54 protein-coding genes, 1 tRNA gene and 1 pseudogene are annotated in these 40,720 nt (G+C 66.9%); 31 read left to right on the forward strand and 25 right to left on the reverse strand.

Going from position 1 to position 40,720, the window contains the following annotated elements; all coding sequences use genetic code 11:
- The 5 genes from ACPEH1_RS16870 to ACPEH1_RS16890 form a co-directional block, all read right to left on the reverse strand.
- The coding region (locus tag ACPEH1_RS16870) for a hypothetical protein (protein WP_423716090.1) at positions 1-185 on the reverse strand (185 nt) is incomplete at its 3' end.
- Positions 185-817 carry a hypothetical protein gene (locus ACPEH1_RS16875; protein WP_423716091.1) on the reverse strand — a complete coding sequence of 211 codons (633 nt, stop codon included), beginning with the start codon at positions 815-817 and terminating at the stop codon, positions 185-187. The genes ACPEH1_RS16875 and ACPEH1_RS16870, both read right to left, overlap by 1 nt.
- On the reverse strand, positions 753-1,673 hold the full coding sequence (locus ACPEH1_RS16880; RefSeq protein ID WP_312710205.1) for a helix-turn-helix domain-containing protein: 921 nt from the start codon (positions 1,671-1,673) through the stop codon (positions 753-755). Before ACPEH1_RS16880 ends, ACPEH1_RS16875 begins: the two co-directional genes overlap by 65 nt.
- Before the next feature lie 13 nt (positions 1,674-1,686).
- Positions 1,687-1,998: a winged helix-turn-helix domain-containing protein gene (locus ACPEH1_RS16885; RefSeq protein ID WP_312710203.1), complete on the reverse strand. Its 312-nt coding sequence runs from the start codon at positions 1,996-1,998 to the stop codon at positions 1,687-1,689.
- Positions 1,995-2,537, reverse strand: a complete 543-nt coding sequence (locus ACPEH1_RS16890; RefSeq protein ID WP_312710201.1) for a phage regulatory CII family protein — start codon at positions 2,535-2,537, stop codon at positions 1,995-1,997. Before ACPEH1_RS16890 ends, ACPEH1_RS16885 begins: the two co-directional genes overlap by 4 nt.
- A 155-nt stretch (positions 2,538-2,692) precedes the next feature.
- Between ACPEH1_RS16890 and ACPEH1_RS16895 the strand changes: the two genes are divergently transcribed.
- Positions 2,693-2,893, forward strand: coding sequence for a hypothetical protein (locus tag ACPEH1_RS16895; RefSeq protein WP_312710199.1), 201 nt, complete (start codon positions 2,693-2,695; stop codon positions 2,891-2,893).
- Between the two features lie 191 nt (positions 2,894-3,084).
- On the opposite strand, the gene ACPEH1_RS16900 is transcribed toward ACPEH1_RS16895, so the two are convergent.
- The gene (locus ACPEH1_RS16900; protein WP_166472384.1) at positions 3,085-3,540 is read right to left on the reverse strand and encodes a hypothetical protein; all 456 of its coding nucleotides are present in this window, start codon (positions 3,538-3,540) and stop codon (positions 3,085-3,087) included.
- Between the two features lie 73 nt (positions 3,541-3,613).
- Between ACPEH1_RS16900 and ACPEH1_RS16905 the strand changes: the two genes are divergently transcribed.
- The 16 genes and pseudogenes from ACPEH1_RS16905 (at position 3,614) to ACPEH1_RS16980 (ending at position 12,182) form a co-directional block, all read left to right on the forward strand.
- Entirely contained in the window at positions 3,614-4,294 is a 681-nt protein-coding gene (locus ACPEH1_RS16905; RefSeq protein ID WP_166472840.1) for an XRE family transcriptional regulator, read from the forward strand.
- A 42-nt stretch (positions 4,295-4,336) separates the two neighbouring features.
- Positions 4,337-4,903 (forward strand): UDP-N-acetylglucosamine acyltransferase, encoded by a 567-nt coding sequence (locus tag ACPEH1_RS16910; RefSeq protein ID WP_166472839.1) that lies wholly within the window; start codon positions 4,337-4,339, stop codon positions 4,901-4,903.
- 626 nt (positions 4,904-5,529) lie between these two features.
- Positions 5,530-5,721, forward strand: coding sequence for a hypothetical protein (locus ACPEH1_RS16915; RefSeq protein ID WP_312710189.1), 192 nt, complete (start codon positions 5,530-5,532; stop codon positions 5,719-5,721).
- Positions 5,718-5,954, forward strand: a complete 237-nt coding sequence (locus tag ACPEH1_RS16920) for a hypothetical protein (protein ID WP_166473262.1) — start codon at positions 5,718-5,720, stop codon at positions 5,952-5,954. Before ACPEH1_RS16915 ends, ACPEH1_RS16920 begins: the two co-directional genes overlap by 4 nt.
- On the forward strand, positions 5,951-6,085 hold the full coding sequence (locus tag ACPEH1_RS16925; RefSeq protein ID WP_423716092.1) for a hypothetical protein: 135 nt from the start codon (positions 5,951-5,953) through the stop codon (positions 6,083-6,085). Before ACPEH1_RS16920 ends, ACPEH1_RS16925 begins: the two co-directional genes overlap by 4 nt.
- On the forward strand, positions 6,073-6,255 hold the full coding sequence (locus ACPEH1_RS16930) for a hypothetical protein (RefSeq protein WP_017355882.1): 183 nt from the start codon (positions 6,073-6,075) through the stop codon (positions 6,253-6,255). The genes ACPEH1_RS16925 and ACPEH1_RS16930 overlap by 13 nt, the downstream gene beginning before the upstream one ends.
- Complete coding sequence (locus ACPEH1_RS16935; protein WP_166472834.1) at positions 6,248-6,793, forward strand: hypothetical protein; 546 nt, start codon at positions 6,248-6,250, stop codon at positions 6,791-6,793. Before ACPEH1_RS16930 ends, ACPEH1_RS16935 begins: the two co-directional genes overlap by 8 nt.
- A complete protein-coding gene (locus tag ACPEH1_RS16940; RefSeq protein ID WP_423716093.1) occupies positions 6,790-7,602 on the forward strand; it encodes a hypothetical protein in 813 nt (270 codons plus the stop codon). Before ACPEH1_RS16935 ends, ACPEH1_RS16940 begins: the two co-directional genes overlap by 4 nt.
- 180 nt (positions 7,603-7,782) lie before the next feature.
- Positions 7,783-8,082, forward strand: coding sequence for a hypothetical protein (locus ACPEH1_RS16945; RefSeq protein ID WP_423716094.1), 300 nt, complete (start codon positions 7,783-7,785; stop codon positions 8,080-8,082).
- Complete coding sequence (locus tag ACPEH1_RS16950) at positions 8,075-8,833, forward strand: hypothetical protein (protein ID WP_423716095.1); 759 nt, start codon at positions 8,075-8,077, stop codon at positions 8,831-8,833. Before ACPEH1_RS16945 ends, ACPEH1_RS16950 begins: the two co-directional genes overlap by 8 nt.
- Complete coding sequence (locus tag ACPEH1_RS16955; RefSeq protein ID WP_423716096.1) at positions 8,826-9,125, forward strand: hypothetical protein; 300 nt, start codon at positions 8,826-8,828, stop codon at positions 9,123-9,125. The genes ACPEH1_RS16950 and ACPEH1_RS16955 overlap by 8 nt, the downstream gene beginning before the upstream one ends.
- Positions 9,125-9,745, forward strand: coding sequence for a hypothetical protein (locus ACPEH1_RS16960; RefSeq protein ID WP_423716097.1), 621 nt, complete (start codon positions 9,125-9,127; stop codon positions 9,743-9,745). The genes ACPEH1_RS16955 and ACPEH1_RS16960 overlap by 1 nt, the downstream gene beginning before the upstream one ends.
- Positions 9,742-10,578: a hypothetical protein gene (locus tag ACPEH1_RS16965; RefSeq protein WP_423716098.1), complete on the forward strand. Its 837-nt coding sequence runs from the start codon at positions 9,742-9,744 to the stop codon at positions 10,576-10,578. Before ACPEH1_RS16960 ends, ACPEH1_RS16965 begins: the two co-directional genes overlap by 4 nt.
- Positions 10,575-10,898 carry a hypothetical protein gene (locus ACPEH1_RS16970; protein ID WP_423716099.1) on the forward strand — a complete coding sequence of 108 codons (324 nt, stop codon included), beginning with the start codon at positions 10,575-10,577 and terminating at the stop codon, positions 10,896-10,898. The genes ACPEH1_RS16965 and ACPEH1_RS16970 overlap by 4 nt, the downstream gene beginning before the upstream one ends.
- A 19-nt stretch (positions 10,899-10,917) precedes the next feature.
- Positions 10,918-11,052 (forward strand): annotated as a pseudogene (locus ACPEH1_RS16975) (helix-turn-helix domain-containing protein); the annotation flags it as partial.
- Positions 11,053-11,078: 26 nt separating this feature from the next.
- A complete protein-coding gene (locus ACPEH1_RS16980; protein ID WP_423716100.1) occupies positions 11,079-12,182 on the forward strand; it encodes a tyrosine-type recombinase/integrase in 1,104 nt (367 codons plus the stop codon).
- A gap of 215 nt (positions 12,183-12,397) precedes the next feature.
- On the opposite strand, the gene ACPEH1_RS16985 is transcribed toward ACPEH1_RS16980, so the two are convergent.
- Positions 12,398-12,571 (reverse strand): DUF1328 family protein, encoded by a 174-nt coding sequence (locus ACPEH1_RS16985; RefSeq protein ID WP_017355244.1) that lies wholly within the window; start codon positions 12,569-12,571, stop codon positions 12,398-12,400.
- Positions 12,572-12,787: 216 nt separating this feature from the next.
- Between ACPEH1_RS16985 and ACPEH1_RS16990 the strand changes: the two genes are divergently transcribed.
- From ACPEH1_RS16990 to dxs, 5 genes are all read left to right on the forward strand, one after another.
- A complete protein-coding gene (locus ACPEH1_RS16990; protein WP_423716101.1) occupies positions 12,788-13,327 on the forward strand; it encodes a lipocalin family protein in 540 nt (179 codons plus the stop codon).
- Between the two features lie 136 nt (positions 13,328-13,463).
- On the forward strand, positions 13,464-13,952 hold the full coding sequence (locus tag ACPEH1_RS16995) for an LEA type 2 family protein (RefSeq protein WP_017355246.1): 489 nt from the start codon (positions 13,464-13,466) through the stop codon (positions 13,950-13,952).
- 45 nt (positions 13,953-13,997) lie between these two features.
- The gene (locus ACPEH1_RS17000; protein ID WP_136003234.1) at positions 13,998-15,788 is read left to right on the forward strand and encodes an acyl-CoA dehydrogenase C-terminal domain-containing protein; all 1,791 of its coding nucleotides are present in this window, start codon (positions 13,998-14,000) and stop codon (positions 15,786-15,788) included.
- Positions 15,789-15,892: 104 nt separating this feature from the next.
- Positions 15,893-16,552: an HNH endonuclease gene (locus ACPEH1_RS17005; RefSeq protein ID WP_136003233.1), complete on the forward strand. Its 660-nt coding sequence runs from the start codon at positions 15,893-15,895 to the stop codon at positions 16,550-16,552.
- A 113-nt stretch (positions 16,553-16,665) separates the two neighbouring features.
- Entirely contained in the window at positions 16,666-18,576 is a 1,911-nt protein-coding gene (dxs, locus tag ACPEH1_RS17010) for a 1-deoxy-D-xylulose-5-phosphate synthase (protein WP_136003232.1), read from the forward strand.
- 40 nt (positions 18,577-18,616) lie between these two features.
- On the opposite strand, the gene ACPEH1_RS17015 is transcribed toward dxs, so the two are convergent.
- The 4 genes from ACPEH1_RS17015 to ACPEH1_RS17030 form a co-directional block, all read right to left on the reverse strand.
- Complete coding sequence (locus tag ACPEH1_RS17015) at positions 18,617-18,820, reverse strand: hypothetical protein (RefSeq protein WP_017355250.1); 204 nt, start codon at positions 18,818-18,820, stop codon at positions 18,617-18,619.
- A gap of 174 nt (positions 18,821-18,994) precedes the next feature.
- Positions 18,995-19,534 (reverse strand): DUF3011 domain-containing protein, encoded by a 540-nt coding sequence (locus ACPEH1_RS17020; RefSeq protein ID WP_229296531.1) that lies wholly within the window; start codon positions 19,532-19,534, stop codon positions 18,995-18,997.
- Between the two features lie 369 nt (positions 19,535-19,903).
- Entirely contained in the window at positions 19,904-20,107 is a 204-nt protein-coding gene (locus ACPEH1_RS17025; RefSeq protein ID WP_017355252.1) for a hypothetical protein, read from the reverse strand.
- A gap of 192 nt (positions 20,108-20,299) precedes the next feature.
- On the reverse strand, positions 20,300-21,358 hold the full coding sequence (locus tag ACPEH1_RS17030; protein ID WP_153165233.1) for a linear amide C-N hydrolase: 1,059 nt from the start codon (positions 21,356-21,358) through the stop codon (positions 20,300-20,302).
- 193 nt (positions 21,359-21,551) lie between these two features.
- Here ACPEH1_RS17030 and ACPEH1_RS17035 point away from each other — a divergent pair, with 193 nt between their 5' ends.
- The gene (locus ACPEH1_RS17035; protein ID WP_423716102.1) at positions 21,552-21,863 is read left to right on the forward strand and encodes a peptidase; all 312 of its coding nucleotides are present in this window, start codon (positions 21,552-21,554) and stop codon (positions 21,861-21,863) included.
- On the opposite strand, the gene ACPEH1_RS17040 is transcribed toward ACPEH1_RS17035, so the two are convergent.
- From ACPEH1_RS17040 to ACPEH1_RS17050, 3 genes are all read right to left on the reverse strand, one after another.
- Positions 21,838-22,086, reverse strand: a complete 249-nt coding sequence (locus ACPEH1_RS17040) for a hypothetical protein (RefSeq protein WP_017355255.1) — start codon at positions 22,084-22,086, stop codon at positions 21,838-21,840. The two genes, ACPEH1_RS17035 and ACPEH1_RS17040, sit on opposite strands and share 26 nt — an antisense overlap.
- Positions 22,087-22,157: 71 nt before the next feature.
- Complete coding sequence (locus tag ACPEH1_RS17045) at positions 22,158-23,504, reverse strand: sensor histidine kinase (RefSeq protein WP_017355256.1); 1,347 nt, start codon at positions 23,502-23,504, stop codon at positions 22,158-22,160.
- Positions 23,501-24,175, reverse strand: coding sequence for a response regulator transcription factor (locus ACPEH1_RS17050; protein WP_017355257.1), 675 nt, complete (start codon positions 24,173-24,175; stop codon positions 23,501-23,503). Before ACPEH1_RS17050 ends, ACPEH1_RS17045 begins: the two co-directional genes overlap by 4 nt.
- 111 nt (positions 24,176-24,286) lie before the next feature.
- On the opposite strand from ACPEH1_RS17050, the gene ACPEH1_RS17055 reads away from it, so the two are divergent.
- From ACPEH1_RS17055 to ACPEH1_RS17065, 3 genes are all read left to right on the forward strand, one after another.
- Positions 24,287-25,075, forward strand: coding sequence for a MipA/OmpV family protein (locus ACPEH1_RS17055; RefSeq protein ID WP_287249508.1), 789 nt, complete (start codon positions 24,287-24,289; stop codon positions 25,073-25,075).
- Between the two features lie 115 nt (positions 25,076-25,190).
- On the forward strand, positions 25,191-25,613 hold the full coding sequence (locus ACPEH1_RS17060) for a hypothetical protein (RefSeq protein ID WP_166473276.1): 423 nt from the start codon (positions 25,191-25,193) through the stop codon (positions 25,611-25,613).
- A gap of 122 nt (positions 25,614-25,735) precedes the next feature.
- A complete protein-coding gene (locus ACPEH1_RS17065; RefSeq protein WP_423716103.1) occupies positions 25,736-26,509 on the forward strand; it encodes a transporter in 774 nt (257 codons plus the stop codon).
- Between the two features lie 73 nt (positions 26,510-26,582).
- On the opposite strand, the gene ACPEH1_RS17070 is transcribed toward ACPEH1_RS17065, so the two are convergent.
- The 9 genes from ACPEH1_RS17070 to thrS all read right to left on the reverse strand — a co-directional run bounded on the left by ACPEH1_RS17070 (position 26,583) and on the right by thrS (position 34,526).
- Positions 26,583-26,659: transfer RNA gene (locus tag ACPEH1_RS17070), tRNA-Pro, on the reverse strand.
- Between the two features lie 67 nt (positions 26,660-26,726).
- A complete protein-coding gene (locus ACPEH1_RS17075) occupies positions 26,727-27,083 on the reverse strand; it encodes a MerR family transcriptional regulator (RefSeq protein ID WP_017355261.1) in 357 nt (118 codons plus the stop codon).
- Positions 27,064-27,363, reverse strand: coding sequence for an integration host factor subunit alpha (locus tag ACPEH1_RS17080; protein WP_005410432.1), 300 nt, complete (start codon positions 27,361-27,363; stop codon positions 27,064-27,066). The genes ACPEH1_RS17075 and ACPEH1_RS17080 overlap by 20 nt, the downstream gene beginning before the upstream one ends.
- A 25-nt stretch (positions 27,364-27,388) precedes the next feature.
- Entirely contained in the window at positions 27,389-29,770 is a 2,382-nt protein-coding gene (gene pheT / locus ACPEH1_RS17085; protein WP_423716104.1) for a phenylalanine--tRNA ligase subunit beta, read from the reverse strand.
- Between the two features lie 81 nt (positions 29,771-29,851).
- Positions 29,852-30,847, reverse strand: coding sequence for a phenylalanine--tRNA ligase subunit alpha (locus tag ACPEH1_RS17090; RefSeq protein WP_423716105.1), 996 nt, complete (start codon positions 30,845-30,847; stop codon positions 29,852-29,854).
- 195 nt (positions 30,848-31,042) lie between these two features.
- Positions 31,043-31,402: a 50S ribosomal protein L20 gene (rplT, locus tag ACPEH1_RS17095; protein ID WP_017355264.1), complete on the reverse strand. Its 360-nt coding sequence runs from the start codon at positions 31,400-31,402 to the stop codon at positions 31,043-31,045.
- 10 nt (positions 31,403-31,412) lie between these two features.
- Positions 31,413-31,610, reverse strand: coding sequence for a 50S ribosomal protein L35 (rpmI, locus tag ACPEH1_RS17100; protein WP_017355265.1), 198 nt, complete (start codon positions 31,608-31,610; stop codon positions 31,413-31,415).
- 423 nt (positions 31,611-32,033) lie between these two features.
- A complete protein-coding gene (gene infC / locus ACPEH1_RS17105; RefSeq protein ID WP_026070650.1) occupies positions 32,034-32,573 on the reverse strand; it encodes a translation initiation factor IF-3 in 540 nt (179 codons plus the stop codon).
- Between the two features lie 48 nt (positions 32,574-32,621).
- Positions 32,622-34,526 carry a threonine--tRNA ligase gene (gene thrS / locus ACPEH1_RS17110; RefSeq protein WP_017355267.1) on the reverse strand — a complete coding sequence of 635 codons (1,905 nt, stop codon included), beginning with the start codon at positions 34,524-34,526 and terminating at the stop codon, positions 32,622-32,624.
- A 422-nt stretch (positions 34,527-34,948) separates the two neighbouring features.
- On the opposite strand from thrS, the gene ACPEH1_RS17115 reads away from it, so the two are divergent.
- The 4 genes from ACPEH1_RS17115 (at position 34,949) to ACPEH1_RS17130 (ending at position 37,568) form a co-directional block, all read left to right on the forward strand.
- Complete coding sequence (locus ACPEH1_RS17115) at positions 34,949-35,248, forward strand: hypothetical protein (protein ID WP_136003225.1); 300 nt, start codon at positions 34,949-34,951, stop codon at positions 35,246-35,248.
- Positions 35,248-35,511, forward strand: a complete 264-nt coding sequence (locus ACPEH1_RS17120; protein ID WP_136003224.1) for a hypothetical protein — start codon at positions 35,248-35,250, stop codon at positions 35,509-35,511. Before ACPEH1_RS17115 ends, ACPEH1_RS17120 begins: the two co-directional genes overlap by 1 nt.
- Positions 35,512-35,521: 10 nt before the next feature.
- A complete protein-coding gene (locus tag ACPEH1_RS17125) occupies positions 35,522-37,108 on the forward strand; it encodes a PepSY-associated TM helix domain-containing protein (RefSeq protein WP_153165176.1) in 1,587 nt (528 codons plus the stop codon).
- A gap of 76 nt (positions 37,109-37,184) precedes the next feature.
- On the forward strand, positions 37,185-37,568 hold the full coding sequence (locus ACPEH1_RS17130) for a VOC family protein (protein WP_423716109.1): 384 nt from the start codon (positions 37,185-37,187) through the stop codon (positions 37,566-37,568).
- Here ACPEH1_RS17130 and ACPEH1_RS17135 read toward each other — a convergent pair.
- Entirely contained in the window at positions 37,556-38,740 is a 1,185-nt protein-coding gene (locus tag ACPEH1_RS17135) for a glycoside hydrolase family 18 protein (protein ID WP_423716106.1), read from the reverse strand. The genes ACPEH1_RS17130 and ACPEH1_RS17135 overlap by 13 nt on opposite strands.
- A 231-nt stretch (positions 38,741-38,971) precedes the next feature.
- On the opposite strand from ACPEH1_RS17135, the gene ACPEH1_RS17140 reads away from it, so the two are divergent.
- Positions 38,972-39,991: a hypothetical protein gene (locus tag ACPEH1_RS17140; RefSeq protein ID WP_423716107.1), complete on the forward strand. Its 1,020-nt coding sequence runs from the start codon at positions 38,972-38,974 to the stop codon at positions 39,989-39,991.
- 111 nt (positions 39,992-40,102) lie between these two features.
- On the opposite strand, the gene ACPEH1_RS17145 is transcribed toward ACPEH1_RS17140, so the two are convergent.
- The coding region (locus ACPEH1_RS17145) for a S1 RNA-binding domain-containing protein (protein ID WP_423716108.1) at positions 40,103-40,720 on the reverse strand (618 nt) is incomplete at its 5' end.

Raw genomic sequence — 40,720 nt, forward strand, 5'->3', positions numbered from 1 at the left:
ATCTCGGCCTCGATGCGTTGCGCCTCGGCCAGGTAGTAGTCGTGTCGCTCCTGCCGAACTGCTGCGCTGAACTGGAACTGCTTCAGCGCCTCATCGGCGGACGCGCGGTATGCCTTCGCCAACCGTGGCGCCTGCAGACGCGGATCGTGTTCGAAGATGTCCAGCTGGTTGTTGTCCGAGCGCATCAAGCAGCGCTCCCGAACCCCAGCTCAGCCGCAGCGCGCGCCATCGCCTTCGCCGCGGCCGAGCGATCGCGCACCCCGACCACGCCGGGCTGCACAGGGGGCAGCGCCAGGGCGGCCTCCGGCACCGGCCCGCCCTCCACGACGTGCCGCACTGCGCGCTCGTAGGCGTCCTGCAGCATCCGCGCCTGCTGGTATCCGTCCTCTGCGCTGGCATAGACGTGCAGGTCCAGCAGCGAGCGAACCAGCACGGCGAAGCCTGACTGCGCGCGGCCCGGCCGGATCTCTTGCTGCACCTTCGCCAAGGTGGGCACGTCGAAGCACATCGCGCGGAAGCGCGGCGGGTTCGGCGGCCAGTCCAGGGCGTCGCGCATGCAGGCCGCCAACCCGGCCGCCAACTTCTTGGGGCTGAGGCCCGTGATGCTCTGCAGCCACACCTCGCCGGCCGTCGTCAGCGCGCCGGTCTGCGCCACCGGCGCCGCGCCGTTCGCCCTGGCCCACTTGCCCGGGAACATTGCCGCCATCCGCTCCCACAGCGTCCACAGGGCTCCCATAGCGCGCGCGTCCGCGTCAGCCGACGACGGAGAATTCAGCGTCGAAGATTCCTGCGCTGCCAAGGTGGCCACCACCGCCATGCTCTCGCTCGTACTGCTCGCGGAGCTGGGTGACGTGATCGGCAGAACCGTGGTGAGGGGACGCATGGGTCGCTCCGTTGGCAGAGTTGACGATGGGGATGACGGGCAGTGCCAGGCCGGCGGCCATCGTCTGCCTCAGGGATTCGTTGATGTCGTGGCCCGCACCGGCCAGACCGACCAGCGTGTTGCGGACTTGGAACCAACCTTGGATCGACAGCGGGCGGCGGCAGGCACCGCGATGCCGAGCGAACCGGGCCAGCACCTCTCGGTCGAGACCTACCGGCAAGTCGCCGAATCCGGCCAGCGCCAGATCGATCTCGACAGCGGTCAGCGAATCGCAGCTCGGCTCGCTCACGCCGCCGTTGTGTGTGGGTTGCTGTTGATTGCTGTTGGTTGCTTTTGGTTCGGGTGCAACAGCTGCTGCACCCTTTCCGACGCTGGGTTGCACCCTTTTCTGCGCCGTTTTGCACCCTTTACGGCTCCCGTTTGCACCCTTTTGGAAGGGTGCAGAATTTGCACCCTTCGAATCTGAGCCGGTTTCGTCCCCGTCGTTCGGTGCAGAGAGCTCTTCACCCTTGATCCAACGCGGGCTGATCCGATACTCGCGCGGGCGCCCGCCGGACTTGTAGCCGGACATGCGGCCGCCGCCGGCGTTGACCAGCTCCAGCCAGCCGCTCTGTTCCATCTTGCGGAGCTGGTACTGCACGGAGCGCTCGGACTGCCGCGACTTCACCGCCAGGCTGGCGATCGACGGGAAAATGTGGGTGCCGTCGTCATGGGCGTGGTCAGCCAGAGCCAACGCCAGCAGCATCTCGCCGCCGCCCGCCGGATACCTGTCGAACACCATGCCGGTCATTCTTGCTGCCATGTCAGATCACCAGCGCCAAGTTCTCGCCCGGGGCTACAGGCCACCAGGTGCAGGCGCTGCGGCCACTGACCTCGCACGGCTTCTTCGGACCGCGCCACGCGCGCCCACCCTCCAGCAGCTCAGGCAACCTGCGGGCCAGCATGTAGCGGTCGTGACCTGTCGCCCGCGCCAGCTCCATGCTGGTCAGGCCAGGGTGCTGCTGCACCGCCTTCGCGGCGCGGTCCTGCTGGATGGCCTGCTGGCCGCTGACGATGAGGTGGTGGGCAGCCTCGTGGCGGGTGCCAACATCGGTAGCGCGTGCCGGATGGTTCATCGGCGTGCCCTCCCCTTCCCCGTCCCCTTCCGCGCAGCACGCGCCACATTGCGCTCCAGGCGATGCGCCATCGTGCGCAGCGCGCGTACCTCGCTGACCATCAGCTCTGCCTCATCGCTGTCGATGCAGCGGTCGGAAATCGCGTCCAGCGCGGTGCCGGACAAACGGCCAACCCGCGAGGTGATCTCCAGCAGCTTCGTCTGGATGGCCCCGATCTCGTCCGACCAACCGCCCTCGGGCGGCGGCGGCACTGCGTCCACGGCCATGCCGAACTGCCCGGCCAACGCCTGCATCCATTCAAGGGCGTACTCGCTGCCGCCGACCTTCTGCTGCATCCACTCAGTCAGCAGCTCAGCAATCTCGATGGTCACCGACTCGCCCTCCGTGCCGTTGAGCTTCGCGCGCAGCGTCTCGGGGTGCATGGACTTGCCGCGGCGATCGGTCAGCCACTTGGCGGCCTCGGCGACACCGCCCGGCGTCTTGCGCACGGCGTTGTAGAGGCAGTCGAGCCAGTTAATGGAGGAAGTACGGCAGGTCATGGGTCACCTTGGGAAGACGGGTATTTCAAGGTTTCGGGCCGGGCCCAGGTCGCGCACCATCTGCGCTATGGACGAAATCAACTCAGGGAGCGAGGGCGTCGCCCTCCTTGCGGTACGCTGGATGTGCGAACAACACAGCCCACAAGGAGCGCGACATGGAGGAAGTAGTCAAAACCGACCGGGAATCCCAGTTCACGGCGCTGCAGCTGGTGGTGGCTGCAATTGCGGATACCCTCAGAGACGATCCGAAGTTCCAGCAGAACCTGACTGCTCGAATGGCTCTGGATGGGCTCCCTCTTTCGCCGGAAGAAAAGGCGAAGGTGAAGCTGTCGATCGAGCGCTTGACGCGCCGATAGGAGCGCGACGATCCACGATCTCTGCACCGACGCCGCACACGCGTGCGTCGGTATCTAGCGCCAGCGCGCAGAACATCTGCGCAGCGGCCGCTTCCCCGGCCCTGCGCTCTTCCAGCTCGGCCAGCGATGGACGGTTCAACCACTCCCTCAGCCAAAGGCGAGGGTTCCATTTGTCGGACAGCGCGCGCATGTCAGGCCACCTGCACTTGGATGACGCGCTCGGCGTCGGGATCGTTTTGGGCGGCCTCGGCCGCCGGTTGTTCGGCCTGGACACCGAGCAGCTTCATCACCTGCGGGAGGGCCGGAACGCCCTGCTCTTCCGGCCAGGCCTCGACCTGCTCCACCGGGAGCTGAAGCACCTTCGCCAGGTGCGCATCGGTCTTGAAACCGAACTTGGCCCGCAGCGCGCGTTTGCTCATCCGGCTGTCGACCAACGGTCCGATCACAGCGCGCGGGCTCGCGATAGCCACCAGCGGCTCGGCATCGACCATCCGGGCTAGCCGGAACGCTGCGTCGGCTCTCGGCGCCTTAGTACGCCCAGCGATGATTTCGCGGACTGCATTGGGCGTAACACCCATCCCGGCCGCAATCGAATCAACGGTTGCGCCGGCACCGATCAAACCTTGAATTTGAGATTTCCAGTCCATGTATAGGAAAGCTACAGAATCCTGTAGGTCTAGTCAACAGCATTCTGTTACAGAGTTCTGTGACCATTTCCCGATGGAAACCATCGGCACCCGCGTTCGTCGTGAGCGCGAATCACAAGGCATTGAGCGGCGCGAGCTGGCCTCAAAGACCGGTATCGGCTACAGCACGCTGTCCGAGCTGGAACGCGGGGGTATGCAGACCACCACGAAGCTGCGAGTCATCGCCGACGCGCTGGGCGTCTCCCAGCGCTGGCTGGAAACCGGCAAAGGTCCGAAGACGGCGCGGGGAGAGGCCCCGGTCTCAGCCGTCTTAGCGATTGAGACCAGCCCCGACTATGTTCGCGTCCAACAACTGGATGGAGACGCAGACATGGGGGATGGACGCATCAATGAGGACTTCCCGGACATTGTCCGAGGCATGGATTTTGCCCCCACCTACATCCGTTCCGTGGTTGGATTCGTGCCGCCACCAGGCCGCCTTGTGCTGGTCACCGGCCGCGGCGATTCCATGATCCCTGTCATCAACCCAGGCGAGTCTCTGATGGTGGATACGGGAGTGGAGTCCTTTGACGGTGACGGCATCTATCTGCTCAACACGGGCAATGGCCAGCAAATCAAGGGACTGCAGGATCGTGGCGACGCGATCTACGTGGTGAGTGCGAATGCTGCCCTGTATCCCGCGTTTCCCATGCCCAAAGGAACGCTGATCGGCGGAAAGGTCTACCTGCGCAACAGGATCGATCGATTTAATTGATGGCGCCGACAGGCGCTTTGTCTACACCCAGGGGAACCAAGGATGAAGAAGCTATTCCTCGCAGCCGCCATCGCGATGTCGGTGGCCGGCTGCTCCACAAACCCGCCGTTGAACTTCTCAGTTCCCAGCGTCGGCGTCAGCACCAAGAAGATCGAAGGAGAGCTCAGATCCCTGACGGTCACGCTTGCTCGACCGGATGAGGCCAAGGGCAGAATCCCTGCCCAGGCGCAGCACGAAGTCCCACAAATGTGGCAGACAGCTCTGACTGAAGCCCTCAATAAGATGGCAATCTTCCGAGACGATGCACCCAGAAAGTTCAGCCTCTCGGTCAAGATCCTTGCGATTGATATCCCTGGATTTGGTGCATCCATGACGACGAAGACGATCGCACGATACGAGCTCATCGATCGCGCCAATGGAAGCATCGTCTATACGCAGGACGTCAGCGCTGAGGGAACCGTCCCCTTCGACTACGCCTTTGTAGGTGTCGTCAGGGCGCGTGAATCGCTCAGCCGCTCGGCGCAAAACAACATCTCGCAGTTCCTTCAGGCGCTGGAGACTGTGGACGCGAGCAAGCCGATGTTCCCTAGCTCCCAGGTGAGCGAGTGAAGCGCGCCTGCCTTGCGCTCTTTGGTGCCGCAGCGCTGTCCGCATGCGCACCAAATGTCAGAACTGACAGCTACTCGATTGGCTCCGTTGGGCAGGTGAATCGGACTGTTGCCGGAACAGTGATCAGCGTGAGATCCGTGTCCATTGACGGTAGCCAAGGCGGCGGAGCCGCTGCCGGCGCTGCCGCCGGCGGCGTCGCTGGCTCAACGATAGGCGGGAGCGACAGGGCAAATGCAGTTGGTGCGATTGGTGGAATCGTGGTCGGCGCCATTGCAGGCGCTGCCACCGAGCGCAGCGTTTCCGCCACTCGCGGACTTGAGTACGTGGTGCAGACAGAGAACGGCAACCTGATGACAGTTGTTCAAGGCCCAGACCCGACGTACGCGACCGGATCAAGGGTGCTTGTGCTTTACGGGTCACCGTCCAGAGTGATCGCCGACCCCAGGCACCCACCTACACCGTAAGAACAGCCCCGCATCGCGGGGCTTTTTCATGACAGCCCCGTCAGGCCCGGCCAGCAGCCCGAAAAGAATTACAGAATCCTGTTGACAGGTCACTACAGGATTCTGTAACTTTACTTCGTCGCCCCAGTAACAGCCCATCCGGGCCGGGGCACGGAGATCAGCATGGCCACCCTGGCCCTCAGCACTTCTTCCGGCCCCGTCCAGGTCCAAGCCCAACCCGTAACCGGCAAGGTCGCCATGTACGTCGGCGACGCTGGCCGCGTCTACCTCTCCGCCACCGAAGCCGAAGACGCCGCCGCGCAGCTCCTGAGCGCCGCCGCAGACCTGCGCAGCACCCAGCAGGCCGCAGCATGAGCGCCGTCGTCCTGCAGTTCCCCGTCGACAACGCAGCGCGCGCCAACGGCGCCGGCCTGGCAGTGGCCATCGCCGCCAAGCGCATGGGCTACGCCGCGCATCACATCGCCCGCGCCGCCGCGCTGGCGCGCCGCGAGGTGCTGGACGGCCGCAAGAGCGCAGGCCGCGCGGCGTCCGACATGACCCGTACCCTCGCCCGCGCAGCGCGCGGCAACGGAGGCGACGCCGCATGAACGCCATCGACTTCTCCTTCGGTCTGGTGCTGGGTTTCGCCACCGGCGCGTGGGCCAGCCTCCACTGGGCGCTGCGCCGCCAGGAAGAGCAGTTCGCACGCCTCATGGAGCAGATCCGATGCGCGCACTGATCCGCCACTGGCGCGCCGCTGTCCTGGTGCTGCTCTGCGCCCTACTCGCGGCCGTCGCCGGCGCCATGCACTGGGCAGGCATCAACGACACCGGCGTCTACATGCTCATGGGCGCCCTGCTCTGCGCCAGCCAGGTGCCCGACGCGTGGAGGCGCGGTCGCGATGGCTGAGGCGCCGACCGTGGCCTCGACTGTGCGCGACATGCGCCGCGCCGGCGCCGCAGGCGAGCCGGTGCCGGCCGCAGCGGTGCAGGTCTGGGCGCAGACGCTCTTGACCCAGCTGTACGGCACGCAGAGCCCGGTTCGATACGAGTGCAGGCCGCGATACAGCACAGAGCCGTGGCAACCGGCCGAGATGGGAGACGTAGCGCATTACCGGCGCCGGAAGCTGGAACTTCGCGCGCTCTATCTGCACCCGCCCGCCGGCAAGCACAAGGACCACCGATGGCCGCCCGGTAGCAACGGCCAGGGCGAATGCCTGGAGTGCGGCGAGACCGAATGGATCGCGGGGCCGGACTGCAGACCGGTCCCACCGATCCGCGACCACCGCTCGGACACGCCCTTCTCCCTGACGTGGCTGATCGAGCCGCTGGAAAAGCTCCAGTACCTCACGAAGCACATGAACACGCTGGACCGCGCCAAGTGGCGCACCGAAACCACCTACCTCATCGATCGCATCAAAGACCACGCGAAGGGAAGCCAGCCATGACGACTGACAAATACCACAGCCCGGCAACTGCACCCATGTGGTGGGACGGCGGCGACCGCGCCATCACAGCGCGCGAGAAAGCCACCATCGAAGAGCATGGCCCCAGCTGCTACACCATCCCACTGCTGCCGGCGCAAGCTGCGGACCCTGCGGACCCGTGGCGCGGTCTGTACCTTCCGGCCCGCATGCCGGCGCCTTCGGAGTATGGCGACCTCAGCCATCCGGATATCCCTCTCTGGCCTGACCAGCGAGAGGATGCGCTCGACAAGTTGGTCCATGCCCAGGGGTTTGACTTCCAGATTGTCGCCGGCGAGTTCACCTCCGAGGCTCTGGACGACGGCGATGAGCTGTACTGGCAGGAAATGCGCGCCTGGAACCCGAAAGCGCCCGAAGGTGAGTGGCGCCTGGCATGGAAGGGCGACACCGAAGACGGTCCCTACGCGTGGTTCGTGCGGCCGATGGCGCTGCGGCCGGAGTTGGCCGCCCTCGCCGCCCGCCAGCCGGGGGCGCAGGAGCCGGTGGCCGTGGTCGGGTCTGACTTCACCCTGCTGTGGGCGGGGTCGGGTCCGATTGCGCCGATAGTGGAGCGCCACGGCCTCAAACGTGGAAGCCTGCTGTACGCCGCCCCGCCCGCGCAGGGCATCGACCTGGGGCAGCAACAGGACGCCGCCCGCTACCGCTGGCTGCGCGATCACTACGACCCCTCCGTCCACGACGACGAGGACGGATCGTTCCTTCGCCTGGCTGGCGAAGAGCTGGACGCTGCAATCGACGACCAGCGCGATGCGGCGCCGGGGGTGGGGTCGTGAATCGCCTGTTGAAGTCCATTCGCCGCCGCTGGTCGGCCGTAACCCAGCCAGGCACTGGCGGCCTGATCCAACCCGGTGATTGGAGGGTGCTGTACCCGGATGGGGAGCGCTCCCGCTACGTCAGCCACGGCGATGCGAGAAACCTGAAATTGCTGTATGGCGGCGTACTGGAATGGCGGCATGACCAAGATGCAGCGCCGGGGGTGGGCAATGGCTAAGCGACCGACTGAGGCCCAAGCCCGCAAGACAATCGAGGCATGGCTCGACAAGCACGCCCCTGGCTACCCGACCTACGGCATGTGCGAGGACGGCGACGATGGGTGGGCATTCTGGATAGTGGATCAGGACACCACGTCGTACCTGCACCACGACCTCACGGTCGAGTGGTACGGCACTGGATGGCCCGATCAGTTCAGCTACGACGGGGACACTGGAAATTGGACGGTGAGCGATGCAGCGCCGGGGGTGGCCCGTGGCTGACCGCCCCATGATCGCGGTGTGGTTCTCCTGCGGCGCTGCCAGCGCGGTCGCAGCAAAGCTCACCATCGAGCGTTACAGCGCCACCCACGACATCCGAGTAGTTAACAACCCGATCGCCAATGAAGACCCCGACAACCTGCGCTTCGCGCGCGACGTCGCGGCCTGGCTGGGCGTCGAAGTCGAGCAGGCCATCAACCCGAAGTGGCCCACCTGCGACTGCGTCGATGTCTGGGAGAAGGAGCGCTACATGGTGGGCGTCGCGGGCGCGCCCTGCACCCGGGCGCTGAAGAAGCGGGCGCGGCAGGCGTGGGAGCTGCTGCACAAGCCTGACTTCCACGTGCTGGGATTCACCGTAGAGGAGCAGCGGCGCCATGACCGGTTCGTGCAGACCGAGCGCGAGAACGTGCTGCCGGTGCTGATCGACGCCGGCCTGACCAAGCCCGACTGCGCGGCCAGGTTGATGGCCGACGGCATCGCCCTGCCAGCCATCTATCTGCGCGGCTACCCGAACGCCAACTGCATCGGGTGGGTGAAATCGCAATCCCCGACCTACTGGAATCACGTCAGAAAGCACGACCCAAGCGTGTTCGCGCAGCGTGCCGAGCAATCCCGGCGCATCGGTGTCCGGCTGGTGAAGGTCAAGGGCGAACGGATCTTCCTCGATGAGCTGAAGACCAGCGACAAGGGCGGCTCGCTGAAATCCATGAAATTTGACTGCGGCATCTTTTGCGAGGAACCGATCAATGGCTGAAACGACCTTCCACGTGCACCTCAGCGTGCGCGGCGCCATCCGCGATTTCAGCAAGCGCGAGCTGGGCAGCCTCTTCCAGAACACCGCGACTGGCCGCTGGCTCACTGCCGACGAAGCCAAGGATGCGCTGCTGGATCACCTGGCCGCAGGCCGCTCGGTGCTTCCGTTGGGCGCGCCCTGCGCCGGCTTCGACTATGCCGGCGGCGGTTGCCCCGGCCACACCACCGCCACCCAGGCCGCAGTGAACCCGCTGCGCCGTGGCCCCACCCTGCTGCCCAAGGAGCCCCGCTGATGCGCGAGCGTCCCATCCTGTTCAACGGCGACATGGTGCGCGCCATCCTGGCCGGCCAGAAGACCCAAGCCCGGCGCGCGATGAAGGTGCAGCCGCGGCGCAACGGGCCGTTCTGGGAAGTGTTCGGTGCGGGCTGGGGCAGCGGTGTGTGCCGCGTGCCGGCTGTGCCCGGACACAGCCTCGCTGCGCACTGCCCCTTCGGCCAGCCCGGCGACCGCCTGTGGTTGCGGGAGACCACCGTCAACGTGGAAGACCACGGCTACATCGGGCCGGTGTACGCCGAGTCGGACGAGGGCCGAGCCATTCTTAATTATGGCTTGGCCCCGGTCCCTGACGACTGCATCGAAGTCGAACCTGACGAATTGAGGCTGCGCCCATCCATCCACATGCCGCGCTCCATGTGCCGCCTAGTGCTGGAGATCACCGCCGTCCGCGTAGAGCGGCTCCAGGCGATCAGCGTGCAGGACTGCCTCGCGGAAGGCATCACTACCAGGTTCAAGGTGGCCGATGCCGCCGATGACCTGCGCATCCAGTTCCGCGACCTCTGGACCAGCACCGGCGGGGACTGGGACTGCAACCCGTGGGTGTGGGTCCTCGAGTTCAAAAAGATCCAAATATGAGCTACGACAATGCCCATTTACTCAAGGTCGCTGGCCCTCAAGTGCGGATAGGATGCACCGATTTGGCGACCCAACTTTCTAGCGGCGTCATCGAGACGTTTCAGGCCTTGCAAGAGGCGATTCCGTGCTTGGTCCGCTTGCATGGTGTTGACGGCACCGTGGTTATTCGCATGTCGAGCAATCTCGTTCCACTTCGAAAGCTCAATTTGAAGAACACGGAGCGATCTAACCAGAGCTTCCCCTTTCCGCGTCATCTCCATGCCCGGAACAACCACAGCTATCTGAAAGTCCTCGAACGGCGGGGTGTAGTTGCTGCCCAGGTGCTCTTCGATAGCAGCGCGACTACGGTCAATTGTGGCGCGAATCCTCAGGAGCTCCGGAACAAAGTCACTGATTTGGGCTTCGACTTGCATACGCGCCTTCCATCGTCCTGCCAAGAAAGGCAGGAGCACAGCGAAAAACGTCGCGATTGCTGCGGCCCATGCACCAACAGCAGCAACAGCAACCCAATCCAATCGGCAATTGGCGGCACTGCTAAGGCAGGGAACCATCAGTTCGGCGGCAATCATCGAATCACCTCCATGTGGATTGGCGAGCATTCTCACACGGCATGCCAGAGCAAGGAAATCTCGATGCGCGACCACCAGTCCAAGCGCGACCAAGCCAAGTACACAGCGCGCGTCCTCATCAACGAGGCGCGCGTGCGCCGCATCGGAGACGGTTACGGGTTCTGGTGCTTCTTCAACACCGCCCAGGCCGCGCGCCGCCGGGCGGCCAGGTCTACCCCGCCAGCGCCGCCGGCGCTCCCCATCCAACCGGAGCTGTTCGCATGACCCAGCGACACATCAGCCACCCCGAGGGGCTCCCGGCCTGCGCCGCCGGTCACAGCGCGCGCCACATCCACGACCTGCGCGGCCTCGCCGCCGGCGGCGGGCACCTGATCGAGTGCCGGTGCCGCGCGACAAGCAAGCACGCGGAGCCGGGCGCCGCCCTGGCCGAATGGCGGCGCATCAATCGACCTGCCCGTGTCACGCGCAGAGTCCTGCCCGCGATCGATGCGCCGGCAGCGGACAACGTGCTGCAGCTGCCAATGCGCTTCGCACCCGCGCGGACCGCCTGTCCGGCCAAGGGGGTGACTCGTGGGAGCGGCTGAAAGCCTATGGCCGGACGTGATGGACCTGGAAACGGCCGCCGCCTACTTGCAGTACCACCCCGTCACCCTGCGCAACTGGATGCGCAAGCGTAAAGGCCCGCCCGGCCGCAAGGTCGGCGGAAACTGGCGCTTCCTCCGCGCCGCACTCGACGCATATCTCACGGAAACGAAGCAACCCGAATGGCCCGCCATCCCTACCGACTTGAACCGCGCGGCAAAAAAGGCATCCTCTGGATCCGCTTCACCGCGCCCAACGGACGCGAAGTATTTAGAAGCTCTGGGACTGTCGACCGTGACCTCGCTACCGAGTGGGCCTCGAAAATCCACGCGGAGCAGTACCGCGTAGCGCGTCTTGGCGAGAAACCCCGCCGCCTCTGGACCGAGGCGGTCGTGGCCTGGTTCGAAGACCATAGGACCAAACGAAGCATCAAAAAGGATCAGCACAACCTGAAGTGGTTGTCCCCCTACCTGGGTCATCTTCACCTGGACGAGATCAACGCCGATGTACTGGCGCTCGTCTCCAGCCAGCGGAAGGCAGAACCGAAGAACAAACGGCGACGGAAGGACGGGAGCACGTTCACCGACGAACTGACTTCCCAGTCCACGGTGGACAAGATGATGGCGCTGATCCGCTCCATTCTGCGCGACGCGCAACGCCGCGGCTGGTCGGATTCTGTGCCCACCATCCGCATCAAGGAGACCGACGGCGCTGAAGACTACCGGTGGCTGACTCAGAACGAGGCGGTGCGGCTGCACGACGAGCTGGCGGACCACCTGCGACCGCCCTTCCTGTTTGCTCTGGCCACCGGCTGGCGCGAGCAGAACGTGCTGCGCCTGCGATGGGAGCAGGTGGACATGGAGCGGCGGGTGGCTTGGATCAAGGGGAGACAGGCCAAGGGGAAGAAGGCCATAGGCGCACCGCTCAACAGAAACGCGATGGACATCCTGACGGAGCAGCGCGCGAAGAGGGTGGCGGGGAACCTGTGGGTGTTCCCGAGTGGATCTGAGAAGGACAGCGAGCCGTACGTTCGGGCAAGCAACACCGGCTGGTACGCCGCGCAACGGCGGGCGAGGATTGACCCGCTGACCTGGCACGACCTGCGCCACACTTGGGCCAGCTGGCATGTGATGGCAGGCACCAGCCTGCGGAGCCTTATGGAGCTGGGCGGGTGGCGGTCCTACCAGTCCGTACTCCGGTACGCTCACCTGTCGCCCGAGCACCTCGCCGGCGACGCAGAGCGCATCGAGAAAGTTGCACGGAAGTTGCACGGACGGTCGGCATAGGTGGAGCTATCGATCAAGCACTTAGCGCTACAGCCCGTTGTTAGTAGCACCACTAAAGTGTTTGATATAAAAGAGTTTTTCTAGTGGTGCATGGGATTGAAAATCCCCGTGTCGGCGGTTCGATTCCGTCCTCGGCCACCACTATTTGAAAAGACCTGCAGAAATGCAGGTCTTTTTTTTTGCCTCATGCCGTTCGCGGCATCCGCTGGCGGGCGCTAACTCACCTTCTTGGCAACAGTCATGCCGAGCAGGAACAGCACGACGGCGATGATGATGCCGGCCCAGAACAGGAACTTGGCGATGCCGATGGCTGCCCCGCCGATGCCGGCGAAACCGAGGGCACCGGCGATGAGGCCGATGACCAGAAAAATGATGGCCCACTTGATCATGCTGTTTTCCCCTGTCGGGATACCGTTGGAGCATTCAAGCTAGTCATCGCGCCGTCCCGTCGTCGTGAACACATCGCAGCGCATGCGTGAAAACACGGCGCCTTCCGTGCGTCCGCCTGTCGCCGATGCCCCGGCACGCCACACCGCGATGACGAAACTTTTACACCGGCGCGGCCGCCGCCTCCTAAGCTCGAGCGTCCACCGAGGAGTCCTCCCATGCGTCTGCGTCCTGCCCTGCTTGCCCTCGGCATGCTTCTGTCGGCCACCGTCGCCAGCGCCGCCGCGCCGGTGCGTTCGGTCCCTGCCCTGGACATGGGACGCTATGCCGGCCAGTGGCACGAGATCGCCCATCTGCCGGTGTCGTTCCAGAAGAAGTGCGTGGGCGACATCACCGCCACCTATGCGCTGCGCGCAGACGGTCGCATCAGCGTGCACAACGCGTGCCGCACCGGGGACGGCGGACATATCGCGGCCGAGGGCGTGGCGCGTCCGGTGCCGGATGAGCCTGGCCAGCTGCAGGTGCGCTTCGTACCGGACTGGCTGGCCTGGGTGCCGCTGGTGTGGGCCGACTACTGGGTGATCGCGCTGGACCCGGACTACCAGTGGGCGATCGTGGGCGATCCGGACCGGAAGTACCTGTGGATCCTGTCGCGCTCGCCGAGCATGGACAAGGCGCAGTTCGCCGACCTCAAGGCCCGGGCCGAGGCGATGGGTTACGACCTGGGCCCATTGCGGGTCATGGCGCCGCTGGACTGAGCGGCGCGACGCGTCCCCCTACCTGAACGACACCGTCTCCGCCTACCCTTGCGGGGAGGCCGCCGCGCGGCCGCACAACCACCATACGCCGTAGTATGCTTTCACCCACGCAGCGCCCTGCACGAGGATTGCGCCCATGTTCCACCGCTTCCGTACCGCCGCGATGATCGCCCTGGTGGCCGGCACCACCCTGGCCCTGGCCGCCTGCAACACCGGCGTGGTCAAACGCGTCTCGCCGCCGGCAGCGAGCCTGCAGCAGTTGACCGTGCGCGCCGACGGGGGCTGGGATGTCGCCCTGCGGCTGCAGAATTTCAGCTCGATGCCCATGACCTTCGATGCCGTCGCGCTGTCCCTGAAGGTGGACGACGAAGACGCGGGCACCCTGCAGACCACGCCTGCACTGTCGATCGGCGGCGAGTCCGCCGACGTCGTCACCCTGCGCCTGCAACCTTCCTCCGGCGCCCGCCTGGTAGTGGCCGACGCCCTGGCGGGCAACCGCACCCTGGCTTACAGGCTCACGGGCACCGTCAGTGCCACGCCGCAGGAAAAGAAGCAGCGCAGTTTCGAGATCGACCAACGCAGCACGCTCAACCAGGCCCCCGGCCTGCCCGGCGTGCTGCGCTGACCGGCGGCGTGTCCGCCTTCCCTTGCACCTGATCGAGACCTACCGATGAGCAGCTACACCGCCCCGCTTTCCGATATCCGTTTCGCCCTGCACGACGTCCTCAAGGTGGAATCGCTGTTTGCCCGCCTGGGCTTTGCCGATGCCACCACCGACGTGGTCGATGCCGTGTTGGAAGAAGCCGGCCGTTTCAGCACCACCGTGCTGGCACCGTTGAACAGCGTGGGCGATGAAATCGGCTGCGTGCTCGACCAGGCCACCGGCGAGGTCACCACCCCGCCCGGCTTCAAGCAGGCCTATGCGCAGTTCGTGGAGGGCGGCTGGACCGGCCTTACCGCCGCGCCCGAGCTGGGCGGCCAGGGCCTGCCGCACACGCTGGGCGTGCCGCTCAACGAAATGATCAACGCCGCCAACCTGGCGTGGGGCAACTTCCCGCTGCTCTCGCATGGCGCCATCGAAGCGCTCAAGCAGCACGGTGAAGCCTGGCAGCAGGAGGCCTTCCTGAAGCCGCTGATCGAAGGCCGCTGGACGGGCACCATGTGCCTGACCGAACCGCACTGCGGCACCGATCTGGGCCTGCTCAAGACCAAGGCCGAGCCGAACGCCGATGGCAGCTACGCGATCACCGGCACCAAGATCTTCATCACCGCCGGTGAGCACGACCTCACCGACAACATCGTGCACCTGGTGCTGGCCAAGCTCCCCGACGCCCCGGCCGGCGCCAAGGGCATCTCGCTGTTCGTCACCCCCAAGTTCAAGGTCGACCGCGACGGCAACGTGGGCGAACGCAATGCGCTGCGCTGCGGCTCGATCGAACACAAGATGGGCATCAAGGGCTCGGTCACCTGCGTCATGAACTTCGATGGCGCCCAGGGCTACCTGGTCGGCCAGCCGCACAAGGGCCTGCAGGCGATGTTCACCATGATGAACACCGCGCGCCTCGGTGTCGGCCTGCAGGGCATCGGCCTGTCCGAGCGCGCCTACCAGAACGCCCTGGCGTACGCGCGTGACCGTCTGCAGTCGCGCGCACTGAGCGGTGCCAAGTTCCCCGACAAGCCGGCCGATCCGATCCTGGTACATCCGGACGTCCGACGCATGCTGCTGACGGTCAAGTCCCTGGTCGAGGGCAGCCGCCTGCTCGCGCTGCACGCGGCCACGCTGGTCGATGTTGCCCACCACGCCGACGATGCCGCCGAGCGGGAACGCGCCGATACGCTGGTGAGCTTCCTGACCCCGATCTCCAAGGCCTGCCAGACCGAATGGGGGATCGAGAACACCTACAACGCCCTGCAGTGCTTCGGCGGCCACGGCTACATCCGCGAGCACGGCATGGAGCAGCTTGCCCGCGATGCGCGCATCACCACCCTGTACGAAGGCACCACCGGCATCCAGGCGCTGGACCTGATCGGGCGCAAGACCGCGTCCAGCCAGGGCGCGGGCCTGAAGCTGATGCTGGCCGAGATCGAGGCGTTCGCCAAGGCCAATGAGGGCGACGCGGCGCTGGCCGAGTTCATCACCCCGCTCCGCGCCAAGGCCGACGAGTGGGGCTCGCTGACCCTGGCCACCCTGCAGCGCGCGGCCGGCAACCCCGACGAGCTGGGCGCGGCCAGCTTCGACTACCTGTTCTACTCGGGCTACGTGGTGCTGGCCTACTGGTGGGCGCGCAGCGTCGCCGCCGCCGACGCCTCCGCCCAGAGCGAGGCGTTCAAGCAGGCCAAGCGCGAGACCGCGCGTTTCTACTTCGCCCGTGTGCTGCCGCGCACGCTCAGCCACGCGGCGGCCATCCAGGCCGGGGCGGAATCGCTGATGGCGATGGACGACGCGCGGTTCGGGGCCTGACTGTGCAGGGCCGGTGCCGACCGACCGTCGGCCCGGCCCGGCGCGCACCTCCGTTGCGCGCCTATACACAATTCGTAATGATTCGGGTATAAGCTGTTTTCCCGATGGAGACAGACACTACACGCTTGGGTCTGATCGATACCGGAGCCTCGTCCGCCCCGGTCGCCGAAGCATCGCCCATCGCCACGCTGCACCGGCCCGGCTCGGTCCGCCTGTTGTCGCTGGATGCCCACGGGCGGGTGCTGGACTGGATCACCTGGCAGGATGCGGCCTGCCTTTACGCCCGTGATGCCGTCGCCTGGACCCTCGGCGACCCCTGCGTGCACATCCACGGTGGCATCAGCCGCGATACCGGCCTGCGCAGCGGCATGGACCTGCACCCGATCATCGCCGCGCGCGGCCATGCGCGCTCGCGCGCGCTGGACCCCACCCCGAACCTGTCCAACCCGGCGCTGTTCGCGCGCGATTCGCACCTGTGCCTGTACTGCGGGCAGCAGTTCAATCGCCCGCAATTGACCCGCGACCACGTCATGCCGATTTCCAAGGGCGGCCTGGACGTCTGGGAGAACGTGGTCAGCGCCTGCTTCCACTGCAATTCGCGCAAGAGCAACCGGACCCCGCAGCAGGCCGGCATGCCCCTGCTGGCGGTGCCGTACCGGCCGAGCTGGATCGAGCACATGATCCTCTCCAACCGCAATATTCTGGCCGACCAGATGGCCTTCCTGCGCGCACAGCTGCCCAAGCGCTCCAAACTGGCGGCCTGAACCGCGGCAGACTGACGCAGGCACCCTCACCATTTGGTCACCGACGTGGCGGTTTGCTTGCCCCACCCCGGTTTGGGGGCGAAAATAGGCGCTTGAGAAGAAGCGCGATAAAAATGATCGATTCCGCACGCTATCCCCGCCTCGCGCGCATCCAGTCACCGGATGATCTGCGCAGGTTCGAAGAATCCGAACTGCCCGCCATTGCCGACGAGTTGCGCGCGTACCTGATCGAATCGGTCGGCAAGAGCGGCGGCCACTTCGGCGCAGGCCTGGGCGTGATCGAACTGACTGTCGCGCTTCACTATCTGTACCAGACGCCGGTCGACCAGCTGGTGTGGGACGTGGGGCACCAGACCTACCCGCACAAGATCCTGACCGGCCGCCGCGACCAGATCCACACCGTCAAGCAGAAGGACGGCGTGGCGCCGTTCCCCAAGCGCGAAGAAAGCGAATTCGACACCTTCGGCGTCGGTCATTCCTCGACCTCGATCTCGGCCGCGCTCGGCATGGCCATCGCCCGCCAGCGCGAAGGCGACGACCGCAAGGTAGTGGCGGTGATCGGCGACGGCGCGATGACCGCCGGCATGGCCTATGAGGCGCTGAACCACGCCGGCGGCATGGAGACCGAGCCGAACCTGCTGGTGATCCTCAACGACAACAACATGTCGATCTCCGAGGCCGTCGGCGGACTGACCAAGATGCTCGGCCGCGCCACCGGCAGCCGCACGCTCAATGCGCTGCGCGAGGGTGGCAAGAAGATTCTCGGCGACAAGAAGAACAACCCCACCGCGCGCTTCGTCAAGCGCTGGGAAGAGCACTGGAAAGGCATGTTCGTGCCGTCCACGTTCTTCGAGGAAATGGGCTTCCACTACACCGGGCCGATCGACGGCCACGACATTCCGGCGCTGGTGGCCACGCTGAAGACGCTCCGGAGCCTCAAGGGTCTGAAGCTGCTGCACGTGATGACCACCAAGGGCAAGGGCTACGAACGCGCCGAAGGCGACCAGATCGGCTACCACGCCGTGGGTCCGTTCGATCCGGACAAGGGCCTGATCGCCAAGGGCGGCGCCAAGAAGCCGACCTATACCGACGTCTTCAGCGACTGGCTGTGCGATGCCGCCGCCGCCGAACCGCGCCTGCTCGGCATCACCCCGGCGATGCGCGAAGGGTCCGGCCTGGTGCGTTTCAGCAAGGAGTACCCGGAGCGCTACTTCGACGTGGCCATCGCCGAGCAGCATGCCGTCACCCTCGCCGCCGGCATGGCCACCCAGGGCGCCAAACCCGTCGTGGCGATCTACTCCACGTTCCTGCAGCGCGCGTACGACCAGCTGGTCCATGACGTGGCCGTCCAGCAGCTGGACGTGCTGTTCGCGATCGACCGCGCCGGCGTGGTCGGCCCGGATGGCGCCACGCACGCCGGCAACCTGGACCTGAGCTTCCTGCGCTGCGTGCCCCACATGGTGGTGATGGCGCCGTCGGACGAAGCCGAATGCCGCCAGATGCTGACCACCGGCCTGCGCTACCCCGGCCCGGCCGCTGTGCGCTACCCGCGCGGCAGCGGCACCGGCGTGGCGGCCGGGACCGACCTGTCCACACTGGAGATCGGCAAGGCCGAGGTACGCGTGCCCGGCAGTCGTGTTGCCCTGCTCGCATTCGGCAGCACCCTGCCGGCGGCCGAGGAAGTGGGCCGCGAACTCGGCCTGACGGTCGTCAACATGCGCTTCATCAAGCCGCTCGACCGCGACCTGCTGCTGGAGCTGGCGCAGCGCCATGACGGCTTTGTGACCCTCGAGGACAACGTCGTGGCCGGCGGCGCCGGCTCCGGCGTGGCCGAACTGCTCAATGCCGAGGACGTGCTGCGGCCGTTCCTGCACCTGGGCCTGCCCGACAGCTTCCAGCACCACGCCAGCCGCGAGGATCTGCTGGCCGAAGCCGGTATCGATGCCGCCGGCATCCGTGCCGCCGTGCTCAAGCGCTGGCCGACCCTGGCCACCCTCGGCCAGCCGCTCAGCGCGGCAGGCTGAGTCCCGCCGCGCGTGCCGGGCGTTGCCCGGTACCGCGCGCTCAGCCGTAGCTCACAGCTTCCACGCAGGCACCGCTGGCTTCCACACGCACCGCGCTGCGCTGGCCGGTATCGGCGTGGTGGAGGCGCGCCAACGCGTCGGCGAAATCAAAGGCGATGGCACTGTTGCGGAAACGCAGCCCGTCGGGCTTGTCCGGGTGGACCACGCGCCACAGGCGCTCGTCCAGTTGCAGGCGGATCAACATGCGTTGCTCTCTCCTTGAGGCGGCATATCGGGCCAGAGCGTGACCGCGGCCAGCGTGGCGCGGTCACTCTGGCGCGTCGGGGCCGCATTCGGCCCACGACGCGCACAGTAATCCATCGAAACTGTGATCTGTATCAGATTTTTCTGACGCCCGAGGCACGGGGCCCGGGTGGAATCAGTTGACCAGGAACTGGCCGCGGCAACCGCCGGTCACCCACACGCCATTGCGGTCCCAACCCCACGTCTGCCCCTCGATGCACGCCGTGCCCGAGGTCTGGCGTACCAGCCGCACATCGCGGCGGATAGTGACGTTGCAGCGGCGATCGCGACGGTCCTTGGAGTCGCAGCTGATGATCTCGCCACGGCCGCCGCCGTTGTTCCAGCCGCCGCCGCCATTCCAGTGGCCACCGCCATGCGAGGGACGCCCACGCTCGGCGATGAACTCCGCACGGCAGCCCCGGGTCACCCACACGCCATTGCGTGCCTGGCCCCAGGTCTCGCCTTCGATGCACGGCGAGCCGGAAATCTGCCGCACCAGCCGCGCGCGGCCGTCCAGCGGACACTGCTGGGTGCGGTTCTTGTTCGACTCGCAGCGCACCGGGCCACTGTTGTAGCCGTCGTCATAGCGCTCGTACTGCTGCGCGTGCGCGGTGGCGCCCAGCACCAGCATCGAGGGCAGCAACGCCCACAGCCATCGCTGCTTTCCCTGCCTCATCCCATTGCTCCTCATGCCTGCCTCGAAACCGTGTGTGGTGGTGGCGAACAGGATGTGGCAAAGCGGCCGTAGGCGACATAGGCCGGAAGTCGTCGATTTCATGCCCTATTTAGGTAACCGACGCCTGCCTGACTGACGCACGTGAGGTGCTGTCACGTCTGCCACTGCAGACCATCACCTCCAGCATGCGCTGCGGCGGCGGCGTGTGGAACAGCCGTCGATGGCGCAGACCCGGCGCGGCTGGAGCGCGATCAGCGGATCCGACGCTTCCCGGACCCGCATCGGCCACGTCCCCAGCGTATCCAGCGGACGCCGCGGGCACTGCGGCGGCTGGCGCTGGCACGGGGAACCCTCCGCCCGCGGGCGCGGTTACCCGTAACGCACCGCTTCCACTGCCGCGTCCTGCACTTCCACGCGCACGGCGCTGGCGCCGCCGGTACTGGCGTGATGCTCGCGCGCCATCGCATCGGCGAAATCAAACGCCACTGCACCATTCGGGAAATCGATGGCGTCCGGGCGCGACGGATGAACAACGCGCCATTGGCGCTCCTGGCATTGCACGGTGATCAACATGATGGGCATTCCTATCGTTTCCGTGGCGGGGGCACGCGGCGACCCTCCAGTTCCCTGGAACCGGTGGCACACGCGGGGGCATCGGGAGAGCGTCCAGCTCTCGGGAACCACGATAGATCGCCCCTTCCGTTTGGAACATCGGAATAGTCTGAATTTTCGACTCCGACCGGCCGGCGTGATCCGGCCAGCCGCTCAGTCCGGCGTGCCCAGGAACGCGAACGGTGCCGACGGCCGGAACTGCGGCAGCGCGTCGCCGGCGAACACATTGCGCTGGTCCGGTCCAAGGTCCAGCGTGAGAACCCTGCCGGTCGCCCGCGAGAAGTCGATCCTGTTGAGGTCCACCCAGAAGGTGTTCGGCGTCAGCGCGGATTCGAAGAAGTACAGCCGGCGCTTGTGGTCGGCCACGGTACGCCAGCGCGTGGATGAAATGTTCGGTTCGCCCGGCGTGGCGATGCCGTAGGGCACCGAGACGTTGCGGATCACGCTGAACACGCTGGCCAGCGCGACCACCGGGTCCTCGCTTTTGGGAATGGCGTTGACGTAGAACGACGCGCGCGCGAACCGGTCGGCCGATCGGTTCGTTCCCGGCAGCATCACCGTGCCGCCGATCTGCTGCCAGTAGCTGTTGAGCGCCAGCTGCTGTTCGAACACCGGCGAGTTGGTCATCACCTGGTAGGCCCGGTCATGGTGGATGACCTGGCGGCCGCCGATGTACTCGACGATGGCACTGTCGCCGGTGGCATCGGACATGGACAGGTGCAGCGTGGCCAGGCGTGCTTCGCCGGGCACCGCATCGGTGACGATCGAGAACGGCTCGCGCTCCAGCGCGGCGACCGCCTCGGCCACGGTAGCGAAATTGTCGAGTACATACTGCGCCCACAGCGAGATCGCCAGGCCCGGCTTGCCGCTGCGCTGCTGCGGATACTCCGATTCGACCAGCCACAGCAGGTTCGCCGACAGGCCGGCCTCGTTGAGGCCGTCGGTGGTGGAGATGTCATAGCCGCTGGCAATCACGCTGCCGTAGCGCGAGGTCCAGCGGATCGAATTGCGCCCGGCCTGTCCCTCGCGTGCGATACCCTGCGGAAACACCCACAGGTTGGTGGCGACGTCGGTCTTCCAGTCCATCGAGCGGGCGGTGATCACGTCCTGGTTGTCGCCCAGATACACCAGGCGGGTGCAGGCCTGCGCCGGTGGCGGCACGCACGCGGCGGCAAGCGCAATCAGGGCCCAACGCACGGCGGAAACAGGCATCATGCGGATTCTCCCGGGGCAACGCGCGGGGCTGTGCGGATGCCAGCCTCCCTGCCGTGCCCGGGCCATCACACCCAAGCGGTGGTGATGGACAGGTGAACCCCAGGCGCATCGGCGCCAGGTGAGGACGCCGTCAGGATCGCGGGCCCGCAGGGCGTTACCCTGCGGCCATCGCCCCCCGGACACCGCCCCGATGAGGACTGCCCTGTCGCTTCTGTTGTCCTGCGGCCTGCTGGCCGCCTGCTCGCCCGCGGTGCCGTCAGCGCCGCCCTCGCCCCCTGTTGTCGGCGGCGACCGCGACAGCCACGGCTGCATCGGCTCGGCCGGCTATCGCTGGTGCGCGCGCAGCGGCCAGTGCGAGCGGCCGTGGGAGCTGGCCAAGGCACAAGGCCTGGACAACACGCCTGCGGCGATCGACGCCTACTGCGCCAGCCCGGCAGCGAAAACGCCGCAACCGCTTAGCGGTCACGGCCTACGGCTCAATCGCCCTTGTTCTTGCCGCTGAAGTCCAGCGGCTGGTCACTGCCGCGCTTCTCGCTGGACCACACCTGGATGCTGTCGCGGCACCGGCTTTCGCGCCGGGCCACCTGGTCGGGCAGTTCCTTGACCAGCGGCGAGTCCTCGCACTGCGGCGGGCCGGCAACGTCATCGGTGGTCGCACAGGCTGACAGCGACAGCGACAGCACGGCGGCAACGGCCGCAGTACGTACACACAGGGACAGATTCATGCAGCCTCGCCAGGAAAGGGGGAACCCGACCGATTCTTCGCCCCCACGCCGGGCGCTTCGCCTGCCATAGGTCATGGCAGCGCGCTGTCCAGCGGCAGCCGCATGCGGAACCGCGCGCCGCCGGTGGCCGCCTCCACCACGGCGATGGTGCCGCCGTGGCGATGCACGATCTCGCGTGCCAGGTGCAGGCCCAGACCGCTGCCGCTGCCGCTGGGACGCAGCCGGTGGAACGGTTCGAAGATCGATTCACGCTCGGCCAGCGGCACCCCGGGGCCGTCATCGCTGACACACAGCTCGGCGGCGGGGTCCAGCGCGATCTCGATGGTGCCGCGGCCGCCGCCATGCGCGATGGCGTTCTGCACCAGGCTGGCCACCACGCGGTGCAGCGCATGCGGGTCGCCACGGACCCACACCGGCTGCGACGGCGCGTCCACCGAGAACGCATAGCCGGCGTCGACCACCAGCGGCGCCACGTCGCCGGCCACGTCGCCGGTCAGTGCGGCCAGGTCCACCCGCTGCGACTGGCTGGCATGGTGGTCCAGGCGCTGCAGGTCCAACAGCTGTTCGGTGATGTTGCCCAGCCGGCTCAGGTCCAGCTGCAGGCGTGCGCGCTCGGCACCTGCGGGCAGGTTGGCGATGCGCGTGGCCAGAATCGCAATCGGCATGCGCAGTTCGTGCGCGGCGCCGGCCAGGAAACGGTCCTGCGCGTCGTAGCTTTCGCCGATCCGCCGCACGGCTGCGTTGAAGGCGTCCACCAGCGGGTAGATCTCGGCCGGCACCGCACGCGTGTCCAGCCCGGTGCCGCGCTCGGTGACCTGGATCGCGGCGGCCTGCGCGGCCACGCGGTTCACCCCGCGCAGCGAACGATGGATCACCCAGGGCGCGGCCACCAGCGTGATCACGATCAGCGGGCCGGCGATCCAGCCCCCGAGATAGCGCATCACCACCAGCATCTGCCGCCACAATCCGTGCTGCGGCATGCCGCCCATCATCACGTGCACGCGGTCGTCGCCATGTTCGCCCACCATCACCCGCACGGCGAGTTCATCGCCACGGGTGCGGGTGCGGACGTCGGTGGGTTCTATGTGCTGAAGCTGCTGCACCAGCGACCGGTAGACCGGCGGCACGGTGCCGTGGGTCAAGCGCCGTCCCTGCTCATCGGCGGCCACGAACCAGAAGCCCGCCGGGCGATCACGGCTCACCGCATTCACCGCCACCCAGTCCACGCGCAGCGCGTCGTCGTGGACCTGGATCGCATCGGCCAGGGTCTGGCTCAGGTTCCAGTCGATGTAGGCCGCGCTGCGGTCGCCGTACGCCAGCACCAGCGCGCCCAGTGCGATGACCACCATCGTGATCTGGATCAGGCAGATCTTCCAGGCCAGGCTGAAGGACAGCGAGCCGGGCTTGAGGAACTTCATGACGCCTCCTTCAACAGATAGCCGATGCCGCGCATCACGTGCACCTCCACGCGCGCATCGGCTTCGGCCAGTGCCTTGCGCAGCTTGGACACGTGCGCGTCCAGCGCGTTGGACTGGATCGCATCGTCGAAGCCGTACACCGCTTCGAGCAGCGCCGCGCGCGCCACCGTGCGTCCCTGGCGCAGCGCCAGCGCTTCAAGCACCAGCAACTGCCGTCGCGGCAGCGCGAGCAGTACACCGTCCACGCTGGCCTGGCGCGCCACGAAATCAAACTGCAGCCGCCCCAGCGCCAGTTCAGGCAATGCGATCTGCGAGGGCCGCCGCGAGATCGCACGGATGCGCGCCAGCAGCTCCTCGACCGCGAACGGCTTGGTCAGGTAATCGTCCGCACCGACGTCCAGCCCGGTCACCCGGTCGGCGACCGATCCGCGCGCGGTCAGCATGATCACCGGCAGGTTGGCGATCAGTCCGCGCGCCACCTGCACGAAGCCGGCACCGTCGCCATCGGGCAGTTGCCGGTCCAGCAGCAGGATCTGGTGCACGCCGGCGCGCAGCGCTTCGGCGGCCTGGGCCATGCTGCCCACCACGTCCACGACCATGCCGTGCCGGCCCAGGCTCACCTGGATGGCGCCGGCCATTTCCGGGTCGTCTTCGAGCAGGAGGATGCGCATGCGGGATACGGGGGGCGAGCGGGGGGCTCGATGGTACCGCGCGATCCAGCGCAACGTTCCGACAATGTAGGCCGTCCATCCTGTCCGCTGATCCTCCCCCGCGACAGGTACATGCAGCTCCGTCTTCCCGCTCTCCCGCGTCATCCGGCCGCCACCCTGCTGGCACTGCTGCCCTTGGTGGCCGTTCCCGCCGCCCAGGCCGGGGACACCGCCCCGGCTCCCAAACGCACCAGCGTCGGAGTGGCCGTGGTGGCCCTGAAGTCGCCCTACGCCGGCTACGACACCGATACCATCCCCGCGCCGCTGATCAGCTATGAAGGCAGATCGTTCTACTTCCGCGGCGGCGCGGTGGGCTACCGCCTGGTCAATCAGGGTGGCACGGAGCTGTCGGCCACGCTGTCGCCGTACATGATGCGCTTCAAGCACCGCGACACCGACAACCCGCAGCTGCGTAAGCTCTCCAACCGCAGCCTGTCCGGCATGGCCGGTCTGGCCTGGCGCCACAGCGCCGACTGGGGCGTGGTGCAGGCCAGCGCCGAGGCCGAGGTCACCGGCCACGGCGGTGGCGTCGCTGCCGATGCGCGCTACAGCTACCCGCTGCCGGTGGGCAAGGTGCGGCTGATTCCGGGCGTGGGCGTCAACTACGCCAGCAGCAAACTCAACGATTACTACTTCGGTGTCAGCCAAGCCGAAGCGCTGCGCAGCGGCCTGGCCCGCTACGAGGCCGGCAGCGGCGCGTCGCCGTACATGGATGTCACCGTGGTGATGCCGCTGGGCACGCACTGGACCGGCACCGCCTCGCTGCGCCGCAGCCGGCTGTCCGATGCGGTGCGCGACAGCCCGATGACGCGCGGCGACCACATGGATTCGGCCGCCGTCTCCCTCAGTTACGGCTTCTGACCATGCCCGGGGGACCCGTACGTCGTATCACCGGACGCGCTCTGCAGATCGAGCCGGACCGCCGCGCCGTCATTGAATGGATTCTCTATTCCCCCGCCCGCCACGGAGTCGACCGATGAACCCGAACAGCAAGATCACGCATGCGCCCCACCCGGGCGTACCCGTTCCCGCGACGGAGGCCAGCGCGGCCGCGGTGTTGCGCTTCGACGACGCCGTGCGCCAACGCATGGCCATCGACCCGATGGCCTACGGCCGCTTCTCGCGCGCCTACATCGCCACGCTGCTGGACGCGTCGCGCTCGGCGGCCACCGGCGCGCACACCCGCTGCGTTGACCCGGACTGGATCAGCGCCCGCCGTCGCTGGCTGCACGAGCGCCTGCAGCAGCATCCCGAAGAAGGCCGCGCCCCGCGCCTGATCGCGGCCCGCTACGCCGCCGACGGCGTATGGCTGCAAAGCGCCTGCACGGGACGGCCCGCCGCCGGCGACACCGACCGCGTCCTGCACGCCCTGATGGCAATGACGCGACCGGCACACTGAGCGAGGCGGCCGCATCGCCGCCGCGCCCTGCACATCCGCGCGCGGCCGGAGTGTGCATACTCCCGGCCGTGTCCGCCGCCGGCGGACGGTCCGTGGTTCCGCTGCCTGTCCGGGAGTTGTCGATGCGCCTGCCTGTTGCTGCATGCCTGCTGTTGTTCGCCGCCACCGCCCATGCCCAAGGCAGCGACGACACGCAACCGCCGTCCTTCGATCGTCCGGGTATCGGCTTCTCCACCGACACCGTGCCGCGTGGCGCGCTCGCGCTGGAACTGGGCCTGCCCAGCCTGGCACGCGACCGCGACGCCGACGGCGTGCTGAGCACGCAGTACAGCAGCGACATCACCCTGCGCATGGGCCTGGCCGAACGGCTGGAGCTGCAGGCCTTCGCCACGCCGTGGAACCGGCTGCAGCTGCGTCCGCGCGGCGGCCCCACCCACACCGAACGCGGCGCAGGCGATGCCGGCCTGGCGCTCAAACTCGCCCTGCCCACCGGATCGGACCGGCACAGTGTGGCCCTGCTCGCCAGCAGCACCTTCGCCACCGGCGACCGCGACTTCTCCGAGGGCGGCACGCAGTACGCGCTGGGGGCGAGCTACGAATACACCTTCAACGACCGGTGGAGCGGCGCGCTGTACGCCAACGCAGTGCGCGGCGCGGGCGCGGACGAATTCACCTGGTCGCCCAGCCTCAGCGTGGCGCTCACCGACACGGTCAGCAGCTATGTCGAACTGGGCTTCACCGACAGCGACGGCGATCCCTCCACCGCCATCGCCGGTGCCGGCGTGACCTGGATGCTGCGCCCGCGCGTGCAGCTGGATGCCTCGTTCGATGTCGGCCTGGACAACGCCAGCCCCGATCTGCAGGCCGGGCTGGGTGTGTCGTTCTACTTCGACTAGGCAGGTTGGAACAGCGTGCAACGAAAAAGGGCCCGCACATCGCTGTGCAAGCCCTTGTTCTGATCGCCAACAATGGTCGGGACGGCCGGATTTGAACCGACGACCCTCTGCCCCCCAGGCAGATGCGCTACCAGGCTGCGCTACGCCCCGATGATGCTGGCAATGTCCCCGCCTTGCAGCGGGCCGACGAGTATAAACGATCCGATCGAAAAAGGGTTCAGCGGCGCAGCAATTGCAGCACTTCTTCCAGTTCCATCCGCGTCTGCCTGATGATCTGGTTGCTCAGTGCCGATTCGTCGCGCGCGCCGGCGCCTTCCAGGCGCAGCCGCGCGCCGCCGATCGTGTAGCCCTGTTCGTAGAGCAGGCCGCGGATCTGGCGCACCATCAGCACGTCGTGGCGCTGGTAGTAGCGACGGTTGCCGCGCCGCTTGGCCGGCTCGAGACTGGGAAACTCGGTTTCCCAGTAGCGCAGCACGTGCGGTTTGACATCGCACAGCTCGCTGACCTCACCGATGGTGAAGTAGCGCTTGGCCGGTATCGGCGGAAGTTCGCGGTTACTGCCCGGATCCAGCATATGCCTCCACCCTTTCCTTGAGCTTCTGGCCCGGACGGAAGGTGACCACCGTGCGGGCGGAAATAGGAATTTCCTCGCCGGTCTTGGGATTGCGACCCGGGCGCTGGTTCTTGCGCCGCAGGTCGAAATTGCCGAAGCCGGAGAGCTTCACCTGACGTCCCTGTTCCAATGCCTCTCGCAACACATCGAAGAACGCGTCGACAAATTCCTTGGCTTCACGCTTGTTCAGACCGACTTCGTCGAACAGCTTTTCGGCCATCTCAGCCTTGGTCAATGCCATTGCCTGCTACCCCCATGCTTCCCGCTCAACCACGGATCCGGGCGTGGTGTTCACGCTCCATGACAGTGACCGCCTCGGCCACTACCGAATCCACGTCGCGGTCCGTCAGAGTGCGCGACTTGTCCTGCAAAATCAAGCCCATAGCGAGACTCTTGAAGCCTGGCTCGACCCCCTGCCCGACGTACCGGTCGAACAGGATGACTTCCCGCAGCAGCGGCCCGACGGCCCGGCGCAGGGTTGCCTCCAGGTCCGTCCAGGCGGCCGCTTCGGGCACCAGGAAGGCCAGGTCGCGGCGCACCGAGGGGTAACGCGACAGCTCGTTGGCACGCGGCAGGGCGCGGGCGGCCAACGGCGCCAGGTCCAGCTCGAAGGCGTACACGTCCACGTCGATGTCCAGCGCCTTGGCCAGGCGCGGGTGGACCTGGCCGATCCAGCCCAGGTTGACGCCGTCGCGCAGCACCTCGGCTGACCGTGCCGGGTGGCCGTAGGGGCGCTGCGACGGCTGGAAGGTCAGTACCGCGCCACTGGCGGCGGCCAGCGACTCCAGGTCGCCCTTGAGGTCGTGGAAGTCCACCTTGCGCGAAGCGATGCCCCACTGCTGGGTATCGGCGTCGCCACAGATGGCCGCAGCCACGCGCTGGGTTTCCAGCGGTGCCGGCTGGCCCTCGCCGGCCTGGCGGTGGAAGACGCGGCCCAGCTCGAACAGGCGCACGCGGCCCAGCTGGCGGGCGGCATTGCGCCCCAGCGTGGCGACCAGGCCCGGCAGCAGCGACGGGCGCATCACGGCCAGTTCGGCCGACAGCGGGTTGGCCAGCGGCACCAGCGCCTCGGCGAGCTGCCACTGCGCGAGCAGGTTGGCGTCGACAAAGGCGTAATTGATGGTTTCCTGCAGGTCGCGGGCCACCAGCTGCCGGCGGGTGCTGAGGTCGTCCAGTCGGGTCTCACTGGGCATCGCCACGCGCGAGGCACCGCCCGGCAGCGTGGTCGGGATGCGCTCGTAGCCGTGAATACGGGCCAGTTCCTCGATCAGGTCTTCTTCAATGGCGATGTCGAAGCGACGGTTCGGCGCGGTGACCTGCCAGCCCTCGGCCGCGGCGGTCACGTCCATGCCCAGCGCGCGCAGGATCCGCTCCACGTCGGCATCGGCGATCTGGATGCCCAGCACACGGGCGATGCGCGCGCGGCGCAGGGTGATGGCAGCGGTTGCCGGCAGGTCGCCGGCATTGACGGCTTCGGTCACCGGTGCCGGCGTGCCGCCGGCCAGGTCCAGGATCAGACGGGTAGCGTACTCGACCGCCGTACGCGGCAACGCCGGGTCCACGCCCCGCTCAAAGCGGTGTCCGGCATCGGTATGCAGGCCCAGCTTGCGGCCGCGGCCCATGATGGCGGCCGGCGCGAAGTGCGCCGCCTCCAGGAACACGGCAGTGGTATCGTCGGTGACACGGGTATCGAAGCCGCCCATCAGGCCGGCCAGCGCGACCGGACGGTCCGCGTCGGTCACCACCAGGAAGCTGTCGTCCAGCGCGGCGTCGCGGCCGTCGAGCAGTTTCACGGATTCGCCGGCGCGCGAACGGCGCACGCCGATGCTGCCCTGCAGGGTGTCCAGGTCGTAGGCGTGCATCGGCTGGCCCAGTTCCAGCATCACGTACTGGGTGATGTCCACCAGCAGCGACACCGGCCGCACGCCGCTGCGGCGCAGGCGCTCGGCCATCCACAGCGGGGTTGCCGCGCGCGGGTTGACGCCTTCGATGACGCGGCCAACGAAACGCGGCGCCTCGGCGCCGGCCTGCAGCGCAATGGTCAGCTCACGGCTGCCCACGGCCGCGACCGGTGCGGCATCGAACGGCACCACTTCGCTGGCGCACGCGGCGGCCACGTCGAAGGCGATGCCGCGGATGCTGAAGCAGTCGGCGCGGTTGGGGGTCAGCTTGATCTCGATGCTGGCGTCGGGCAGGCCGAGGTACTCCACCAGCGACTGGCCGACCGGCGCATCGTCGGGCAGCTCGAACAGACCCGAGGCATCGCTGTCCAGGCCCAGTTCCCTGGCCGAGCACAGCATGCCGTTGGAGGCCACGCCACGCAGCTGCGCCGGCTTGATCTTCAGCTCGCCGATCTGCGCGCCAACCATCGCCAGCGGTGCAACCAGCCCGGCGCGCGCGTTCGGGGCACCGCAGACGATCTGCAGGTGCTCGCCCTGCCCTGCGTCGACCTGGCAGATCTGCAGGCGGTCGGCTTCCGGATGGCGTTCGGCGGACACGATCCGCGCCACTACCACATGCTGCAGGCCCTCGCCCAATGCATCGACCTCTTCCACTTCGAGGCCGATGGCGGTCAGCACCGCGCCGAGTTCATCGCGCGAAACGGTGGTCGGGACGTGGCTGCGCAGCCAGTTTTCAGAGAATTTCATGGTGTCACCCTGGTGGGCCGGCGCATGCGCCTGGCCGTAATTCAACAATCGTGGTGCCGGGCGCTGCCCGGCATGCCGTCATCAGGCGAATTGCTTCAGGAACCGCACATCGTTCTCGAAGAACGCGCGCAGGTCGTTGACCCCGTAGCGCAGCATCGCGAAACGCTCCACTCCCAGGCCGAACGCGAAGCCGGTGTAGCGCTCCGGATCGATGCCCACGTTGCGCAGCACGTTCGGGTGGACCATGCCGCAACCGAGCACTTCCAGCCAGCGGGTGCTGCCGTCGGGCTGCTGCCAGGCGATGTCCACTTCGGCGCCGGGTTCGACGAACGGGAAGTAGCTGGGGCGGAAGCGCATCTCGAAGTCGCGCTCGAAGAAGGCGCGCACGAACTCGGACAGCGTGCCCTTCAGGTCGGCGAAGGTGGAATGCTCGTCGACCAGCAGGCCTTCGACCTGGTGGAACATCGGCGAGTGGGTCTGGTCGCTGTCGCTGCGATAGACCTTGCCGGCGGCGATCATGCGCAGCGGCGGCGCGTGGTCGCCCATGTAGCGCACCTGCACACCGGAGGTATGCGTGCGCAGCAGGCGGCCATCGCCGAAATAGAAGGTGTCGTGCATCGCACGCGCCGGGTGGTGCGGCGGGAAGTTCAGGGCTTCGAAGTTGTGCCAGTCGTCTTCGATTTCCGGACCTTCGGACAGTTCATACCCGAGGCGGCCGAAGATCTCGGTGATGCGCTCCAGGGTACGGGTGACCGGATGCAGGCCACCACGTTCGTCGCGGCGCCCCGGCAGGGTGATGTCGATCGCTTCGGCGGCCAGGCGCGCGTCCAGCGCAGCGTCTTCCAGCACGGCCTTGCGTTCGCCCAGCGCGGTGTTCAGCGCGTCGCGGGCACGGTTGATCGCCTCACCGGCGGCCTTGCGCTCGTCGGCGGGCAGTGCGCCGAGCTGCTTGAGCTGGGCGGTGATGCTGCCGCTCTTGCCGAGCAGTGCCACGCGCAGGGCTTCCAGCGCGTCCGGGCTCTGGGCAGCAGCCACGTCGGCCAGCGCCTGGGTGGTCAGGGATTGGATGTCACTCATGGATAGCCGGAGCCTCGCGTCGGTATGCCATCGCGATGCGCGTCGGGCCGACCCCCGTCGCCACCGCTGTCGAGCGATGGCACCGGGAGGGCCATCGCCAACACAAAAAAGAATGGGGAAGGACTTGCGCCCTTCCCCATGCATTTGCCTTACCCACAGCCGTTGCGCGTGAACGGCAACGGCAGGGGAATGGACTTATGCCGCCAGTGCGCCCTTGGCCTTTTCGGCCAGTGCAGCAAAACCGGCTGCGTCGTGCACGGCGATGTCAGCCAGAACCTTGCGGTCCAGGGTGATGCCGGACTTGAGCAGGCCATTCATGAAACGGCTGTAGCTCAGGCCGTTGATGCGGGCAGCCGCGTTGATGCGGGTGATCCACAGCGAACGGAAATTGCGCTTCTTCTGCTTACGACCGATGTAGGCGTACTGCTGTGCCTTGATCACGGCCTGCTTGGCAACGCGGAAGACCTTGCGGCGAGCGTTGTAATAACCCTTCGCCAGGGTCAGGATTTTCTTGTGACGGCGACGCGCCTGTACGCCACGCTTTACTCGTGCCATGGGTCAGTCCTCAGAGGTAGGGAAGCATACGGTTCAAACGGCCTGCGTCTTCTGCACGAACATGGTTCGTCTGACGCAGATTGCGCTTCCGCTTGGTCGACTTCTTCGTGAGGATGTGGCTACGGTTGGCGTGGCCAGCCTTGAACTTGCCGGAGGCGGTCTTGCGGAAACGCTTGGCCGCCGCCCGGTTGGTCTTGATCTTGGGCATTGCAATGTCCTTGATGGTGTTTTGTCACTGACCAGGGCGGTGGCATTGCCACACTTTCCGTCCGTGCCCTTGCCTGCTTGTAAGCCCGGGATCCCCACTGGGAACCAGGCCGGTCCTGTTGCCGTTGAAAAGCGTGAAACCGTTCAAAACAGCACCCCCGCAATACGGGGCCGCCCATTATGCCCGCGCAGACAGGCACTTGCAACCGATTGATTGAACGGGCGTTTGGCGCGGGTGCGCGAACCTGAAGGGTGTGGACATCGCGGAGGGGGCGACATCCCGCCCTGTCTGCACAGAGCGGCTGAAGGCGCCGTTGGCGCCCCCTGCCTTTCACGCGAACCGACTCTGCCGGCAGCGGCGGCGGGTTCAGCCGGGCATGGCCCGGCGTCCACCCACGCGGTCGGGCGCAGGCCCGACAGCCGGTTACTTCTTCTTCGGCGCGATCATCATCACCATCTGCCGGCCTTCCAGGCGCGGACGGGACTCAATCACGATGTCCTCACCCAGATCGGCTTCGATCCGGTTGGCCATTTCGCGACCCAGTTCCTGATGGCTCATTTCACGACCACGGAAGCGGATGTTGACCTTGATCTTGTCGCCCTCTTCCAGGAACCCGCGCATCTTGCGCAGCTTGATCTGGTAGTCGCCTTCATCGGTGACCGGACGGAACTTCACTTCCTTGATCTCGACCTGCTTGGTCTTCTTCTTGGCCTCGTTGGCCTTCTTCTGCGCTTCGAACTTGAACTTGCCGAAGTCCATGATCTTGCACACCGGCGGATCAGCCTGCGGCTGAATCTCGACCAGGTCCAGACCTTCGTCTTCGGCCATCGACAGCGCTTCGTCACGCGTCAACACGCCAATCATTTCTCCGTCGCTGCCGATCACGCGTACGCGCGGCACCCGGATTTCCTGATTCTTGCGGTTCTGTTTGTTGTCAGGGGTACTGATATTGCAATCTCCCAGAGGAATCAAACCGGCCCTGAGCGGATCATCCGCAGGGCCGGGACTTTCTTACACGGACTGTTCTGCCTGCAACCGCTCGATGAAGGCCTGGACGGACATGCTGCCCAGATCTTCGCCAGAGCGCGTACGCACGGCCACGGCGCCATTTTCCTTCTCACGGTCGCCAACCACCAGCAGGTACGGGACCCGCTGCAGCGTATGCTCGCGAATCTTATAACCGATCTTCTCGTTGCGCAAATCGGCGTTTACCCGGAAGCCTTGATCTGCAAGGGTTTTCCGGACCTCGGACACGTATTCAGCCTGCGCATCGGTGATATTGGCCACCACCACCTGGATCGGGGCCAGCCAGGACGGGAAGGCACCGGCGTGGTGTTCGATCAGGATGCCGATGAAGCGCTCCATCGAGCCCACGATGGCCCGGTGCAGCATGACCGGGTGCTTCTTCTGGCTGTTTTCGTCCACGTACTCGGCGCCAAGGCGGCCGGGCATCATGAAATCGACCTGCATCGTGCCCAGCTGCCAGGTGCGGCCGATGGCGTCCTTGAGGTGGTACTCGATCTTCGGGCCATAGAAGGCGCCCTCACCCGGCAGTTCCTGCCATTCCACGCCGCAGCTGCCCAGCGCCGAGCGCAGCGCGCCCTCGGCCTTGTCCCAGGTGGCGTCATCACCGAGGCGCTTTTCCGGGCGCAGCGCGATCTTGATCTGGATGTCCTCGAAACCGAAGGTCGTGTACACCGCCAGCGCCTGCTGGTGGAACGCGGTCACTTCGGCTTCGATCTGCGACTCGGTGCAGAACACGTGGCCGTCGTCCTGGGTGAAACCACGCACGCGCAGGATGCCGTGCAGCGCGCCGGACGGCTCGTTGCGATGGCACGACCCGAACTCGCCGTAGCGGATCGGCAGGTCGCGGTAGCTGTGCAGGCCCTGGTTGAACACCTGGATGTGACCCGGGCAGTTCATCGGCTTGACCGCGTACGTGCGCTTCTCCGACTCGGTGAAGAACATGTTTTCCTGGTAGTTGTCCCAGTGGCCGGACTTCTGCCACAGCGAGACATCCAGGATCTGCGGGCAGCGCACTTCGCCATAGCCGCTGTCGCGGTACACCTTGCGCATGTGCTGCTCGACCACCTGCCACAGCGCCCAGCCCTTGGGGTGCCAGAACACCAGGCCCGGCGCCTCTTCCTGCAGGTGGAACAGTTCCTGCTGCCTGCCGATGCGGCGGTGATCGCGCATCTCGGCTTCCTCGATGCGCTTGATGTACGCCTCGAGCTGCTTCTTGTCGGCCCACGCGGTGCCGTAGATGCGCTGCAGCTGCTCGTTCTTGGCATCGCCGCGCCAGTACGCACCGGAAATGCGGGTCAGCTTGAAGGCCTTGAGGAAGCGCGTGTTCGGCACGTGCGGACCACGGCACATGTCCACGTATTCCTGGTGGTAGTACATGCCCATCGCCTGGATGTCATCGGACATGTCCTCGATCAGGCGCAGCTTGTAGTCCTCGCCACGCGCCTTGAAGATCTCGATGACCTCCGCACGCGGGGTCACCTTCTTGATCACGTCGTAGTCCTGCGCGATCAGCTCGCCCATGCGCTTTTCGATCGCGGCCATGTCCTCCGGCGTGAACGGGCGCTCGGCGTAGATGTCGTAGTAGAAGCCTTCGGCGATGACCGGGCCGATCACCATCTTGACGTCGGGGTAGAGCTGCTTGACCGCATGACCGACCAGGTGGGCACAGGAGTGGCGGATGATCTCCACCCCCTCCTCGTCCTTGGCGGTGATGATGCGCAGGCTGGCATCGTGGTCGATGACGTCGCTGGCATCGACCAGCACGCCATCCACCGAACCGGCGATGGTGGCCTTGGCCAGGCCGGCGCCGATCGACTGGGCGACGTCCATGACACTGACGGGGTTTTCGAACTCACGGCGGCTGCCGTCGGGGAGCGTGATGGCGATCATGAATAGGCTTTGGCTGGTGGGCCCGCCGCGCGGGCCGAAGGTACGGAATCAGGGGAATCGGCAATAAAAAAGCGCCACGAAGGCGCCTGCGTCAGGGGCCGTCGGGACGTTCAGCGGTGGGCGGTGGTAGTGCTCATGTCACACGCTAGACCGGCGCCGGGCGCGGGCCACCTTGTTGCCATCGATAGAGATGGCTTGATCTTAAACCAATCCGGGTCGCGATGCCGCTCCGCCTGCCCGGGCAGCGCCTGAACGTGGCGCTGTGGCGCCCGGAAACCGCAATGATTACCATGCGCGGATCGCCGTGCCACGTCCGGCGACGCCTCCCCCCAAGGATCCGCCATGACACTCGCCGTCCGCCGGGCCCGGCCTGCCCGGCCCCGTCTTCCGCGCCAGGGCTGGCCCGCCCCGCCGTCGTACCCGTGACAGGTACCGACTTCGCTGCGGCGCTGTACTGCGTGCTCGGTGGCATCGCCTCGGCGTTCTCCGCGCTGGCCTTCTACGCCGCCTCGCCACATTGCCGCTGGCCGCGCCTGCGACGCGCCGGCCGACTCGGCCGCCACATCGGCCTGGTGGCGTTTGCGACCGGGCTGTGGCTGTGGATGGGGCAGCTCGGGCTGGCCGCCGGCCTGTGCGTGACCTTGGCCGGCTGGATGCTTGCCGCGATGGCCCTGCCCTACCTGGCCGCGTGGACGCGCCCGTACGCCGCGGAGCGCGGCTGATGTGGCCGCGCGCCTTCGCCGCGCTGCTGGCCGGTTTCCTGGTCGCCGCGGCGGCCACCGGCCTGGTGGCCTGGCTGCCGCCCGGCCCCTGGGAACGGGCCGTGGTGCCGAGCCTGATCGCTTTCGTCCCGTTGTGGATGCTGGCGGCGGTGTGGGCCTTCAGCTTCCGCACCGGCCTGCGTGCATGGACCGGAATGGGGGTGGCTGCCGCTCTCGGTTTCGCGCTGTTGTGGCTGCTGCGCAGCACCCAGTGGGTGCAATGACGGAGTCCCGATGAAGTTCAGCTCGTTTACGCTCCGTACGTTCACCACGCTCCACACCTGGGTCGGCCTGGTGGCTGGCTTCGCGCTGTTCGTGGCCTTCTATGCCGGTGCCATCACCGTGTTCCACCACGACCTGCCGCTGTGGCAGGCGCCGCATGCGATGGAGCAACCGGCACAGACCCTGGACGATGCCCAGCACCTGCTCGACGGCGTCCTCGCGCGGCACCCGGAGGCGCGCCGGCACATCGGCATGACCTTCCCCGGCGCGGAAACCCCGCAGACCGTGGCGTACTGGCAGGACGCCAAGGGCACCTGGCTGTTCGCCTGGGCCGACCACGTGGACGGCAGCCCCACGCCGCCCCAGGCCGGGCTGGCCGAGCTGGTCAATGAGCTGCACTACACCCTGGGCCTGCCGGTGGCCGGAATCTACCTGATGGGCGTGGTCAGCCTGCTGTATGGCGTAGCGCTGCTGTCGGGGCTGGTCATCCACCTGCCTCGACTGGCCGGCGACCTGTTCGCGCTGCGCCCGGGCCGCAACCTCAAACAGATGTGGCAGGACGCGCACAACGTCATCGGTGTGCTCAGCCTGCCCTTCCACCTGCTGTTCGCGGTGACCGGCGCGCTGCTGTGCCTGATGTTCCTGCAGATGGCCGCGCTCAACCCGCTGGTCTACCAGGGCAAGCTGATGGCGGCGCTGCCGACGGCGATGGACACTGCCCCGATCCGTGCCGCCGCCGGCGAGCCGGTGCGACCGGGCAGCCTGGCCATGCTGCATGCGCGTGCGATCGCGGTGGCCACCGACCAGGGCCTGCCGCACTTCGAACCGGCATACCTGAAGCTGGCCAACGCCGGCGACGCCAACGCGGTCATCGAGATCACCGGCGAAGGCGGCGCCTCGCTCGGCCCGCTCGGCGCGGTGGCGATGGATGCCAACACCGGCCAAGTGCTGCACACGCAGTTGCCTGGCCGTCGCGATGCCAACCACGCCACGCTGGCCGCCGCGTACGCGCTGCACTTCGGCGAGTTCGGCAACGGCGCGGTGCCGTGGCTCTATTTCGCGCTCGGCCTGGGCGGCGCCTTCCTGTTCTATTCGGGCAACCTGCTGTGGATCGAATCGCGCCGCAAGCGTCGGCAGATCGAGCAGGGCCGCGCCCAGGTGAACATGGCACGGGCCACGGTCGGGATCTGCATCGGGCTGTGCGTGGCCATTTCGGCCGCGTTCGTCAGCGTCCAGCTGCTGGAACACCTGGCCCCGTCGTACGCGGACACCGGGATGCGCTGGACCTGCTTCCTGGTCTGGGGCGGCTGCGCCCTGTGGGCGGCCCTGCGGGCGCCGTCACGCGCCGCACAGGAGCTGCTCTGGGCGGCGGCGATGGTGACCGCACTGGTGCCGGTGGCCCACGGCGCCATGACCGGGCAATGGCTGTGGACCAGCGCGCTGCGCGGCTACTGGCCGTTGTTCTGGGTGGACGGTGTCGCCCTGGCAATGGCAGTGGGCTTTGCCGCGATGGCTCGCGCCACGCGACGCCGCGCCCACCACGGCGACCCCAACAGCGTGTGGGCCGATAACCGCAGGGCCACCGCGCGCGTCCCCTAGCCCATCACCGTTTGCTGCCGCGACCGTGTTTACCGTGCAGCGGTTCCTGCCCACCTGCGCAACGCCCATGACCGACCTGCACATCGACCGCCTCGACCATCTCGTACTGACCGTGGCCGACATTGATGCCACCTGCAGGTTCTACCAGCGCGTGCTGGGCATGCAGGTGGAAACCTTCGGCAGCGGGCGCACCGCACTGCGTTTTGGACTGCAGAAGATCAACCTGCACGCGCACGGGCGCGAGTTCGAACCGAAGGCCGTGCGCCCCACACCGGGGTCGGCAGACCTGTGCCTGATCACCTACGCCACGATCGATGAGATCCTCGCCCATCTGCACGCGCAGGACGTGCGCATCGAGGATGGCCCGGTGCAGCGCACCGGGGCCACCGGGCCGATCCTGTCGGTGTACTTCCGCGATCCGGACGGCAACCTGATCGAGGTATCGCGCTACCTGGCGTGAGGCAGGAACGGCGCGGCCATCGCCTGCAGCAGGCTGCCCTGCGGGTCGTCGCCGGTCAGCTCCCAGGTGAACACGCCGCGCAGCTGGCGATCCCTGGCGAACTCGGCGCGCAGGCCGATCGAGGTCGGATCTTCATAACTGATGAACACGCGCTCGGCGGCGTTGTACAGCCACGGCGACTGCGCTACCGGGTGCCAATGCCGCTGCCACCCGGGCTGATCGAGGAACGCGGTCTTGATGTGGCGCCAGTCGCCCGCGTCGAACGGGGCGCTGTACGGCTGGTACAGGCCGTCGCCGCTCTGCGTGGTGACCTGGAAGCCGCGCCCGTAGAACGGCACGCCGAGCACCAGCTTGTCGGCCGGTACGCCGTGCTGCTGGTAGTAGGCCACCGCCCCCTCGACGCTGTTCCAGCGCCGCAGCGCCGGGTCCAGCGGATCGGCCGGCACCTCGCGCAGCGGCGCGTTGAACGTGGAGACTCTGGAGAAGCCGGTGCCCATGTCATAGCTCATCAGCGTGATGAAATCGAGCGCCTGCCCGAGCGCCTTGAGCTCGTAGCTCAGGGCGGGATCGTACGGACCGTCGGTCTGCACGCGGCCGGCCGGCAGCGCAGCGGTCAGCAGCCGGTGCGGACCGTGGCCGCCGTCGAGCGCGTCGAGCTGGCGGCGGAATTCCTGCACCAGCAGGGTCATGTTGCGCCGGTCTTCGGGGCGGTCGGTGATCTCCACCGGGCCACCGGACACGGGAAACTCCCAGTCGATATCGACGCCATCGAAGCTGCCGCGGTGCTGCTGGAAAAACAACGCCACGCAGGAGCGCACGAACTGCTGCCGGCGTTCGGCGGTGAGCGCCGCGTCGGAGAAGCCGCCGGCATTCCAGCCGCCGATGGAGATCAGGGTGTGCAGTGTCGGATGTGCTCGCTTGAGCGTGGCCAGCGCCTTGAAGTGCCCATCGGCCTGCGCATCGACCACGCAGCGACCGTCCTCGATGCGGGCGAATGCATAGAACAGATGGGTCAGCGTATCGGCCGGAATGGACGCCACCGGATAGCGCTCCGCAGAATCGCCGGGATAGTAGGCTCCGATCACCTTCGGCAATGGGTCGGCGGCAGAGGCGGCGATCGGCAGGCAGCCGGCGATGAGCACAGCAAGTACAGCCACGGTCTGGCGGAACATGGGATCTCCCGGGTCGAAGGCCGGGCCACGTTAGCAGACACCACGCGCGGAACAGCCCCCTTGAACGCGATGTCCGGCAATCCCGTCCGGCGGACAGACCGCACGCCCGCGCCCAGGTCAGCGCAAGGTCGGGACCGGACATGTCGACAGCGCACAATGCCATGCGATGGCATGCGCGACCGACGGGCGCAGCGGCTACAGTGCGCATGAATACCAACGACATGCCGACGCATGACCGACATCGCCGACACCACCGACACCTCACTTTCCACACCGGACAACGACACCCTCGCGGCGCTCGAAGCGGAGGCCTACGCCGCGTTCGACGCTGGCCACCTGCAGCGGGCCAGCGACCTGTTCGGTGACCTCAGCGGGCATGCCCCGCACGTGCCGTACCTGCATTACATGCGCGGCCTGGCGCACAAGTATCTGCGCGACTGGCCCGCCTCGCTGCAGCACAACCTGCGCGCGCAGACCCTGCAGGACGCGTTCGACCAGGCCTCGGCCTGGAATGCAGGGATTGCCGCCACGGCATTGGGCGACTGGGCCGAAGCGCGCCGCCAGTGGGCGAAGTGCGGCATCAACGTACCGGACGGCGACGGTCCGATCGACACCGATTTCGGCATGATCTGCGTCCGGCTTGATCCGTGGGGCAGTGGTGAGACAGTGTTCGCGCGGCGCATCGACGTGGTGCGCGCGCGGGTGCTGAGCGTGCCATTCGGCAGCAGCGGGCATCGCCTGTTCGATATCGTCCTGCACGATGGTGCCAAGACCGGCGAGCGCGCGTTGAACGGCGGCACGGTGCCCGTGTTCAACGCGCTGCAGACCCTGCAGGCATCGGACCACGCCACCTTCGTGGCGTTCATCCGGTGTCCGTCAGCGGACGACATGGCGGCACTGGAGGACGCCCGGCTGCCCGGTATCGGCTATGTCGAGGACTGGAGTGCGTCGGTCCGGTCGCTGTGCCTGCGCTGCAGCTACGGCGTGCCGCACGCGCGGGACGCCCCGGCACCTCATGATGAGCGAGCCGCTGGCAACGACGATTGGCAGGTGGAGCGCAGCCTGGGTATCGGTGCACAGGGCAAGGCCGCGGTCGAGCGCCTGCTCGCCGACTGGGTCGCTGCGGGGCCCGGGCGCGTGATCGATGCGATCGAACGCCGCGAAGGCACCCCCAGCGCGCCTGCCGAAGGGCAGGTGTGGTGGTGCGATCCCACCGAGGTGGAACACGCCGGGGAAGACGACCTGGTCTAGGCGCGTCGACAGCACAGCGGACATAACGAAAAAGCGGGCCGAAGCCCGCTTTTTCGTTGTGCGAAGGTGTGAGGACCTGCGGTCCTCACGTTCCGCGAACGCGTGCGCCGATTACTCGGCCGCCACGCCCTCGCCTTCTTCGACGGCCTTCATCGACAGGCGGATACGGCCCTGCTTGTCGACTTCCAGCACCTTGACCTTGACCACATCGCCTTCCTTCAGCTTGTCGCCGACCTTCTCGACGCGCTCGCTGGAAATCTGCGACACGTGGACCAGGCCGTCCTTGCCCGGCAGGATGGTGACGAACGCACCGAAGTCCATGATCTTGGCGACCTTGCCTTCGTAGATGCGGCCCGGCTCGACGTCCGAGGTGATCTGCTCGATGCGCGACTTGGCAGCCTGCGCCGCGATCGCGTTCACCGAGGCGATGACGATGGTGCCGTCGTCCTGGATGTCGATCTGGGTGCCGGTTTCCTTGGTGATGGCCTGGATGGTGGAACCCCCCTTGCCGATCACTTCGCGGATCTTGTCCGGGTGGATCTTGATGGTCAGCAGACGCGGCGCATAGTCCGACAGCTCCTGACGCGGTGCGGTCAGGCCGTGGGCCATTTCACCGAGGATGTGCAGACGGCCAGCCTTTGCCTGCTGCAGTGCCTGCTTCATGATCTCTTCGGTGATGCCTTCGATCTTGATGTCCATCTGCAGGGCGGAGATGCCCTCAGCGGTACC

Source organism: Stenotrophomonas sp. NPDC077421 (assembly GCF_049545505.1).
Classification (GTDB): Bacteria; Pseudomonadota; Gammaproteobacteria; order Xanthomonadales; family Xanthomonadaceae; genus Stenotrophomonas; species Stenotrophomonas nematodicola.

Bases quoted from the DNA above. Each gene is read 5' to 3' on its own strand.
- ACPEH1_RS17000 (WP_136003234.1), top strand. From the start codon at position 13,998: ATGAGCAGCTACACCGCCCCGCTTTCCGATATCCGTTTCGCCCTGCAC.
- ACPEH1_RS16990 (WP_423716101.1), top strand. From the start codon at position 12,788: ATGCGTCTGCGTCCTGCCCTGCTTGCCCTCGGCATGCTTCTGTCGGCC.
- ACPEH1_RS16930 (WP_017355882.1), top strand. From the start codon at position 6,073: ATGCGCGCACTGATCCGCCACTGGCGCGCCGCTGTCCTGGTGCTGCTC.
- ACPEH1_RS17035 (WP_423716102.1), top strand. From the start codon at position 21,552: ATGAGGACTGCCCTGTCGCTTCTGTTGTCCTGCGGCCTGCTGGCCGCC.
- ACPEH1_RS17005 (WP_136003233.1), top strand. From the start codon at position 15,893: ATGGAGACAGACACTACACGCTTGGGTCTGATCGATACCGGAGCCTCG.
- ACPEH1_RS17025 (WP_017355252.1), bottom strand. From the start codon at position 20,107: ATGTTGATCACCGTGCAATGCCAGGAGCGCCAATGGCGCGTTGTTCAT.
- ACPEH1_RS17015 (WP_017355250.1), bottom strand. From the start codon at position 18,820: ATGTTGATCCGCCTGCAACTGGACGAGCGCCTGTGGCGCGTGGTCCAC.
- ACPEH1_RS16965 (WP_423716098.1), top strand. From the start codon at position 9,742: ATGAGCTACGACAATGCCCATTTACTCAAGGTCGCTGGCCCTCAAGTG.
- ACPEH1_RS17090 (WP_423716105.1), bottom strand. From the start codon at position 30,847: ATGAGTGACATCCAATCCCTGACCACCCAGGCGCTGGCCGACGTGGCT.
- ACPEH1_RS16925 (WP_423716092.1), top strand. From the start codon at position 5,951: ATGAACGCCATCGACTTCTCCTTCGGTCTGGTGCTGGGTTTCGCCACC.
- ACPEH1_RS16940 (WP_423716093.1), top strand. From the start codon at position 6,790: ATGACGACTGACAAATACCACAGCCCGGCAACTGCACCCATGTGGTGG.
- ACPEH1_RS17120 (WP_136003224.1), top strand. From the start codon at position 35,248: ATGTGGCCGCGCGCCTTCGCCGCGCTGCTGGCCGGTTTCCTGGTCGCC.
- ACPEH1_RS16985 (WP_017355244.1), bottom strand. From the start codon at position 12,571: ATGATCAAGTGGGCCATCATTTTTCTGGTCATCGGCCTCATCGCCGGT.
- ACPEH1_RS16880 (WP_312710205.1), bottom strand. From the start codon at position 1,673: ATGACCGGCATGGTGTTCGACAGGTATCCGGCGGGCGGCGGCGAGATG.
- ACPEH1_RS16970 (WP_423716099.1), top strand. From the start codon at position 10,575: ATGACCCAGCGACACATCAGCCACCCCGAGGGGCTCCCGGCCTGCGCC.
- ACPEH1_RS16885 (WP_312710203.1), bottom strand. From the start codon at position 1,998: ATGAACCATCCGGCACGCGCTACCGATGTTGGCACCCGCCACGAGGCT.
- ACPEH1_RS17040 (WP_017355255.1), bottom strand. From the start codon at position 22,086: ATGAATCTGTCCCTGTGTGTACGTACTGCGGCCGTTGCCGCCGTGCTG.
- ACPEH1_RS17045 (WP_017355256.1), bottom strand. From the start codon at position 23,504: ATGAAGTTCCTCAAGCCCGGCTCGCTGTCCTTCAGCCTGGCCTGGAAG.
- ACPEH1_RS16945 (WP_423716094.1), top strand. From the start codon at position 7,783: ATGACCAAGATGCAGCGCCGGGGGTGGGCAATGGCTAAGCGACCGACT.
- ACPEH1_RS16980 (WP_423716100.1), top strand. From the start codon at position 11,079: ATGGCCCGCCATCCCTACCGACTTGAACCGCGCGGCAAAAAAGGCATC.
- ACPEH1_RS16910 (WP_166472839.1), top strand. From the start codon at position 4,337: ATGAAGAAGCTATTCCTCGCAGCCGCCATCGCGATGTCGGTGGCCGGC.
- ACPEH1_RS17080 (WP_005410432.1), bottom strand. From the start codon at position 27,363: ATGGCATTGACCAAGGCTGAGATGGCCGAAAAGCTGTTCGACGAAGTC.
- ACPEH1_RS16890 (WP_312710201.1), bottom strand. From the start codon at position 2,537: ATGACCTGCCGTACTTCCTCCATTAACTGGCTCGACTGCCTCTACAAC.
- ACPEH1_RS17125 (WP_153165176.1), top strand. From the start codon at position 35,522: ATGAAGTTCAGCTCGTTTACGCTCCGTACGTTCACCACGCTCCACACC.
- ACPEH1_RS16955 (WP_423716096.1), top strand. From the start codon at position 8,826: ATGGCTGAAACGACCTTCCACGTGCACCTCAGCGTGCGCGGCGCCATC.
- ACPEH1_RS17050 (WP_017355257.1), bottom strand. From the start codon at position 24,175: ATGCGCATCCTCCTGCTCGAAGACGACCCGGAAATGGCCGGCGCCATC.
- ACPEH1_RS16900 (WP_166472384.1), bottom strand. From the start codon at position 3,540: ATGGACTGGAAATCTCAAATTCAAGGTTTGATCGGTGCCGGCGCAACC.
- ACPEH1_RS16875 (WP_423716091.1), bottom strand. From the start codon at position 817: ATGGCGGTGGTGGCCACCTTGGCAGCGCAGGAATCTTCGACGCTGAAT.
- ACPEH1_RS16905 (WP_166472840.1), top strand. From the start codon at position 3,614: ATGGAAACCATCGGCACCCGCGTTCGTCGTGAGCGCGAATCACAAGGC.
- ACPEH1_RS17020 (WP_229296531.1), bottom strand. From the start codon at position 19,534: ATGAGGCAGGGAAAGCAGCGATGGCTGTGGGCGTTGCTGCCCTCGATG.
- ACPEH1_RS17065 (WP_423716103.1), top strand. From the start codon at position 25,736: ATGCGCCTGCCTGTTGCTGCATGCCTGCTGTTGTTCGCCGCCACCGCC.
- ACPEH1_RS17030 (WP_153165233.1), bottom strand. From the start codon at position 21,358: ATGCCTGTTTCCGCCGTGCGTTGGGCCCTGATTGCGCTTGCCGCCGCG.
- ACPEH1_RS16960 (WP_423716097.1), top strand. From the start codon at position 9,125: ATGCGCGAGCGTCCCATCCTGTTCAACGGCGACATGGTGCGCGCCATC.
- ACPEH1_RS17075 (WP_017355261.1), bottom strand. From the start codon at position 27,083: ATGCTGGATCCGGGCAGTAACCGCGAACTTCCGCCGATACCGGCCAAG.
- rplT (WP_017355264.1), bottom strand. From the start codon at position 31,402: ATGGCACGAGTAAAGCGTGGCGTACAGGCGCGTCGCCGTCACAAGAAA.
- ACPEH1_RS16895 (WP_312710199.1), top strand. From the start codon at position 2,693: ATGGAGGAAGTAGTCAAAACCGACCGGGAATCCCAGTTCACGGCGCTG.
- rpmI (WP_017355265.1), bottom strand. From the start codon at position 31,610: ATGCCCAAGATCAAGACCAACCGGGCGGCGGCCAAGCGTTTCCGCAAG.
- ACPEH1_RS16920 (WP_166473262.1), top strand. From the start codon at position 5,718: ATGAGCGCCGTCGTCCTGCAGTTCCCCGTCGACAACGCAGCGCGCGCC.
- ACPEH1_RS17055 (WP_287249508.1), top strand. From the start codon at position 24,287: ATGCAGCTCCGTCTTCCCGCTCTCCCGCGTCATCCGGCCGCCACCCTG.
- dxs (WP_136003232.1), top strand. From the start codon at position 16,666: ATGATCGATTCCGCACGCTATCCCCGCCTCGCGCGCATCCAGTCACCG.
- ACPEH1_RS17140 (WP_423716107.1), top strand. From the start codon at position 38,972: ATGACCGACATCGCCGACACCACCGACACCTCACTTTCCACACCGGAC.
- ACPEH1_RS17135 (WP_423716106.1), bottom strand. From the start codon at position 38,740: ATGTTCCGCCAGACCGTGGCTGTACTTGCTGTGCTCATCGCCGGCTGC.
- ACPEH1_RS16935 (WP_166472834.1), top strand. From the start codon at position 6,248: ATGGCTGAGGCGCCGACCGTGGCCTCGACTGTGCGCGACATGCGCCGC.
- ACPEH1_RS16915 (WP_312710189.1), top strand. From the start codon at position 5,530: ATGGCCACCCTGGCCCTCAGCACTTCTTCCGGCCCCGTCCAGGTCCAA.
- pheT (WP_423716104.1), bottom strand. From the start codon at position 29,770: ATGAAATTCTCTGAAAACTGGCTGCGCAGCCACGTCCCGACCACCGTT.
- thrS (WP_017355267.1), bottom strand. From the start codon at position 34,526: ATGATCGCCATCACGCTCCCCGACGGCAGCCGCCGTGAGTTCGAAAAC.
- ACPEH1_RS17060 (WP_166473276.1), top strand. From the start codon at position 25,191: ATGAACCCGAACAGCAAGATCACGCATGCGCCCCACCCGGGCGTACCC.
- ACPEH1_RS16995 (WP_017355246.1), top strand. From the start codon at position 13,464: ATGTTCCACCGCTTCCGTACCGCCGCGATGATCGCCCTGGTGGCCGGC.